Source organism: Enterococcus phoeniculicola ATCC BAA-412 (genome assembly GCF_000407505.1).
Classification (GTDB): domain Bacteria; phylum Bacillota; class Bacilli; order Lactobacillales; family Enterococcaceae; genus Enterococcus_K; species Enterococcus_K phoeniculicola.
Genome location: NZ_ASWE01000004.1, coordinates 346,030 through 403,700 on the forward strand (window position 1 = coordinate 346,030; position 57,671 = coordinate 403,700).

A 57,671-nucleotide genomic window follows, 5' to 3' on the forward strand; every position below is an offset into this window, starting at 1 on the left:
GTTTGACAATACAGCTATCTTTGGATTTAAAGGGGAAGATAGTGATGAGCTCTTAGAGTATCTAATGGACAAAGAAATTGATGTTCGTGATATTTTAGAAGAGGAAGACCAGTTAATCGTTTATGGTGAGCCAGAAGATTTCCATGCCATCCAGGAAGCCTTGAAGGAAAAAGGAATCGAAGAATTTTCAGTTGCTGAAATTCAAATGCTCGCTCAAAACGAAGTAACGTTAGAAGGCGATGACTTACTAAAATTCGAAAAGATGATTGATGTGTTGGATGATTTAGAAGACGTGCAACAAATCTTCCATAATGTGGATTTGGATTAAAATCGATTCTTTGTCAACTAATGTTGTTTTAAAAATAAGTCACAGAGTTGAGAACATTTCGGTGTTCTCTTTTTGTTTTCTAGATGAGTTCAAAGAGACCTTGTTGGACAAGAATCCGCAGACGTAGGTGACGAAATGTTCGAAAGCCAAAAGCAATTCGTTTGATTACTTGGTTTAGGTTGATTTTTCCTTCTAGTTTCCTGTTAGAATAGCTGTACATCAAGGCATTACAAATGGCTTTTCGATGTTTTCTAAGGTAGAGAACGGCTTTCTCGAGGTCTTTTTTCCAGTTGCTCAATACAAGTATAAAAGCTCTCATATTCCTTATTTTCAAAGGATTCTAAGAGTTCTTGGTAAATTTTATAGCTTTCTCTTAGGTTAGGATGGGATTAAATTGTGAAAAAATAATTCTGGTAGTAAGTCTTCTTTTTTAGCACAGGCGTACGGTACAACAATATGAATATAGAAATGAATGAACCGTGCTCAAATAATGACGACTTAGCTATATACCTTTCAAAAGTTATTGATACTTTGAGTGACAGATTTATCCATTCGTTTTAAGAGAAAAACAGACAAATCTTTATGCTTAACTGCTTTTCTCTTCTCTATTTTTTTTTAATATAGAATTTACTTCTTCTATTTTTTTGGAAAGTTTTCGGATGAGCTTAACTTATTTTAGAATAGAAAAAAATAGCTCGAAGGGATGAAGATGGATCATTTTTAAAGGGAGGCAAGTTTAAAAGGACGTAGTTATTGTTAATGACAAAAACATGTTAGAATAATTAAAGGGAGTGATTAACTTGGATTTATATGGATTAGTAGAAAAAAAACTGAATGAGCTTAAAATTCCTTTTCAAGTAGTGGATCACCCACCAGCATTGACTACGGAGGAAGCTGACAGTTTTATAGAAGGTATTGAAGGTGTGAGAACAAAATCAATGTTTTTGACGAATAAAAACAAAACAGCATACTATTTAGTAATTATGGATGATCAGAAAAGATTAGATATGGATAAGATAAAAGAAGTTACTGGAGAAAAAAGAATTAAAATGGCCTCTGAAAATAGTTTAATGGAAAAAATGAATTTACCCGTTGGTGTAGTTTCAGTTTTTGGACTTTTAAATAATAAAGAAAAAGATATCCAAGTATACTTTGATGAAGAGATTACAAAAGAAACACGTATGAGTTTTCACCCTAATATAAATACTAAAACGATTTTTGTAAATACTAGTGATATTTTTAAATTCCTGCAAAGTATTAATTTCAACTACTCAATTATTGATATTTAGTTCCTTATTTCAGGTATTAATAAAGATTCAATATGAGAATGTTGTTTCAGAAGGGAAAGTCAACCGAGAGATGTATCAGTCGAAGCTTTTTATGAGAATTATCAACTAGATCAAATGATAGATAGTGACATGAAAGAATTGTTTAGAGATTATTTTATGTTGATGGGTGGGTTTGTACAAAGTGTAAGACAAAAAAGTTGAAAACGCTTGCTTTTTATGGTATAAAATAAGTGTAAGGAACGATAAATTCCCATAATTAGTTATTTGAGTAACTTGGTTATTGAAAACAATAGTTGAAGGAAAGAAGGCTAATTAGCACGTACGAAGTAGGCTACGTGTAAGTGAATGGAAGTTCTAAGAAGATACAGAAAGGCGTGGGAATTTGAAATTTTCCTTACTAACTGAATATGGCCTAACAGGTGCTTAATAAAAGGTTGGAGCAACAGTGGACACTCCATCATGAAATGTATGAACGAAAAAAGCAAATAATCCTGTTAGGTCTTTTTTTTTATCAAAAAATATCCTGTTATAGTAGATTCAAAAGAGAAAAAGAAGATAGAAATGTAGTCTCTAGGTGAGAGAAACAGTTAACTAGAAAGTTTCTTAGTATAAAAAATGAGTTCTTCGCACTTTAGTGAACACAATTCCGATGTCAAAATGCGAAGAAGATGGAGCGAATTTTTGCAAAGCCTCACCTTTAAGTCATTTTTTTATTTTTCGATTGTTAACTAGTGCAATTCTATAAGGTAAATGGGTAAATTATGGATTGAGTCTTCTAGAAATGAGTATCTTATGATAAAAGATAGTCTCTATTATTCAATAGGATTTTAAACGTTTAGTCAACAAATTGAAAATATTTAAATGAAAATTCTATTCTATTTTCTGCCTGTGTGGATTGGAAAGAGAATAGGATAAATAATTCTTCTTGTGTAGTGTAAAATATATAGAATAAATTGATAAGGAAAATAGTGAATGATAGTTTAAGAGGAATATTTTTAAAAAACTTTTGTTATTTAATAACGGTTGTTGTTTATTCTTTTTTTGTGAAAAAGAACGTTATTTTATTTAAAATGAGGAGCTCTTTGGGTTTTTATTAGGAGGAAATTATGCTACTATAAAGTGAGAGACGAGTGAGTGGAATTTAGGAAAGCGAACGATAAAAAAGTTCCTTAATAAATTTAAGACTTAACTGTGAAAAAGTGAGATATATTAAGGAGAATTCGGATGATGCAAGCAATTGTCTTAGAGCCTTTTGACCGTATTTTAAGTGGATACCAAAAAATAGAAGAATTGGCTGTACCCGTAGATGCATGTTCTTATTTGTGTAAAACCTATCAATCCTTAGGTGTTCAGGGCTATCAGTTAGCTAACTTTCGAGCGACAGGTTATTTAAATCGTTATTTAACTTGTACATTTGAACATCTTCCAACTTTAGTTTATAAAAAAATTTATCGAATTCCTTTAGCCTTTAGAAAGGTGGAATCTTCACAGCTGCTTTTTTCAGATTCTTATCGTTTTGAAGGGTTTTTAAAATTGCTGGACTGGTATTTAGAACATCAGCCAAATAAAATAGTAATGGATAAACATCGTACAGATTTAAAAAAAGGACCTGTTTATTTAGATAGTGCATTTTTAAATTTTCGATTATCTGAAATAATTGATGGGGCGGGATTCCCGCTTAGCAATTTTTATTCAATCGAGCAGTTCATTGAATGGAACCGTATTTATCGTTTAATTAACAATAAATCAGTTGGACGACATAGTAAGGTATTTGATGAAACTTCTCAGGAAAATCTGTCAGAGCTACGAATTATTTTGGAAATTGTCAGCTTGAAATATGGGCCGACAAACTTTACAGTGTAGTGATAAAAATGAAGTAACTAAAGAGGGTTAGAAGGATTCAGTATAAAAAAGCTAGGCGAAAATCAACAGTGATTTTCGCCTAGCTTTTCTTTAAATTTGAATGACATCAGCCAATGAGTCTTCGACGTTGTTTAATAAGGCACTTGGATGTTCGCTAGATAGTAATGTTAGCTCATGCATCGCTCGTGTGCAAATCGTATAGAGAATTAATTTATCTTGATCAGTAGAAAAAGTATCTGCATTTACATTCCATGCAAATACACGGTCAAATTCGAGTCCTTTGGCTAAATAAGCAGGGATAATGAGTAGCTGTCGTTTCATAAAATCATCTTCATCAATGATCACTTGAACATCATAATGGAGAAATTCAGAAAGCTGTTCATAAAGAGAGAGGCACTCAGCTTTCGTCTTGCAGATAATCGCTGTCCGCCAATATTTTGCCTGCTCTTTTGTCTTCGTTAAGTGATTTACTAACCAATTTAATGCGTGATTTGGCGTTTTGCTTTTAATAATTGTCGGAAGTTTTCCAAAACGAGTCGTTGTTTGAACGCGATCATCTTGGGACAGAAAATGATTGGCGAAATCAGTAATTTCTTTTGTTGAACGATAGCTTGTTGTTAGCTGGAACCGCGTAACAGGCTGTTGTGGAAAAAGCTGATCAATTGAAGTGACGATGGTCTCATTTCCAAAAACTTTTTGATTTAAATCACCACAAAAAGTCATGTTTGCTTTAGGATAAAGCTGTCGAAGTAAGGCCACTTGAGCAGGCGCAAAATCCTGCATTTCATCCACAAAAATATAGCGTGCTTTTTGTTCCACATCCACAGGATGTAGATTTTTCATCAATAGAAAGAACAAGACCGCATCTTCTTGAGGGATTTCCTTATTTATCAAGTCTTTGCGTAGTGCTTTAATCGAATGCAACCATTGGTCTTGTGAGATTCCTTTTTCGTCTAAAACATTTTGTGGAACATTTTGAAGAAAATGCAAGTATTGTTTTTGACTATTTACAAAGCGGAATCGGTGAATCATTCGTTCAATTTTCTTAAACTTCTTTTCGACAACCTGTTTTGCTATTTTTTTGCGTAATTTCTTTTCTTTTTCTTCTGTATAGTCCATGTTGGGATCATTTTCAAAGATTTCTTCGATTAGAGTGTCAACACGTTCTTTGACCCAAGGCTGCCGGCGTTCATCATTTTGAAGACCGCCAAGCTTTCTCAATAATTTGGTTTGCAGCAAGACCATTCGCTGATACATTGGAAGCTGGGTATTTGTTTCTTGGTACCATCCACGAATTTTTTCTTTTGATAAAATGATTCGTCCATCTAATTTCAAGTCACGAAATAGTGGACCAAAATCAGTGATTGCGCTTGTATATCTGGCCATACGTTTCACCAAATGAAGCCCGCTTTTCATTCGCTCAATTTGATTTTCATCACCAGATAAAAATAGTTCTTCACGGTTTACTTCCTCTTTTAATGAAAGCATTGGTAAAAGCTGTTCAATATAGCTTCTAAATGTTTGAGTAGGGATGCCACTTTCTCCCAAAGAGGGTAACACGGTAGAAATATACTCCGTAAATAAATGATTGGGTGAAAAAAGCAGTACTTGTTCAGAATCAAGCCATTTACGATTGTGATAGAGAATGAAGGCCACGCGTTGCAGTAGAGCAGAGGTTTTTCCACTTCCGGCAATTCCTTCAATCAACATTACCTTACTTTGGCTATCTCGTATAATTTGGTTTTGCGATTTTTGAATAGTCGCAACAATGTTTTTCATTCGTGTACTAGAGGCTTCATCTAAAATTTCTAATAAGAAGTCATCATTAATGGCTTCTGATGTATCAACCATAGATAAAATAGTTCCCTCTTTAATTTTAAATTGTCGCTTTAGTAAAAGATCAACATGCAATTGTTCACCAACGGCTTCATAATATGCTTCCCCGAGTTCACCTTCATAATAGAGATTTGCAATAGGTGCTCTCCAATCGATAATGATTGTTTCTTCCTCTTTATCTCGTAAAGAGGCAATTCCTAGGTATAAGGTTTCTACTTCTGCTTCTTCTTTAAAATCAATTCGGGCGAAATACGGACTATCAGACATGGTCGTTAGCGTTTTTATTCTTTTTTCCTGAGCTGCTAACGAATTGTACTTTATTAAGAGCTCTTGTTCGTGCTGACGATATTCAATGACAGACTCATAAAACGATTCATTGGAACCCGTTCGGATTTTATAGTCAGAAGTTTCTTTTGCTTGTTGCTCCATATCTTTGGAAGCTTTATTCTTTTGCTGAAGTAATAGCTGTTTTTCCATATTGATTAGGGAAATTGTGTCCGTTACATGCTGCTGTTCAAGTTGTTTTTCGTTCATGTAGTAGATCCTCCTAAAGTTACAATAACGACTTAAAAGTATAGCACAAAAAGACGAGAAAAGATAATTTTCCCGTCTTAAACTATGGTAAACTAAAGAAGAAATCAGTTTTTACCAATCAAAGAGAAGGCCATACCCTAAAGCTATGATTTCTCGTAAATAATTTGAAAAAGTTGTGGAGGTCTTTGAAGCCGCAGACAACCCACTGACCTGCTTGATTCCCTGCCTTTTTGCAAGCATTTGGGCACGATACATATGGAAATCATTCGTGACAATAGCTACGTGAGTGGGTGAGTAGCGTTCAATTGAAAATTGAATGTTTTCCTGCGTTCGTTTTGAATCAGACTCTTCAAAGATAGATTTTTTTGGAACGCCTTTGTCAATAAGGTAAGCTGCCATAACACTAGCCTCTGTTGCAGGCTCATCAGAACCTTGTCCGCCACTTACGATAATAGTTATTTCTGGATGTTGTTTCCAATAAAGAAAAGCGGTATCCAAGCGTTCTTTTAGTACAGGGCTAGGATAAGCCTCTTCACTAGTCGCTCCACGAATTTGTGCGCCTAAGACGAGTAATGTTTGTACATCATCAGAAGGGGTTGCTTTCGTCTGACTAAAAATAAGAGCAATAACCAATAAGGTATAACAACAGCCTAGAATAAGTAGTATACCTAAATATTTCAACCATTTTTTCATAAAGTAAATCCTTTCTCTTACTATAATTATTGTAACAAACCAAAAAACGAAACGAAGGAATTTCTGACAACTTAGAATTTTCTTTAGAAATTTATGTATTAATTAAACTGTGAGGTGTCTATTTATGAGAACAGAAGAAGAAATGATGCTGCTAATCGTAGAGGTTGCAAAAACTCACCCTGAGGTTATTGCAGTAGGGATGAACGGGTCAAGGACAAATAAGCGAGCACCAAAAGATGTATTTCAAGACTATGATATTGTTTATGTAGTCAATGATATGAAAAGACTGCTGGAAGATCGTTCGTGGATTGATGCATTTGGTGACCGGCTTATCATGCAAACACCAGAAGAATCTGTATTGTTTGAACCTAGTTTAGGGAAGCGTTTCACTTTTTTGATGCAATTTATAGATGACACACGAATTGATTTAACGCTTTGTCCTTTATCAGAGGTTGAAGACTGGTTAGAGGAGGATCGTTTGGTGCGTATTATTTATGATCCAGGCAACCTTCTTCCTCGGGTACCAATTGCCACCGATCAGGATTATTGGGTGAAAAAACCTTCAAACGAAGAATTTTTTGACTGCTGTAAAGAATTTTGGTGGGTGAGTACTTATGTAGTGAAGGGATTATATCGGCATGAAAAGGCCTATGCAACCGATCACCTGTACAACTATTGCTACCATGAGCTTTTGCGTCTATTTAGCTGGCAAGTAGGAGAAAATACACATTATTCGTTAAGCGTCGGAAAAAATTATAAATATTTAAGCAGCTATTTAACAAAAGAAGAAAATGAGGCTTTGAATGATTTACTCGATTTTCGTACAGAGGATAGTTGTTGGCGAAGTTTATGTAATATGGAAGCACTGTTTCATCAAACAGCTGAAAGATTTGCTGAAAGTACGGGGCTTCGATATAACGGAAATGAAGGGCAAGCGCTGATGAGCTACACTCATCGATGGTATAATCAAGCAAAAGAAGAGCCACTTCAAAAAAAATAAAAGTTTCATTAACAGGTATGCCCAAAATGTTGGACGCCAAGAATAAGGGCACTTTGACCGGATGATTCTGTTAATGGAAAATCCTTTTTTCTAACTAAATTTATCTCTTTTAGATAGAATAAAAATACGCTGCATAACATAAGTAGATTAGAAAGTTTTTTCCAATGTCTGCTACGATGGGCGCACCTCAGTTTGAATGATGAGGTGCGCTCTTTTTTACAAAATTAATCAATTCCTAATAAAAACTAGTTTTTTATATTTGAGAGTGATAGTTGTTTTCATTTAAGGGGTTTTGTTTTATTCCATCAGTTGTTTGGGCTACTCTTATACTATAAAGGGATGGAATGATTCATTTCACTCGTCACTTTTATAGAGCTGATCTGATGAAATAGTCAGATTTTGGAGGAATAGAGATGGGACATTTTAAAAAATTTATTTTCACAGTAGCTGTTGGTCTACTTGCACTTATTACGGAATTTGTTTTACATCAGCCGACCTGGTCTTATCTACTCGTTGCCATTGTAGGTGGTATAATGGCTTTTTCTATGCTTATTGAAATGATTAAAACGTTAAAATCGGGAAAGTATGGAGTAGACATACTAGCAATTACTGCAATTGTTGCAACTCTGGCAGTAGGTGAGTATTGGGCAAGTCTGATGGTACTGATAATGCTAACTGGTGGAGATAGCTTGGAAGATTATGCAGGACGTCAGGCAAGTAAAGAATTGCGTGCATTGTTAAATAACTCTCCACAAATTGCACATAAATTAGTCGAACATGCCTTAGTGGATATTGAGGTGGAGCAAGTGCAAATCAATGATACACTTGTTGTGAAGCCCGGAGAAATTGTCCCTGTAGATGGTAGAGTGATTGAGGGAGAATCTACATTTGATGAATCATCACTCACAGGGGAGTCTGCTCCTGTTGAAAAAAAAATGGGCGATGAATTAATGTCAGGAAGCATAAATGGTGATCGATCGGTCAAAGTGAGAGTTGACAAGTTGGCAGCTGACAGTCAGTATCAAACAATAATCAAGTTAGTTAAAGAATCAGAAGCTAAACCTGCAGAATTTGTGCGAATGGCGGATAGATATGCCGTGCCTTTTACATTGATTGCGTATCTTATTGGCGGGATTTCATGGATTATTACGAAAGATCCTGTGCGTTTTGCTGAGGTCTTAGTTGTCGCTTCACCTTGTCCGTTGATTCTAGCGGCACCTATTGCATTGGTGGCAGGAATGAGTCGATCAAGTAGAAATGGGATTGTTGTGAAAACTGGAACGACACTAGAAAAATTAGCCCAGGCAAAATCGTTTGCATTTGATAAAACTGGAACCATAACCAAAGGGCAATTGTCTATTGACCAAATTGTTCCTGTTGCTCAATTCAGCGAAAAGGAATTTCTTCAATACGTTGCAAGTGCAGAGCAAGATTCCAGTCATATTTTAGCCCGCTCTATTTTGAATGAAGCAAAAGGAAAAGTTAACTTTTTGCCTGTAACAAACTTAGAAGAAGTAACTGGCTCAGGCATTAAAGCAACGATTAATCAAAAAGAAATAAAAATAGGCCGAGCAGAATTTGCAGGAACAATTCCTAATGACACGAGTCAAACAATTATTTACGTTTCACTTGATAATCAATATATCGGGTATATGACGTTCAAAGATGTAGTACGAACAGAGTCAAAACAAACTTTGTCCGCTTTAAAAGAATTAGGAGTACAAAATTTAGTTATGCTGACTGGAGATCAACAAGAAATTGCAGAAGAAATTGCACATCAGGTAGGAATTACAAACGTGTATGCACATTGTTTGCCTCAAGATAAGATAAGTGTGCTAAAAAACACAAAGAAAGAAGAACGTCCCATTGTTATGGTTGGCGATGGAGTAAACGATGCACCAGCCTTAGCCGTTGCAGATATTGGGATTGCTATGGGTGCGCATGGATCGACGGCCGCGAGTGAAAGTGCAGATGCTGTCATCTTAAAAGATGATTTAACGCGTGTTTCTACAGCAGTAAAAGTAGCGCAGGACACGATGAAAATAGCTCGACAATCAGTTTTAATAGGAATATTTATCTGTGTTGGTTTGATGTTAGTTGCCAGTACAGGTGTGATTCCAGCTCTTTTGGGTGCAGCTCTTCAAGAAGTGGTTGATACGGTATCTATTTTAAGTGCATTGCGTGCTAAAAACGATCAATAAGTTATTTTAAAAACTATTCTAGCCCATAATTTTTGGTGTTTAGAATAGTTTTTTTGTAGAAAACAAGAATAATCAATACGCATACATCATTTACTATGCTATGATGACAAAAAAGGATATAGAATTTGGAGGAAGAAATGCATATGAATCAATCAGTAAAAGAGTATTGGCAGCAGTTTGCTAAACAAAATCAACTAGAGGCGTCCTATGAAGCATGGTCTTTTGGGAATACTCCTGAAATGGCAGATGAGCTTGTTCAATTAGTGATTGAAGGGACCAAAAGAGCAACGACTTCTGCCTATCCTTTGTATGAAATTGAAGGAGAAATACTGCCTAAAGCAAATGAATATAGTATTTTACTAGATGGAAACTTTTTGCCTAGAGCGATTATTCGGACAACAAAAGTTGAAATTACTGCTTTTAATAAAATTTCTGAGGAATATGCGTATATAGAGGGTGAAGGCGATAAAAGTTTACCTTATTGGAAAGAGGAACATAAACGAATGTTTGACGTTGAGATGAAGAATCATGGTCAAATTTTCACTGAGGAGATGCTTTGCGTGTGTGAATATTTTGAGTGTGTTCATAGTTAGGTAAAGAAAAAGAACCCTACTCATTTAATCAGTTTATTTTTGAGTAACTAATGACAGAAAATCTTCTTTTGGGAATGATTGACAATGAATCTACCTTGCACTAAAGTTAAAGAAAGTTTAGCTAAGTGACAGATAAAATTAATGAAAAGGAACGTGAAAAAAGATGCCATTTGTACATGTAGAGTTAGTTGAAGGGCGTTCAAAAGAACAGCTCGATGGAATGATGAAGGATATTACAGAAGCCGTTCATAAGAATACAGGTGCACCAAAAGAGCATATCCACGTAATCGTGAATGAAATGAAAAAAGGGACCTATGCAGTTGACGGGGCATGGAAAGAGTAAAAAAATTATTTTACGTAGGAAAGACTTGCATTTTTTGAATAGAAGTGTTTAAATTAACACATAATTGATTGATGAGAAAGACACCTGCACTTGTTTGTCGTCTGTTAGAGAGGAAAACCTAGGCTGAAAGTTTTCTAGAATGACGCAAGGAATGACCACTTTCGAAACCTTTGTTGAAACAAAGGCGGTCGGACCGTTAACACGTTGAGGAACACAATAAGTGTTTGAACATTAGGTGGAACCACGAATTTTCGTCCTAGTATCTTTAGAGATACTAGGATTTTTTTTGGTTTTGAGAGAAACAGGAACTCAACTTTTTCAAAAAAATCAACTTTAGAGGAGGAAATAACTATGGCAATTAACGTTACATTTCCAGATGGAGCAGTGAAAGAATTTGAATCTGGTATCACCACTTTAGCAATCGCTGAAGGAATTTCAAAAGGACTTGCTAAAAAAGCATTAGCTGGAAAATATAATGGAGAACTGATTGATTTAACACGTCCTATAGAAGAAGATGGAAAGATTGAAATTATTACACCTGATCATGAAGATGCCTTAGGAATATTACGTCATTCTAGCGCCCATTTAATGGCTAATGCAATGCGTCGTTTATTCCCATCTATTCATTTTGGCGTAGGACCAGCGATTGATTCTGGCTTCTACTACGATACAGATAATGGGGAAAATCCAATTACTGCTGAAGATTTGCCAGCTATTGAAGCAGAAATGATGAAAATTGTAAAAGAAAATAATCCGATTGTTCGAAAAGTAGTCACAAAAGAAGAAGCGCTAGCCTTATTTGCAGATGATCCTTATAAGGTAGAGCTAATCACTGATTTACCTGAGGATGAGGTGATTACGGTTTATGATCAAGGAGACTTTGTTGATTTGTGTAGAGGTGTTCACGTTCCTTCAACTGGTCGTATCCAAGTGTTCAAATTATTGTCTGTCGCAGGTGCATATTGGAGAGGGAACTCTGATAACCATATGATGCAGCGCGTGTATGGAACAGCCTTTTTTGATAAAAAAGATTTAAAAGAATTTATCAAAATGAGAGAAGAAGCAAAAGAACGTGATCATAGAAAATTAGGAAAAGAATTAGATTTATTTATGGTTTCTCAAGAAGTAGGTTCAGGGCTACCTTTCTGGTTACCTAAAGGGGCAACTATTCGTCGTACCATTGAACGTTATATCGTAGACAAAGAAATAAGTTTAGGATATCAACATGTCTATACACCAATTATGGCTGATGTTGAGTTATATAAAACTTCTGGACATTGGGACCATTACCATGAAGATATGTTCCCTCCTATGGATATGGGCGATGGTGAAATGCTTGTGTTACGTCCTATGAATTGTCCGCATCACATGATGGTTTATAAAAATGACATTCATTCTTATCGCGAACTGCCTATCCGTATTGCAGAATTAGGAATGATGCATCGCTACGAAAAATCCGGGGCTTTATCAGGATTACAACGTGTACGAGAAATGACATTGAATGATGGTCACACCTTTGTTCGCCCTGATCAAATCAAAGATGAATTCAAGCGTACACTTGAATTGATGGTGGCTGTTTATGCAGACTTCAATATTACAGACTATCGTTTCCGCTTAAGTTACCGTGATCCAAATAATACAGATAAATATTTTGATGATGATGCAATGTGGGAAAAAGCACAAGTGATGTTAAAAGCGGCTATGGACGAAATGGAATTAGATTATTTTGAAGCAGAAGGTGAAGCGGCCTTTTATGGTCCAAAACTTGATGTACAAGTAAAAACAGCAATGGGCATGGAAGAAACGCTGTCAACTATCCAGTTAGACTTCTTGTTGCCAGAACGTTTTGACTTAACTTATGTCGGTGATGATGGAGAAAATACACACCGTCCTGTCGTTATTCATAGAGGAATTGTTTCAACGATGGAACGTTTTGTCGCTTATTTGACAGAAGTTTACAAAGGCGCATTTCCTACATGGCTTGCACCTATTCAAGCGACAATTATTCCAGTTTCTGTGGAAGCACACTCTGACTATGCACATACTATAAAAGAACGATTACAAGCTCAGGGACTGCGAGTAGAAGTGGACGACAGAAATGAAAAAATGGGCTATAAGATTCGTGCATCGCAAACACAAAAGGTTCCTTATCAATTAGTTGTAGGGGATAAAGAAGTAGAAGAGGCAACAGTAAATGTTCGTCGATATGGTAGTAAAGAAACAAGTGTAGAAGAATTGAACATTTTTGTTGATTCAATGGCTAATGAAGTGAAGAATTACAGCCGTTAATTAAATGGTAAAAAAGAACGGATAGAATATCCAGAGTAGCAAACAGCTACTCTGGATATTTTTTGTATTAGTTTTCCACAAAAAAAAGGAAATAAAAAATGTTTCACATTATAATGCGTATAGTTTATTGTAAGGCGCTAATTTTAAAGTGTTTCAAAATGTAGAAACAGAAAATAAAAAAAACTGTGAAACATTTAGAGCTGTGTTTTTAAAGAGATAATTAAATCTTTTCTTAGAAGACACTTTTTCTCTTTTTAAATAGAAGATTTTTGGTTACAATAGAACAATGAGTGATTATGCCTTTTTAGGCGTATACATATAGAGGATAAGTTGGAAGGATTACGATAAGATGAAGAAAGATTCAGGGATAGACAATAAAAAAGAAGTTCATTATGAGACAAAGGAAGAGCAGGCAAGGCGCTCTCATATACCTTTTCGTTTAAATTTTCTATTCTTTATCATTTTTACGCTGTTTGTTGCATTAATTGCGCAGTTAGGCTCGCTGCAAATTATTAATAAAAAAGATATCGATAAAAAGATAGAAGCATCATCAACGACAGAGGTCAGTGTTAGCACGCCACGTGGAATGATTTATGATGCGAAAGGACGCGCTTTAGTAGAAAATAAAGCAAATGCAGCAATCACATTCACAAGAAATAACTCGATGGGAGCAAACGATTTATATGAAATAGCAAATAATCTTGCAGAGCTAATTGAAGTTAAACCAGACAAATTGTCTGAACGTGATAAAAAAGATTATTGGCTTGGCAACAAAAACAATTTAAAAACTGCACAGAAACGCTTGACTGATAAGGAACAAAAAGAGACTGATGTCGGTAAGCAATACCTTGCAACGGTTGATAAGGTAACAGATGAGGAAATCAATTTTTCAGACGAAGAGATGGAAGCTGCGACTATCTTCAAACGAATGAATAGTGCCTATGCATTAAACACTGTCTTTGTAAAAAATCAAGAGGTTACAGATAAGGAACTTGCGCTCGTTGCAGAGCATGCAACGGAGCTTCCAGGCATATCGACTGGAACGGATTGGCAACGCGAATATCCGTACAAGGGTTCTTTGACAGATATATTAGGACGAGTTTCAAGTGAAAAAGAAGGTATCCAAGCTGACGATTTAGATGAATATCTTGCTAAGGGATATGCTAGAAATGATCGGGTAGGAACAAGCTTGTTAGAAAAGCAGTATGAAGAAGTTCTACAGGGAACCAAGACAAAATATGAAATAACTGTTGATCAAAAAAATGAAGTAGTTAGTAAAAAAGAAACGAGTTCGGGAGAAAAAGGTGACAATCTAGTTTTAAGCATCGATTCGGAATTTCAGGAGAAAGTCGAAGGAATTCTAAAATCTAACTTTGAAGATATGATTAATAGTGGAAAAGCGAAGTATTCTCCAGGTGTTTATGCGGTGGCAATAAACCCAAAAAATGGTGAAGTTTTAGCAATGTCAGGCTATCAGCACACGCCGGAAACAAGTGACTTAGAGCTGAGACCATTAGGAACGATTTTAGATGCTTATACGCCTGGATCTGTGGTAAAGGGTGGAACGCTGACCGCTGGATATGAAGCAGGCGTGATAACAGGCAACGATGTGCTTGTCGATGAACCTATCTATATTCAAGGCTCTGCAGTGAAAAAATCTGTTTTTACTACGGATTATCCACAAGAAATTTCTGCTCAAAAAGCATTAGAATTATCTTCGAACGTTTATATGATGCAGATTGTTTTTAGAATGTTAGGGATTAGCTATGAGCGTGGAATGACGATGCCGTATGCTGCTGAACAAGGGGAAATATTTGGAGAGCTAAGAAAAGGATTTAACGAGTATGGTATGGGCGTAAAAACAGGGATTGATATTCCTAATGAAGAAATCGGCTTATCATGGACGAATTTCGGAGATAATGGTCCAAATGCCGGAAATCTACTAGACTTATCTTTCGGACAGTATGATACGTATACTCCGATGCAGTTAGCTCAATACGCAGCAACAGTTGCCAATGGTGGGAAACGAATTGCTCCTCACGTAGTGAAGGGTGTTTATGAAAATAAAGAAGATGGCACTTTAGGCGAAGAAAAAGAAAAAATCGGACCTAAAGTTTTAAATGAAGTAGATATAACAACTGACCAAATGAATATCATTCGTCAAGGGTTTTACGATGCAGTGCATGGGACGGATGCATTTACGACTGCTAAAAGTCTAGCAAATGCTAAGATGACTGTTTCTGCCAAAACAGGTACAGCGGAAACAACCGCACCTGGACATCCTGAGGTTGCTACTGTAAACAGTAATATTGTTGCTTATGGACCATCAGATGACCCTGAAATCGCGATTAGTGTGGTATTACCAAATCTGATTGACGAAAAAGATCATAAAAATTTGGTTATCGCACAAGAAATATTAGATGCTTATTACGATATGTATATGAAATAAAGAGATTAAACTATCCTTAAATTTACTTTTCTAACAGTTTTATGAAGCTGTTAGAAAAGCGGTTAAAGGATAGTTTTTTTTCAGCTAGAACAAGTAAATAAGTAAAACATCCTAAAGTTATTCTTATTTGAATAAGCCGTTCTGTTAGGGATATACTTGTCAAACAGTTAAAATAAACAGAGAAGGAGTGAACGGATATGACTATTTATGAGTTTAAAGTGAAACAAACAGATGATGAAATGAAATCTTTGAGGGATTATGAAGGAAAGGTATTGTTGATTGTTAATACGGCAACTGGCTGTGGATTTACACCACAATACGAAGGTCTACAAAATTTATACGATGAACATCATGCAGCTGGATTTGATATTCTAGATTTTCCCTGTAATCAATTTGGAAACCAAGCACCAGGTAGCAACGAAGAGATTACAGAATTTTGTCAGCTCACGTACCATACTACATTTCAAACCTTCGCAAAGATAAAAGTGAATGGTCCAGAGGCAGATCCATTATATAAATACTTAAAGCAAGCGCAAGGAGGATTACTTGGCAAAACGATTAAATGGAATTTTACAAAATTTCTAGTAAATCGCGAAGGTGAAGTGGTAAAACGCTATGCATCAACTGTTAAACCAGAAGAAATCGAAGCGGATATTATTGAAGAATTAAACAGATAATCTTTTCGTCAAGTAGAACTACTTAACAAAATTGTGAAAAAGAGTAGCTTTCTGTTTTGAAACATGGTAAACTATTCAAGTCTGAGAGTTATCTTAGAGGATTCCAGTATGTATGGGAGGGAAAATCATGCGCGTAAACATCACTTTAGAATGTACTTCTTGTAAAGAACGTAACTACCTAACAAGCAAAAACAAACGTAACACTCCAGATCGCTTGGAAAAAGAAAAATATTGCCCACGCGAAAGAAAAGTTACTTTGCACCGCGAAACAAAATAGTCTTATCTATTAATTAGCTGTAACCCTTATGTAATAAGGGCTACAGCTTTTTTTTGATGTTGGAAAGTGGATTGACAGCTAAAATGACGCCAAAATGTTAACATCGAAATGTTCTACCAGTGTAGAGATAGTTTGTTTTTCAGCTTTCTTTGTTATAAAAAGGAAATTATGATCTATTAAGAACAACGGTTGTATCAGTAATTTTTAGCACATCTTCTGAGGGATCATAGGTAAAATAGAAAGGTTGGGGACCTGGTGGAGTATATCCATTTTTTTCTTTGAATTTATCAAGATCCCAAGTGATTATATAATTATTATTTTCTTTTGTATAATCGGTCACATCAATAATTTTCCCATCTGTCTGAATTTGATTTTCAGTGATGATGTATTCAGTTGGTTTGTCATCGTACAGTTTTCCTGTCCAGGTTCCTTGTATTTCCTTTGGCAAAGAGTGATTACTTTGTAAATTTGTATTGGAACTATTGGTTTCTTCTGTGTTAGTTTCTTGTGGAACGTTTTCGGAGAACGAAGTTGTTTCATTTTCTTTTATAGAAGAAGATTCAGTAGTCATCGACAGTGATGTTGAATTCATACTTGATAGTTCTTCAGTTGATTCTGTTGGTTTTGAACTAGATGTACTAGTGTTTGGTGCTTTAGAACAAGAGGTCAAACTAATAAATGTAATTGCAGTAAATAGTAATAAAAATATTTTCTTTTTCATGAGTTCTTTTTTCCTTCCTTAACGGATACTACAAGTGCATTATACTAGTCTTCTGGTAAAATTTCGAGTCAGAACCTAACAAAATGGTTGAAATAATCACTGGTTGTAAGGCAGATTTGTTTGCATAAAGAGGATAGGTAGAAAGATAACTAGGAAATACGACTTCACATGATTGAATGAGCGAATCGTCGAAAATGCTATCTTTTCAAAATTATGTTTTTTCTTCTTCAATAGGACTTGGCGTGAAACTGGATGAAAATAAACTACTCCTTTATTTCTATGATGAAAATAAAAATATTGTTTTGAAATCTGAAAAAATAAATGAAAGAATTCTATTCTCATCAAACGGAAATGTAACATACATCATGCTGAATGGTGAAAAAGTGAACTTATATCCATGTTAGTAATCAGTAGACTATCCGAAGTGTTTAATACATAATGATTTGAATAAAAAACACGCATCAAAAATCCGATGCGTGTTTTTTACTTTACCCTTTTTCAAAGTCAGCATACATGACCCCATCACATTGGTTACTTTAACGATTTTTACAATCAGGCTGTCGCCTTCTTTTATTTTAGGATTTTCAGTAAGAACAAAATTCATATATTCATCCATTTGAATTGCATATCCTGTAAATGTTCTTCAAAGAAGTTAGTTTACAATTTTTTTTGCTTAATGTTGAACATTTATTCCTGTCATGTAAAATAGAAACTTATTTCTATCAAGGGATGAGCTTCTTAATGACCGGAATTTTCTTTAGAATAAAGATAAGTAAAAATGAAACAATAAAATTGATAGGAATCAAACATAGAAACCAAAAGGCGTTGCTTAAGTTAAATATGTCTAACTGCTGTATGATTCGCTGGATAATCAAATGGATAATATATATGCCAAAGCAACAACCAGAAACGGATAAAATTCCTTTTATCCATACAGAAGACCAGGAAGTAAACTTGATTCGAGAAATAACCGTCCATAAGAGTACAGAGGCTAAATAACAAAACGGAGAACTAAAAATGTAGAAACTCTGAACGATTTCTCCTCTTTGGCTACTCAAGTATACAGTACTAAGAAAAGTGAATGTGGTTACACATAGAAACATAAAAATAAGATATCTTGATTTAATATTTTTTAGATATTCTTTTTTTGTGAGTAGAAATCCTAAAACATAATAGGCTAGATATTGGTTTCCTTCAACCAGATTTAATAGAAGTGGTATAGGGCGATGAAGGAGGTCATATGGTAGCCAAATAATTGATTTACTAAAGAAAAATAAGAAAAAAATGCCTAAAAGATAGAGGCTTCCTTTTTTTTGTGTTGCTAGTAACGAAAGAAAAGGTGTTAGGACATATAATGAGATGATTGCATACAAGAACCAAAGGATAGGCTCGATTTGCCCGTAAGTTAGTCTTGAAAGAAAATCAATAATACAGATATCATAATACCTTAGAAATAAACCATTAAATAAATACCATAGAATACTCCAGACAATAAATGGCAAGAATACATTAATGAGTCGTTTCTCAACAAATCGTTTTGTGGAATAGCGAGTCTGATAGCCAATTAAATTTGCACCAGAAATCATGAAAAAAATTGGCACACAAAATGAAAATAAGCATTGGATAAAGGCAGCTATATACCATGAAGTATCCAAACGAAATGAGTAGAACGTTTCTACCGAATGCAAAGACACAACGCCGATTGCAGAGAGGATTGTCAATACATCAAAATAGATGACTCTCTGTTTAGTCACGTTTAAATAATTAGTCACTTATAGTACTCCTTTTTTATGTAATATAATGTCAGGCAACCAGTAATTATAAACCATGTATCAAATCACTGTTCACCATTTTGTATCATACCATATCAAACAATGAATAAAATAGATTCTGTCATTTTTTGTAGATAGATTATCTTTTAAAAGAGGAATACAGAAAATAGATTCTTTATTTGAAAGGTGACAAAAATTGTATGACCTATAAAGTAGTCAATAAACCAAGCCAATAAAGCAACTAGGCTTTTCCAGAAAAAAGTAGTATCATCAGAAGAGGATTAATTTAAAATCATCAATTTGTTATTTGGGGAGCGAATGTATGGAAGAAAGATTTGTCGTTTATCAGAGTAAAATGAAACAAGTAGGGTTGGTTATTTTGGCCCTTATCATGGTACTAGCTAGCTTCTTCATTTTATTTATTGGAAAACCAGTATTTATTCTTGTTGGGGTTGTGGGCACTTTATTTTTTGGCTATGCAACGTTTTATTTGATGAAGCAATTGTTTGCTGGGAAGAAGTTAGTAGTTTTAACAGAGCAAGGATTTTACGATTACTCAAGTGCTTTGGCAACAAAAGAGAGACTGATTCCTTGGGATGAGGTTTCTCGTATTGAAGAGGTAGGCATAGTCAATCAGGATTTTGTTTCCATTTATCTAAAGCATCCAGAACAGGTTTTAACGAACCTTTCAAAAGTACAAAGAGCGGGTATAAAAGCAAATGTAAAGATGGGGTTTGGGGAAATTAACATTACTTTACAAAGTGCAAAAAAATGTACAAACGAAGCACTTATTGAAGAGATGCTGTTGTATGTTCCAGTGAATTACGAAGAGGGTATTGAAAAAAAAAATAGATGATTGAACCGATTACAGGCGTTTATTGATGTCTGAGATATTCAGAGGGAGAAGAGGGAAAGAAGATGAAAAAAATTGCAGTAATTGCTGGAACGAAAGTAGATACGAAGTTAGGAGTGGCTCTACTAAAAAAGCACTATAAAAATGAGCTCGTTTCTTACCCTATTTCAAGTACGCCAGCTGAGCAAACCTACTTTCAAACAATGAATCCAGCGCTTAGGCAAGAAAAAATGGATACGATTATTGCTAGATTAATACGTGAAGAAAAAGTAGAAATTTTCTTTATCTACTGTAATTCATTAAGTGCCAGTGTTGATTTTGAGGAGTTATCAAAGAAGCATCGTGTACCGATTTTGACTCCTTTTCTATTTTATAAGGAGTTGGCGCAAACCTATTTACGAATGGGTGTTCTAAGTGCTAATGCTCAAGGTGCAGCTGGGATTGAGCGAGTGATTGTACAGGAAAATATAGAGGCTGATGTGTATTCAATAACAAACATTGATTGGGTGAATAGTATTGAAACCGGAAAAACACCATCAGAAATCTGCGCTTCATCGGGGATAAAAGAGTCCATTGCTTTCTTTGAAAAAAATCAGGTATCTTGTATAGTGTTTGGCTGTACGCACTTTCCCTATTTTTTTGATGAGTATCAACGACTATCTTCTATAAAATGCTTCAATGCGGATACCTATTTGGTTGAATCTTTAAATGAGTTACTTTCAAGATAATCGCGTAAATTGTAATTTATTTTGAGCGTTTCATATAAATAGAGTGCAAGCAGGAGATATCTAAAAACAATAAAAATAGTTTGAAAAAATGATAAAAAGAACGCTTTATTTAAGTTTTTTGAATAGGTGAATTTAGCGTGGAAAATTAAAAGGATAAATTGATACGCTGTAACTGCGCCAATCCAAGAAGAGTAGAGTGATATAGTTTATTCTTATCATTTACAAATATGTTCGAATTGCATAAATTGTGATGTTTTGAACAAGATGCGGATTGGTTGATTTCAAAAGAAAAATGAGTATACTACGTTCTTAGAGCCTAAGAAACTTTTGTGAATGGAGTGTATATAATATGGAAAAAGCAAACGAATCAATGGAGAAAGAACTTCACGTACGTATTCAAAAATTAGTAGAGGAATACGGACTAACGAATGTGACGAAGGCAGTTGAAGTTGAAAATCAGATTGCTTCTTATTCGCAAACATTAAAAAAATAACGAGTGAAAACAGCGATATATAAAGGAAAATGAAGGATTGAAAATAGCTATAAAGTGAGGAGAAACAGTGATGTTTTTATCTATGTGGGCACAAGATCGAAAGGGATTAATTGGCAAAGATGGGTTACTCCCTTGGCGTTTACCAAATGATATGCAATTTTTTCAAGAGCATACAATGAATTCTTTACTGGCAATGGGAAGAAAAACGTATGAAGGAATGGATTATCGAAGTGAGAAATATCGCCATATCTTTGTTTTAACTCAACAAGAAACGTTTCCTGTTCGACAAAATGCGGAAGTTGTTTCATCAATAGATAAGCTGGTTGAACTGTCAAAACAAACAGACGAAGATATTTATGTTTCAGGGGGAAGTCGTATATTTAAAGAAATGCTTCCCTATACTTCAGTTATTTGGCGAACACTTATAGATGCAGAGTTCGATGGAGATACGTATATTGAAGAGATGGACTTTTCTGAATTTGAATTAGAAGAGGAAATACAGGGAATTCTTGATGAAGAAAATCATTATCCACATGTTTTTCAAAAATGGGTCAGAAAACCAGAATTTCCTGTGAACAATTAACAGAATGTGGTGATTTTTCGTGAATTGTGCAAATATGATTTTTGTGTGAATTCATCAGAGAAAGATTGCCATTTTCTTTTTTTTTCGATACCATTCAGTAAGGGAGTGGACGAACGTATGGAGAAAAAGAAACTTAGAGAACAAAAGATTCAACAACTAAAAGAATTGAACCAATTTTCTGAAAGAAAAAAGGAAAAAGAAGCCTATATATTAGCCCAGCTCTTTGAAAGTGAGTCATGGAAATCAGCAAAATCTGTTGCCGCCGTGATTTCGTTAGGATTTGAATTTGACACAAGCGAGATTTTTGCCAGAGGCTGGCAAGAAAACAAGCAAATGGCTGCACCAAAATCTTTTCCAAAAGGGAAAATGGTGTTTTACGAAACGAACTCAGACACTGTACATACGATTTCAGCATTTGGAGTAAAAGAACCTGATTCAACAAAAGAGGTTATGCCAGATGAATTAGAGTTAATTATTGTGCCTGGGTTAGTATTTTCAAAATCAGGGTATCGAATTGGTTTTGGCGGAGGCTACTATGATCGTTATTTATCAAATTACAGAGGAAATACCTGTAGCCTTGTATTTGAAGAACAGTTCCACGAGGACTGGACGTTTGAAACATTCGACGTACCTGTCGCTCATCTATTTACGGATAGTAAAGGAGTAGATTTATGAATTATCAACAACAAATGAAACTAAAGCGGTGGTTAAATAAACCGTTATTAACCTACACGTTCTTAGCAATTCAAACAATCGTGTTTTTATTAATGTTTTTATCACCGGCTATGGATAACTGGTTTTATAGCACTGGAACGATGTTTGGCCCGCGTGTCGCGATTTTACACGAGTATTGGCGGTTTATTACTCCTATGTTTATTCATTTTGGTTTATCACATTATGCCTTGAATTCTGTGGTCTTGTATTTTATGGGTACTCAGATTGAGAATATCTATGGCCATGGCAGATTTTTATTTATCTACTTACTGAGTGGGTTTATGGGGAATATGGCGAGTTTTGCATTTAATAGTCCACAAACAGTCGCAGCAGGATCAAGCACGGCTTTATTCGGTATGTTTGGGGCCTTTCTCATTTTAGGTGTTCACTTTAAGGAAAATATGGCTATACAAGGAATGGTTCGACAGTTTGCGCTATTTGTGGGAATGAGCCTGTTATTTGGTCTATTTGATAGTACAATTGATATGTGGGGACACATTGGCGGAATTATTGGTGGATTACTACTTGGAAGTGCAATTGCACTTCCAAAACAACAAGAAAGGTACTCCATTCATGAACGAATTATTGCAGGTGGGATTTTTGCTTTTCTTATTGTGATTCTCTTTTTGTTAGGTATAAGAAAATATGGTCTGATATAGAAAACAACTGTCGTGTAAAAAACATATTCTTAGCGAGTTGTTAAACTATTTAAAAAAAGAAATCAAAACAAAAGCTGCGAGCGCTAAAAACGTGCTGGTTTTCTCTCTATTTTATAGAGATGAGTGAACGCACCAGCTATGTTCCAAAAGTCATTGTTTTCCCGTCGTTTATTAATATTTTACGAGGGTGGGGTATAACTTAATTAGTTATGTCCCACCTTCCTCTTTTTTCTATTTTTATAAAAAGTAGGAGAATAAAAATTTTTAAAGACCAGTGTTTTTGTTCATTGGAAAGAGCGTGTACGACTTTTTACTAAAAGGATTGAGTTGCTTGCAGAATAAGAGCTAATTTCTTTTTCTATATCTTCGTATATTGTTCGTTTTTTTTCTCAGATAGCTAAGGAAAAACCTAAGATTTTTTGTTATACTAGATAAGGTAGTTTTTTATTTTGAAAAAAATTGAACAAACAGATGAAGAGGTTTGGAAAAGTATAGAAATAGCATTGTAAAAGGTAGGACTAGTCTTGTATAATGTTCAAGGAAGTGCGAAAAATGGAAAGCTTATATGATGTACAACAACTATTTAAACAATTTGGCATCTATATCTATGTGGGTGCAAGAATTTACGATATTGAACTGATGACAATTGAGTTGAAAAACCTTTACGAAGGTCGACTGATTGATAAGGATACGTATATGACTGCATGGCGAATCTTAAAACGAGAGCATCACATTGAAGAAAGCCGACAGAAAGGAAAATACTGATGGACAAGAAGATTATTGGGATTGATTTAGGTGGAACAACAGCAAAATTTGCGATTTTAACTATGGATGGTGAAATTCAGCAAAAATGGAGTATTGATACAAACATTTTAGATGAAGGAAGTCATATTGTACCGGAGATTGTAGAATCAATTAATCACCGTTTAAATCTTTACAACATGACGAGTGAAGATTTCATTGGTATTGGTATGGGGACACCGGGAAGTGTAGACTTAGAAAAAGGAACAGTCATCGGTGCCTATAATTTAAATTGGGCGACTTTACAGCCTGTAAAAGAGCTGATTGAAAAAGGAACAAAGATTCCATTTGCCTTAGACAATGACGCCAATGTTGCAGCGTTAGGAGAACGTTGGAAAGGTGCCGGAGAAAATGATCCGGACGTAATTTTTATCACGTTAGGAACCGGCGTTGGCGGGGGAATCATTGCTGAAGGAAAATTATTGCACGGAACGGCAGGTTGTGCGGGAGAAGTGGGTCATGTAACGGTTGATCCTAATGGTTTTGAGTGTACATGTGGAAAACGCGGCTGCCTTGAAACGGTTTCAAGTGCAACTGGTGTTGTTCGCGTAGCACGCCATTTAGCGGAAGAATACGTGGGTGATTCTAAAATAAAAGCATTGTTAGATGATGGTGAAGAAGTGACAAGTAAAGATATTTTTGAATATGCGCAAGCAGAGGACCCATTTGCATTAATGGTTGTCGATAAGGTTTGCTTCTATTTAGGTTTAGCATGCGGGAACTTAGGAAATACGTTAAATCCATCAAGTATTGTTTTAGGTGGCGGGGTTTCTGCGGCGGGAGAATTTTTACGCTCACGTGTGGAAAATTATTTTAAAGAATTTACGTTCCCGCAAGTACGAAATAGCACAAAAATTAAATTAGCTGAATTGGGAAATGAAGCAGGTGTAATTGGTGCTGCCTCACTTGCTTTACAATTTGATAAATAGAAAGGTTTGAAATAAATGTCTGTATGGTTAAAAATAGATATTGTATTAATTGCAATTGTGTTAGTTATTGTAGGATATGAATTGTATATTCGTATGATGGGGAAACGCTCAGCAACAATGTTGACAGAAGAAGAGTTTCGTGAAGGAATGCGAAAGGCGCAAATTATTGACGTTCGTGAAAAAGATATGTTTGATGCTGGTCATATTTTAGGGGCTAGAAACATTCCTTACAGCGTGTTGAAACAATCGTATGGGTCCATTCGTAAGGATCAGCCTGTTTATGTTTATGACCAAAAGAAAAGCTTGAGTATCCGCGCAGCATCAAAATTACGTAAAGAAGGATACAAAGAGATTTATCTTCTTAAGGGCGGCTATGATAGCTGGACTGGAAAGATTAAGAAAAAAACATCCTATTAAATAAGTAGAATAGAGAATGAAAGCGACTGGTTGTTAGGACCAACGGACTAAGCTTCTCTAGACTAAAAAGGGAATTTGGAGAGGGGTCGGGCAGAAGTGTTCAGCTCCGAGAAGTAAGAAGGAATTCACGAAGATTGCTCCTTAAATCTTTGGGATTAAGTAGGTACGTTTCTACATCTATTTTTTTCAGAAGTAGTGTGTCAAACACACCAAGTAGGTATAGCTTACTTTCGAAGCCTTCAACTCACTCATGTTTCATGTTTAGAAAAGGTGAGACATAACTTAACTAGTTATGTCTCACCTTCTTTTTGACTCTGTACGTATCTTTAAGGTGTGTTTTATACTCTTATAAACATAATTGAGCAATTGCTTTTGTAAAATATTCAGAAAATGCTTATGATAGGAGAGTGAGGTGAAGACCATGTTACAGATAAAACGTGTATATGAAGAGCCGTCAAAAGAAGATGGTTATCGGATATTGGTAGATCGTTTGTGGCCGAGAGGTATATCAAAAGAGCGTGCCCAGCTAGACGAGTGGTTAAAAGAAGTGGGACCAAGTAACGAGCTTAGAAAATGGTTTCATCATGAGCCTGAAAAATTTGATGTATTTAAAGAAAAATATGCAGATGAATTAGGAGCAGGAAAGGCGAAAGAAGCATTCAGCCATCTACAAACACTTGTTGCTAAGCACCAAAATGTGACTCTAGTCTATGGGGCAAAAGATACCCTCGATAATCAGGCGGTTTGTTTAAAAGAGTGGTTAGAGAAATAAAAAAACATCCATTACACAGCATATAAGCAAGGAGTCTAAAAGAAATTTCTTTTGGATGAACTCGTCTTAAAGCTGGTAATGGATGTTTTTAATTAGCGAGAAACACGTTTTCTCATCGCTTTTTTGCGATTTTCTTCAATCATTGATTCTTTTTCATCGATTGGATCAATCACTGTTTTTTTAATCGTTGCGACAGCGCCGGCTACAGCAGCCACTGTTGCAAGACTTCCAACAAGAAGTCCAGATACAAATTTTTTCATAGCGCACACCTCTTCATACAATTATTAGTCTACTCTTTTATTATGGAGGAAAAGGTAAAAAAAAACCAGTAGAATGATTAATATGAAATCGGTTTATTTTTTTCTTGTAAAAATTTAGTAAATATTTTATAATATATTTACTAAATAAAAAACGAGGTGTTCATATGCTAGAAGAATTGCATAACGAGTTTCAGCAACTATTTGATGGCGAGACAGCAACAGGTGAATATTTTGCACCAGGTAGAATCAACTTAATTGGAGAACATACAGATTACAATGGCGGCTATGTATTTCCTGCATCTATTACAATCGGGACATACGGATTGGCGCGTAAAAGAGAAGATCAAATGATTCGACTTTATTCAAAAAACTTTGAACAATTAGGGAGAATTGAATTTTCACTAGAGGATTTGTCTTATAACAAGAAAGATGACTGGGCAAATTATCCTAAGGGAGTGATTGCCTATTTAATTGAAGATGGCTATCAAATAACTTCTGGTATGGATATCTTGGTCTATGGAACGATTCCAAACGGGGCGGGTCTTTCCTCGTCAGCTTCTATTGAACTGCTTACCGGAGTAATTGTAAGAGATTTGTTTGACTTACCTGTTGAAATGTTAGACTTAGTAAAATTAGGAAAACGTGTAGAAAATCAATTTATTGGCGTGAATTCAGGTATTATGGATCAATTTGCGATTGGTATGGGACAAAAAGATCATGCTTTATTGTTAGATACTAATACTCTTTCTTACGAAGTCGTTCCAGCAGCTTTTGGGGATTATGTTGTGGCAATTATGAATACAAATAAACGACGCGAGTTAGCTGATTCAAAATATAATGAACGACGTGGGGAATGTGAAGAAGCTCTTCAACGATTACAGAAAAAATTACCCATTCAAAGTCTAGGAGAGTTAGACGAAGAGACATTTTATGCAAATACTCAGCTGATTGATGATGAAATACTGATTCGACGTGCAAAACATGCGGTGATGGAAAATCAACGGACATTGAAAGCGAAGAAGGCCTTACAAGCTAATGATTTAGAAACTTTTGGTCAACTTTTAAATGCGTCTCATCAGTCACTAAAAGAAGATTATGAAGTAACTGGAGTGGAGCTAGATACGTTAGTTGCTGCAGCACAAGTACAACCAGGTGTACTAGGTGCGCGAATGACAGGGGCAGGTTTTGGAGGATGCGCGATTGCACTTGTTAAAGAAACAGCTTTACCAGAGTTTATGGAAACTGTTGGAAACCTCTATAAAGAAAAAATTGGCTATTCTGCAGACTTTTATAAAGCAAGCATTGATGATGGCGCTAGAAAACTGTAAGATAAAGAAGGAAGTATTTCATAACAAAGGAGACGAAATATATTATGTCAATTTTAGTTCTAGGAGGAGCCGGTTATATCGGTTCTCATGCAGTAAATCAATTAGTATCAAAAGGCTATGATGTAGTTGTTATCGATAATTTATTAACTGGGCACAAACAAGCGATTCATCCAAAGGCACGTTTTTATGAAGGGGATGTCAGAGATAAGGCATTTGTTCAAAGTGTTTTCAAAAAAGAAGCGATTGAAGGCGTGATTCATTTTGCGGCAAGCTCTTTAGTGGGTGAATCTGTTGAAAAGCCATTGGACTATTTTAATAATAATGTTTATGGCATGCAGATTCTTCTTGAAGTAATGGAAGAATTTAAGGTGAAAAATATAGTCTTTTCTTCTACTGCTGCAACGTATGGCGAACCTGAGCAAACCCCAATACGAGAAACAACGCCTACCAATCCTAAGAATCCTTACGGTGAAAGTAAGCTAATGATGGAAAAAATGATGAAATGGTGTGACAATGCATACGGCATGCGTTATGTAGCATTGCGCTATTTCAATGTGGCGGGAGCAAAAGCTGATTCTTCGATTGGTGAAGATCATAATCCAGAAACGCATTTGGTGCCAATTATTTTACAAGTTGCTTTAGGCCAAAGAGAAGCATTAGCTATTTTTGGGGATGACTATGATACACCAGACGGTACATGTATCCGTGACTATGTTCATGTAGAGGATCTAATCGCCGCACATATTCTTGCTTTGGAATATTTGAAAGCAGGAAATGAAAGTAATGTCTTCAATTTAGGGAGCAATAATGGTTATTCAGTAAAAGAAATGTTGGAAGCTGCCCGTGAAGTAACTGGAAAAGAAATTCCAGCAAATATTGCCCCTCGTCGTGCGGGAGATCCAGGAACATTGGTTGCAGCAAGTGAAAAAGCTAAATCTGTTTTGGGTTGGGATCCTCAATATACCTCAGTAAAAGATATTATCAAAACGGCTTGGGATTGGCATGTTAGCCATCCAAATGGATATGAAGACTAGGAGGTTTGGTTGTGACAGTCAGTCAAACAATTTATGAATTCACCACATTGGCAATTGCTTCTGGCGGATGGATGGAAATGGACCGGATTTATTTACAAAATCGAGTGGCCTCACTGATTGGTGAAGAAGCGTTAGCACCTGTAAAAGAAGGTACAGCTTCTCATACCTCGTTAGAGTTATTAGATGGATTGGTTGAAACAGCAAAAAAAAATCAAGTGATTACAGAAAATCAAGCAGAAGTGGAAATCTTAGAAGCGCAATTAATGGACTTTCTAACGCCGCCGCCATCTGTAGTCAATGCATTTTTTGCGCAGCATTATTCAAAAAATCCGCAAGAAGCAACGAATTACTTTTATGAGCTAAGTAAAGCAAATGATTATATTAAGACAAGAGCTATTGCAAAAAATATTATTTTTCCAGTAGAGACAGAGTATGGTGAATTAGAGATTACGATTAACTTGTCAAAACCGGAAAAAGATCCAAAGCAAATTGCTGCAGAAAGAATGGCAGCAAAAGTAGATTATCCAAAATGTATGCTATGCATGGAAAATGAAGGATATAAAGGTCGATTGAATTATCCAGCGCGAACCAATCATCGTATTATTCGAATGAATTTAGATGGAGAGAGCTGGGGCTTTCAGTATTCGCCGTATGCCTATTACAATGAGCATTCTATTATTTTGTCAGAAGAACATCGCCCAATGCGTATTTCAAAAGAAACGTTTACTCGTCTCCTAAGAATTATTGAGGTATTCCCTCACTATTTTGTCGGATCTAATGCTGATTTGCCAATTGTTGGAGGATCAATATTGTCTCATGACCACTATCAAGCAGGTCGACACGAATTTCCAATGGCAAAGGCAGAGATAGAAACAGAATTTTCACTTACTAATTTTCCAACGATTCGTGCAGGGATTGTGAAATGGCCAATGTCAGTGATTCGTTTACAAGGAAAAGAACCTTCTGAGTTGGTAGAAGCAGCAACTGTGATTTTTGAAAAATGGCAAAATTATTCTGATAAATCCGTAGAAGTTTCAGCGTTTTCCTCTGATGGGACACCGCATCATACTATTACACCTATTGCTCGACGCAAACAAGAATTATTTGAGCTTGACTTAGTTTTACGGGATAACAATGTATCTGAAGAGCATCCAGATGGGATTTTCCACCCGCATAAAGATGTTCAGCATATCAAAAAAGAAAATATCGGACTTATTGAAGTGATGGGACTTGCTGTTTTACCTCCACGCTTAGAAAAAGAGCTAATAGAGGTAGAAAACTATCTGCTTGATGAGGAAAATCAAATGGCTGCTTACCATAAAGAATGGGCGGATAAGTTGAAACAAAATACAAACATAACTAGAGGAACCGCCAAAAAGATTGTTCAAGAATCTGTCGGAAATGTATTTGCTAGAGTATTGATGGATGCAGGCGTATTTAAGCGAAATGAAGAAGGACAACTGGCCTTCCAACGGTTTATTCATACGTTATAAAAGAGGAGGAGAGAGATGGCTACCATAAAAGATATCGCTGAATTGGCAGGCGTTTCTCCTGCAACTGTTTCGCGTGTATTAAATTATGATACGGAGCTTTCTGTTGGTCATGACACGAAGAAGAAAATTTTTGAGGCTGCAGAAGAATTGAATTATACAAAGCATAAGAAAAATCAGCGACATGAAAAATCACAACTTCGCCTGATTCAATGGTATAACGAAGTGGAAGAACTAGACGATCTCTATTATCTATCTATTCGGCTTGGGATTGAAAAAAAAGCAGAAGAATTGGGTATCCGTTTGTTAAAAGAGACCCTATCACAGATGAGTGATGAAACGGTTGACGGAACAATTGCTTTAGGTAAATTCGACACAGAGCAGATAGAATTGCTAGGGAAAAGTCAGGATAATCTATTATTTGTTGATTTTGATGCGATGCAACAAGGATATAATTCACTTGTAGTTGATTTTCATCAGAGTGTTCAAGACGTAGTTGACTATTTTCTCTCAAATGGTTATACAAAACTAGGTATCCTTGCTGGAAAAGAATACACCAAGCCGACACATCAGCTAATTTCAGATGTCCGTTTTTCTGTCTTTAGAGAATTGCTTAGTCAAAAAAATCTTTACGATGAAGCATTTGTAATTGAGGCTGATTTTTCAGTAGAGGCTGGTTATGAAGCTATGAAACGTTTTTTGAAAAAGAAAAGAGAAGAGTTGCCTGAAGCCTTTTTTGCTTCAAATGATGCATTAGCAATTGGTGCGTTACGAGCAATGCAAGAGGCAGGTGTCATTGTCCCCGATGAACTGGCTGTGATAGGGTTTAATGACATTAGTGTGGCAAAATACGTCAGCCCACCTTTAACTACTGTCAAAGTGTATACGGAATGGATGGGCGAACTTGCAATAGAAACTATTCTTTCATTAAGCAAAGACAAGTCTCCAGTGCCAAGAAAGATTACAGTTGGAACAGAGCTTATCTATAGAGAATCGACAAACTAACTAGAAACCTAAAACTTGCGTTCAGCACGTCGAATGAATAAACTTTTTTTAGAAAAATAGGTTCCCCTGTACTGGACACTAAGATGTGAAAGTCCAATACGGGGGTTTTTGTTGTCTCTGAATGATAAAGTGAGAACAGGAAAGTGAATACAAGAATAGTTGAAAGCTATTTGACTAGTGAAATAAGCTGATATATCTGCGGAGGTTCCTTCCTGAAACAAAAGGATTTACTTAAGGAAATTACGAGAATAAAGGGATATTAAGTTATAGAAAAATATGCTACAATGAGTGCATTATTGTTCTACAAAGGAAAGGGATTTTTGATGAGTATACTTGCTATCGATACCTCCAATCAAACATTGGCCATTGGTATAATAGAAGACGGAAAGATTGTAGGTCAAATACAAACAACGGTTAAAAAAAATCATAGTTTGACATTAATGCCAGCTATTGATTCTTTGATGCAATCAGTAGAAAAAAAAACTTCAGCTATTGATCGAGTTGTGGTGGCGCAAGGACCAGGATCTTATACAGGATTAAGAATTGGCGTGACAACAGCAAAAACACTTGCGTATACGTTGAAAAAAGAATTAGTCGGTGTGTCTAGTTTAGCAACAATTGCTGCAAATTGTGTCAATCAAGGAGGGCTCATTGTTCCAATTTTTGATGCACGGCGAAGAAATGTTTACGCAGGCATATATCAATGGGAAAATGGTCAGCTTATTTGCAGAAAAGAAGACCGTCATATAGCAATGGATCGCTTACTTGATGAGTTGTCTGAAATAAAAGAGTCTATCTACTTTGTCGGGTCAGACGTCGGAAATTTTGTAGAGGACATAGAAGAAAAGCTCCCTCATGCCAAACGAAATACTGTCGCTTTGTGGGATATCCCCAATGGAATTACCTTGGCTGAACTCGGAGAAAACGCCACACCAACAGCAGATGTCCAAAGCTTTCTGCCAAACTACTTAAAACGAGTAGAAGCAGAAGAAAAATGGCTGGAAACACATGTGCCAGGAGACGAAGCCTATGTTGAAAAGGTTTAGACAACTTTCTCGTCGGGTTCTATATCCATTTAACAGAAGAAAAATTTATCCCTCTCAGACGGTAAAAATAAATGGAGATACTTTTTTTATTCGTGAGACAGAGATAGAAGATATTAAAGAACTATTAGCGGTTGAACGAAAAATATATGTGGGACAGTTACCATGGACAAAAAGTGCTTTTTTGACAGAATTAAAGTCATCCATTCCTCATCTGTATCTATCTGTATTCGCTGAATCAGAGTTACTTGGTTTTATTGGAAGTCGAATCATTGGAGATGACTGTCATATTACAAACATTGCCATTATTCCAGAATATCAAGGACGTGGAATTGGAGGACGTTTGATTGACGAAATTGTTAAATTTGCTATAATGAATCGCTGTGAAACAGTTTCTTTAGAAGTGCGCATGAGTAACAAAGATGCGCAGAGGCTTTATCGAAAAAAGGGCTTTGTTTCAAAAGCGGTGAAGCCCGCTTATTATAACGAAACAAATGAAGATGCACTAGATATGATAAAAATAATAGAAGAAGAGTGAATGTGGTGTTTTATAAAAAAAATGATTTTTCAATTTCTGAATTGGCAAATCAATTATGGGCAATCTGTGAAGAGTCATATGAGCATGGTTCTCCTTGGAGTACGCAACAATTTGAAAATGATTTGAATCAAAATCATTCTTACTATTTGCTTTTGGAAGAAGAAAATACAATTGTTGGATTTGTCGGTTGTAATTTAATCTTAGATGAAGCTGAGATTACAAATGTAGCGACTGCAAAGGCTTTTCAAGGAAAAGGCTACGCAAGAAAATTATTGCATGAGCTGATTGTCCAGATGAAGGAGCAGGATATTTTTCAAGTCTTTTTGGAAGTTCGCTGTTCCAATCATGTTGCACAAAATTTATACAAATCAGAAAAGTTTCGCTCATTAGGAATTAGAAAATCTTATTATCAACGACCTTGTGAAGATGCTGTAATTATGAGTGCGAAAGTGAGGGCTTAGCTTGACGGAAACAAGAGAATTAATTCTAGCAATTGAAAGCAGCTGCGATGAAACAAGTGTCGCAGTTATTGAAAATGGCGATCAAATTTTAACCAATATTGTGGCATCCCAAATTAATAGTCATAAACGATTTGGCGGTGTAGTTCCTGAGGTTGCAAGTAGACATCATGTAGAGCAGATTACTCTTTGTATCGAAGAAGCACTTCAAGAGGCAAATGTCACTCCTGAAGAGTTAACTGCTGTAGCTGTCACTTATGGTCCAGGCTTAGTTGGTTCTTTACTTATTGGTATTTCTGCGGCAAAGGCTTTTGCCTGGGCACATCAGCTACCCTTAATCCCAGTGAATCATATGGCAGGTCATATCTATGCTGCGCGTTTAGTGAAACCATTGGAATTTCCTTTGATGGCTTTACTTGTAAGTGGTGGCCATACCGAACTTGTTTATATGGCAGAGGATGGTTCATTTGAAATTATTGGTGAAACAAGAGATGATGCAGCAGGTGAAGCATATGATAAAGTGGGACGCGTATTGGGCTTATCCTATCCTAGTGGCAAAGAGATTGATGAGCTGGCTCACAAAGGAGAAGACACCTATCATTTCCCTCGTGCTATGCTAAAAGAGGACAATTTTGATTTCAGCTTTAGCGGATTAAAAAGTTCTTTCATTAATTTAGTCCATAACGCTCAGCAGAGAGAAGAACCCTTAGTAAGAGAGAATTTGGCTGCAAGCTTTCAAGCAAGTGTTATAGAGGTGCTTGTTGAAAAGACGGTTCGTGCATGCAAAACGTATCCTGTAAAACAGTTGGTAGTAGCAGGAGGCGTTGCAGCAAATGTCGGGCTAAGAGCAGCGATGGAAGAGGCAATGGCTGAACGCTTACCTGATGTTGAGTTAATTGTTCCACCATTACGCTTATGCGGAGATAATGCTGCGATGATTGGAGCAGCTGCACACGTAGAATTAGCTTTAGGAAATCTTGCAACGTATGAATTAAATGCTAATCCTAGTCTTGTCTTTCAGACGATGTAAGAAGATAAAGTAGAGGAATAGAAAACGTTGTAGAAGATTTTATGGAAATGACTGCATAAATAATTAAAGAAAAATTCTTAGTCGTCTTTTGACAGTGAGGCGCTCTTTAAAAGTTAGAGTTTTAATCCAGCTTTTTAGAAAGAGCGCATCATAATGCTAAGAATTTTTTATTATTCTTTTTTTTGAATAAAAGTACAAAAAAACTTGATTTTTGTTTTAATATACAAGAAAATAGACGTAATATAAAAATATATTCAATAAAAGGAGTGCGAATTATGACAGAATCAGTCTTTCAGGGAAGAAGTTTTTTGGCAGAAAAAGAGTTTACAAAAGAAGAGTTACAGTATCTAATTAATTTTTCTCAGCATTTAAAAGCATTAAAAAAAAGAAATGTTCCGCATCGTTATTTGGAAGGGAAAAAGATTGCGCTATTATTTGAGAAAACTTCTACACGTACCCGGGCGGCTTTTACAACCGCGGCGATAGACTTGGGCGCACATCCGGAATATTTAGGAGCAAATGATATACAACTTGGGAAAAAAGAATCAACAGAAGACACTGCTCGAGTGTTAGGGAGCATGTTTGATGGAATTGAATTTAGAGGATTTAGCCAAGAAATGGTGGAAGAATTGTCTGAATTTTCAGGGGTTCCTGTTTGGAATGGACTGACAGATGAATGGCATCCAACACAGATGATAGCAGATTTTTTAACCATTCAAGAAGCATTTGGAAAGGTAGAGGGGATTACGTTAGCCTATTGTGGAGATGGAAGAAATAATGTAGCGAATTCTTTACTTGTAACGGGGGCTATTTTAGGAACAAATATCCGAATTGTTTCACCAAAAGAACTTCAACCAGATACGTCAGTTATTGAACTGGCAAATACGTTTGCAGAAAAATCTGGCGCCAATCTACTGATTACCTCCGATGTCGAAAAAGGAGTGAAAAATGCTGATGTATTATATACTGATGTATGGGTTTCAATGGGGGAAGAAGAGAAGTTTGAGGAGCGTGTGAAGCTGCTGCTACCCTATCAGGTCAACCAAAAGTTACTAGAACAAACAGAGAATGAGAACGTCATATTTTTACATTGTCTACCAGCATTTCATGATGCATCAACAGTCTATGGGAAAAAAATCAAGGATCAATTTGGTATGGAAGAAATGGAAGTAACGGATGAAGTGTTTAGAAGCGTCCATGGTTGGCAATTTCAACAAGCAGAAAATCGAATGCACTCAATCAAAGCGATTATGGCAGCTACGTTAGGGGATCTATTTATTCCACACGTATAAAAAAGGTCGGCTGCTTCTCATTATCAATGGCGGGAATCTCCGGTTTTTTCAAAAAAATATCCTCTTAAAAAAACTTTTAAGTAAATTGACTATTTAAGCTAGATAAAGCGGAAAAAGTCTGCTATAATCAGTGGCAGTTTCATATCGTTTTTGATGATCAAGAGAGTACCATAGTTTTTTCTACTAGCGATTTCGGAGAAGGTGAGAGCCGAAAAGAAAAACTAATTGGGAAACGCACTTGGGAGAATCTGTGTTTAAGCAGACGGCAATCCACCGTTATCGGATTTAAGAAGGTCCAATGGACAAATAGAGTGGTACCGCGGGTAATCTCGTCTCTAGTGATGTTATACATCACTAGGGGCTTTTTTTGTTTCTCAAATGGTGCGAACCAAAAACGTTACTTGAAAAAATAAGGAGGAAATAAACAATGAATAATAAAGAAATTGTAGCAAAAGCGATTTTTGATGTAGTAAAGGATGATTTATCTCTTGAGCAAGTAGAACAGCTGTTGGAAAATCCTAAATCAGTGGATCATGGAGATGTCGCTTTCCCAGCATTTTCTTTAGCGAAAGTCTACCGTAAAGCACCTCAACAAATTGCGGCTGACCTTGCAGAAAAAATTGATGGACAAAGCTTTGAAAAAATTGAGGTTGTAGGACCATACTTAAACTTTTTCATGAGTAAAAGTATGATTAGCGAAAAAATACTAAAAGAAATAATGACACAAAAAAGTCATTATGGAGACAGCACAATTGGAAATCATGGAAAAGTTCCGATTGACTTGTCTTCACCAAATATTGCAAAACCAATTTCTATGGGCCATTTACGTTCAACTGTTATTGGAAATTCCATTGGATTTATTCTTGAAAAAATTGGTTATGAACCTATTCGGATTAATCACCTTGGGGACTGGGGAACTCAGTTTGGAAAGCTAATCGTTGCCTATAAAAAATGGGGTTCTGAAGAAGCGGTCAAAGCACATCCAATTACAGAGCTACTTCGTCTTTACGTTGAATTTCATGAAGTTGCAGAAAAAGAACCAGAACTAAATGATGAAGCACGTGCTTGGTTCAAACGTCTAGAAGAAGACGATGCAGAAGCTCTAAGTTTATGGCAATGGTTCCGGGATGAGTCAATGGAAGAGTTCAACAAAATCTATACTATGTTAGGTGTAGAATTCGATTCTCTAAATGGTGAAGCATTCTATAATGATAAGATGGAAGAAATTACTAACATGCTGGAAGAAAAACATCTTCTTAAAGAAGATCAAGGGGCTGAAATCGTTGATTTGAGTGCTTATGATTTAAATCCAGCCTTGATCCGTAAATCTGATGGTGCAACTTTATACATCACACGTGATTTGGCAGCAGCTTTGTACCGTAAGCGTACTTATGATTTTGCTAAATCAATCTATGTAGTGGGAAATGAGCAAAGCTATCATTTCAAACAGTTAAAAGCAGTCTTAAAGGAAATGGGCTTTGACTGGTCTGATGATATGTATCATGTTCGTTTTGGTTTAATTACTCAAGGTGGGAAAAAATTATCCACTCGTAAAGGAAAAATTGTTCTTTTAGAAGAAGTTTTAAATGAAGCAATTGATTCAGCAAATGAACAAATCAGTGAGAAGAATCCTGATTTAGAGAACAAAGAAGAAGTAGCAAAACAAGTAGGTGTGGGAGCTGTAATTTTCCACGATTTAAAGAATGATCGTATGAATAATTTTGATTTTAATTTAGAAGAAGTGGTGCGGTTTGAAGGTGAAACAGGTCCTTACGTACAATATACGCATGCACGTGCTATGAGCTTATTGGCAAAAGCAGGCTATACGGAAACCACAAATGCAGACTTCAAATTGAATGATGAAGCAAGCTGGGAAGTTATCAAGTTAATTCAAAAGTATCCAGAGACAGTGATGCAGGCCGCTGAAAAATATGAGCCGTCTGTCATTGCAAAACATGCAATCAAGTTAGCACAAACCTTTAATAAGTACTATGCGCAAACAAAAATATTAACAGAAGACGATCAAAAAGATGCTCGTTTAGCGTTAGTCCATGCAGTTGCAATTCTCCTAAAAGAAGACTTGCGTTTGTTAGGATTGAAAGCACCAAATAAAATGTAAAAAAGATACAGTGCTTTTCTATCAAGAGTAAATGAGAAAAGACAAAACCGTCAAAGCGTTATGTTCGCCTTGACGGTTTTTTTAAACTATAAAGAATGTTTCGTAAAATATTCTTCTACCTTTTGTGCTTCTTCATCTGAACCTGAAATAATCACAACGGTATCAAATCCAGCGATGGTACTTACTACGTGTGGTGGCTTTAATTCATCAATAATCGAAGCAAATAAATGTGCATTATCAGGCAAGGTACTGACAATTGTTAAAAAGTGAACACGTTGTACCTTGAGTACGATGTCTTTAATCATCTGAATTAGCCGTTGTTCTTCTTCTACTTTCTCATTTTCATTAAATGTACTTCCTTGGAATATTTGAAAAAGAGGAAGTCCGTCTTCATCGATGGTCTTAATTATTTTAAGGTCACGAATATCACGAGAAATCGTTGCTTGTGTAGCAGTGACTCCATGACTTTTCAATTGAATCAACAAGTCCTCTTGTGTACGTATTGGGTGACTGGTAACAATTTGTTTAATTAGTAAATGGCGGTCGGCCTTACGCATAGGTAGATGTACTCCTTTGTAATTAGTATTTCTCATAGTATAACGAATAAACAGAAAAAAACACAGTCAGATGGGGAAAAATTAATCAGAAAAAAATAATTTTATGATTATTGTGAATTTTAAGTATCAGGAAATATTTTTTAACAAGTTTTTAAAATAGATAAGAATTAGAAAACAAAAGAGAATGTGATTGAATTTAAAATTGAGACTTGAAATTAACGTGAAAGTATCATATACTATCAAAGGTGTCTCTTATAGAGATACTAATACACATCTTTTGACTATTTTTTGTGAGGTGCTGCATGTCAGTCCACAAAGGAGTAAATCAAAAGAGAGGGTATAAAAATACAAAAAACCAATTGGAGGAAACAAATCATGGCAGTAATCTCAATGAAACAATTGCTAGAAGCCGGCGTACACTTTGGTCACCAAACTCGTCGCTGGAACCCAAAAATGAAGAAATATATCTTCACAGAAAGAAACGGAATCTACATTATTGACTTACAAAAAACAGTTAAATTAGTGGATAACGCTTATAACTACATGAAAGAAGTTGCTGAAGAAGGCGGCGTTGCTTTGTTCGTAGGAACAAAAAAACAAGCGCAAGAAGCAATTAAAGATGAAGCTATCCGTTCTGGTCAATACTATGTAAACCATCGTTGGTTAGGTGGAACTTTAACTAACTGGGATACAATCCAAAAACGTATTAGCCGTTTGAAACAAATCAACGCTATGGAAGCAGATGGAACATTTGATGTTCTTCCTAAAAAAGAAGTTGTTGGCTTGAACAAACAACGTGAACGTCTTGAAAAATTCTTAGGTGGTATTGCTGATATGCCTAGAATTCCTGATGTAATGTACATCGTAGACCCACGTAAAGAACGTATTGCTGTTCAAGAAGCACACAAATTAAATATTCCTATCGTAGCTATGGTTGATACAAACTGTGACCCAGATGAAATCGACGTAGTAATTCCTTCAAACGATGATGCTATCCGTGCCGTTAAATTGATTACTTCAAAAATGGCTGATGCATTTATCGAAGGAAACCAAGGGGAAGACCAAGTAGTTGAAGAAACATTTGTAGCAGAAGAAACTGCTGAAAATGCAACTTCAATCGAAGAAATTGTTGACGTTGTAGAAGGCGACAATGCTTCTGCTGACTCAGCTGAATAATCTTTAAATTCGGAGCTGTTTCAAGGGCTAGGCGCCATGCCTCATCTCCTTTGAAACAGCTTTTTTTAAAACGAAAACATACCTTTAGGAGGAAATAAAAAATGGCAGATGTAACAGCTAAATTAGTTAAAGAACTACGCGACATGACTGGCGTAGGTATGATGGACGCGAAAAGAGCGTTAGTAGAAGTAGAAGGCGATATCGAAAAAGCAGTTGACTTGTTACGCGAAAACGGTATGGCAAAAGCTGCTAAGAAAAATGACCGTATTGCAGCTGAAGGTTTAGCATCAGTAGCAATTAAAGGAAATTCAGCAGCAATCGTTGAAATTAACTCAGAAACTGACTTCGTTTCTAAAAATGAAATGTTCCAAGACTTAGTAAAAGAAATTGCTGAATTAGTTGCAGAAAACAAACCTGCTGATTTAGAAGCAGCTATGCAAATTAAAACTGCTAAAGGAACAATCGAATCAGATTTAGTTGAAGCTACACAAGTTATCGGAGAAAAAATTAATTTCCGTCGCTTTGCTTTAGCAGAAAAATCTGATAATGCAGCATTTGGCGGATACCTACACATGGGCGGACGTATCGCTGTATTATCAGTAGTTGAAGGAACAACTGACGAAACAGTTGCACGTGACGTAGCAATGCATATCGCTGCAATTAACCCTCGTTACCTAGACGAAACACAAATTCCTCAAGCAGAATTAGAACACGAAAAAGCTGTTTTAACTGAACAAGCTTTAAATGAAGGAAAACCTGCAAACATTGTTGAAAAAATGGTAGAAGGACGCTTAAACAAATTTAAAGCAGAAATCGCTTTGGTTGACCAACCATTTGTTAAAGACCCTGACATGACTGTTGAAAAATACGTTGCCTCAAAAGGTGCAACAGTTCAATCATTCGTTCGTTTTGAAGTGGGCGAAGGAATTGAAAAACGTGAAGACAACTTTGCTGAAGAAGTTATGAGCCAAGTGAAAAAATAATTCTGTTACCTGTTAACAGATGGGAACGCATGGAAATGCGCTCCCTTTTTTTAGGCAAATTCATAAAAGCAGACAAATCTACTTACAGAGAGTGTCCACAGCAAAGAGAGTATGCTAAAATAGTAAGAGACAATAATGGAGGAATCAGAATGGTTAAACCTAAATATCAACGTGTTGTATTAAAATTAAGTGGCGAAGCATTAGCAGGAAATGATGGATTTGGCATTAAACCACCAGTTATAAAAGAAATCATCGAAGAAATCAAAGAAGTTCATGAGCTTGGTGTTGAGATGGCGATTGTTGTTGGTGGTGGAAATATCTGGCGCGGACAAATTGGCGCTCAAATGGGTATGGAACGCGCGCAAGCAGACTATATGGGCATGCTTGCTACGGTGATGAATGCACTTGCATTGCAAGATACACTGGAAAATGTTGGGGTTCCTACTCGCGTACAAACATCCATTGATATGCGTCAAATTGCAGAACCTTATATCCGTCGAAAAGCAGAACGTCATTTAGAAAAAGGACGCATCGTTATCTTTGCAGGAGGTACAGGAAATCCATATTTCTCTACGGATACAACTGCTGCTTTACGTGCTGCAGAAATTGGTGCTGATGTTATTTTAATGGCTAAAAATAATGTTGATGGGGTTTACTCAGCAGATCCTAAATTAGATGAAACAGCAACGAAGTTTGAAGAGTTGACACACATGGAAGTTATTGCCAAAGGATTACAGGTAATGGATTCTACAGCAAGCTCACTAAGTATGGATAATGATATTCCGCTAGTTGTCTTCAATTTAAATGAACATGGAAATATTCGCCGGGCAATCCTTGGAGAAAATATTGGAACTACCGTAAGGGGGAAATAAACATGGCAGATGCAATTATGCAAACAGCAAAAGAAAAAATGCAAAAAGCAGAACAAAGTTTACAAAGAGAACTAGGTCAAATTCGTGCAGGACGTGCAAACGCAAGTCTTCTTGACCGAGTAATGGTAGATTACTATGGTGCACCAACGCCAGTGAATCAGCTTGCATCAATTAATATTCCGGAAGCACGAGTATTAATGATTACACCATTTGACAAGAATTCTATTCAGGATATTGAAAAAGCAATCATGACAAGTGATATTGGAATTAGTCCGACAAACGATGGAAATGTGATTCGTTTAGTGATTCCTCAATTAACTGAAGAACGTCGTAAAGAGCTAGCAAAAGAAGTAAAAAAAGAAGCAGAAAACTCAAAAATTGCCGTACGAAATATACGCCGTGATGCAATTGATGATTATAAAAAGCAACAAAAAAACAGTGAGATTACTGAAGATGAACTGCGCTCATTGGAAAAAGAAATTCAAACATTAACAGATAATAGCGTAAAAGAAATTGAGAAAATCCAAGCTGAAAAAGAAAAAGAATTGTTAGACGTTTAGTTATCTTAAACAATTTTTAAGAATTAAAAAAAAGGACCTTCTGACCTCAAACTTTGATCTCGGAGTGTCCTTTTTTTGTGTAAGCAGTAATTAAATAAATCATGCGTTATTCCAACATTAGAGAAGTGATAAAAAAAATTCTATAATAAACGTAGGATTGATGAAAGCGTTGTTGTATTCGGCTTCTATTTATGGAATAATATGAGAAACGTTAGTTCTCTTGAAAGGAGATGGAAGAGTGAATTTTTTGCAAAGAGCAATAAGTAGTGTGACAAGAAGAAAGGGTAAATCCATCATTTTGTTCTTGGTCATATTTGTGTTAGGGAATGTGATCGCGGGGGCTATTGCAATCCAACAGTCAACAAGTAACGTCGAAAAAGATGTAAAGGCGAAATTAGGCGCAAATGCCACTGTTGAATTTGACTATGATACATTCCAAAAGGATCATAAGGACGAAGACGAAGCAACTTTAGTATATCCTGATAATCCCAAATTAGATGTCTATGAGAAGGTTGGAAAGTTATCCTATGTAAAATATTTTGATTACAATACTTACAGCTATTTTAATTCTAGAAAATTAAAGTCGTTTGATTATCAGTCTGAGGAAAATGGAGATGAGGGCTCTACCCGGATAACAGGGAACCGCGGTCTTGAATATTTTAATCTTAAAGGGATAAATTATCCTAAAATATTAGACATTGAGCAGAAAAAAATTAGTCTAGTTGAAGGAACTGTTTTTTCAGATAAGGATGTAAAAGATGGAGCCAGTGTTGCCGTAGTAGGTAAACGGTTTGCTGAGAAAAATAACTTATCTTTAGGCGACCAGCTTCTTATTACCGCGACAAATGAAGACCAGCTTGGTTTTGATAGCGAGGGCAACGAGGTTGAAGTGAAGCCAGAAGATATCAAGTCTGTTGATTATCCAGTAAAAATTATTGGTTTTTTTGAACCTGTTAAATCAGAAAAAGAACCTAAGAAGAACAGTGATGAATATTATAATCAAATGAATAGTTCCACAGAGCTTGAAAATACAATTTATCTTCCTAATAAAACAGTATCTGAATATTCAAAAAAACAAAATGAACTTATGTTTTCTGGTGACGATACAATGGAGGGTGATATGGGCGAGTACTATTCACCAGCTTATATCTTAAAAAATCCAGGGGATACAGAGGCGTTTAAAGAAGAAGCAGAGCCATTATTACCGAAATACTATGTAGTTCGTGCTTCATCAGATCAGTATGATGAAATTGGTGGTAGCATGAAAAAAATGGGCCAAATTTCTAAGTATGTTGTAATTATTTCAGTTATTGCGACCTTACTGATTATTGGTTTAGTAGTACTGTTATTTATGAGAGATCGGAAACATGAGTTAGGTATTTACTTGTCTCTTGGTGAAACAAGAGGAAAAGTAATGGGACAGGTGCTAATTGAGTTATTGATTATTAGTGCACTGGCGCTAGTTCTTTCTTTAGTTACAGGGAATCTTCTTGGAAATATGGTTTCTAAATCACTGATGAATTCTGATTTATTACAAACGACTAATGATAATATGATGTATTATAGCAGTGTATATGATAGTGTTTCTAGTAATTTAACAGCAGATGATGTAACCGGAGCATATAAAGTGACGTTTTCTGTAGCTTATATTTTTACCTATTTACTTGTTGGGTTAGGAACCGTTCTTTTATCTGCACTAATACCATTAATGTATATTTTACGATTAAATCCAAAGAAAATTATGATGTAAGGAGGGAACCCCATGCCGCTTTTAGAAACGAAAAATCTAAGTTATTTTTATCAAGATGGTGATCAGCGTCGATTTATTCTTAAAGATACAACTATTTCTTTTGAAAAAGGGAAATTTTATACGATTTTAGGACAGTCAGGTTCGGGAAAAACTACATTTCTATCTTTGATTAGTGCTCTAGATGAACCAAAAGAAGGGGAGATTCTTCTTGAAGGTCAAGATATTAAAAAAATTGGGTACGAAAAATTTCGCCGAAATGACATCAGCATCATTTTCCAAAGCTATAATTTGGTTCCTTATCTGACAGCAGTTGAAAATGTGTTGGTAGCAATGTCGATTACAGATAATGAACTCCCTGATAATCATCGGGAAGTTGCCTATAATTTACTTGATTATATTGGGATTACTAAGGCAAAAGCAGACCGACTCGTTAATCAATTATCTGGTGGAGAACAACAGCGTGTTGCGATTGCACGTGCGCTTGCGACAAATGTTGATATTATCTTAGCAGATGAGCCAACAGGAAATTTAGATGAAGAAATGGAACAGGAAATTGTTGATATCTTTAAACGCTTAGCAAAAGACCATAATAAATGTGTCATCGTTGTTACCCACTCCAATGAAATTGCTAAACAGTCAGACGAGCCTTACTATCTTCATAAAGGTGTTTTAAAGCATGAGTGATTTTTTATCGAACTTTACAAATGATAACTATAGTGGGGACAAAGAACCAAAAAAGACAAAGAAAAAAAGGCGCGCACCGTTGCCAGAGGAAGAAACCGAACTTGGCTCACAACCAAAAGAAATTGAGCCTGTGAATTCTGAACAAACACCGAGAATTATTAAGCCAGATATTCAAAGAAATGAGCCATTACAGAAAGACGAGACAGTTTCTGAAAAAATAATGGGCTCTCCTCTAACTAGTTCAGAAATCCATGACGAACAAATCAATGAGCAAAATACGAGTAGAACTGAATCGTCAAGTACAAATGAAGAAAAACAAGTCCGAAGCAGATTCCAAGAAGAAGAAACGGAAACAGATCCAGACTATCAGAAAAAAAAGATAAAAAAGTTTGGCATTCTTGGTGCAGGTATTGTAGTTGTCTGTGCGCTGCTGTTTGGTGTCTACTACCAGCTGACACATGTGAAGGTTCCTGATTTTAACAAGAAAGAACTGTCCGAGGCAAGAACATGGACTTCTGAGAATGATGTGAAGCTTAAAGTGGAACAGGTTTATGATTTTGATACAGAACCTAATATTATTATCAAACAGGGAGTTGCTGGGGGCAAAAAGATCAAAAAAGGAAAGGAACTAGTGATTACTTCAAGCCTAGGTCCTGATCCTGATCAGAAAATTGCGTTACCTGAATTTAAAGATTTTTCTGTAGAAGCAGCCCGTAATTGGGTATCTGAAAATAAAGCTGAGAATGTAGCGATCATTGAAGAGTATAATGACAAAATTGAGGAATCAAAATTCATTAAATTACAATTTGGAAATAAAGATTTAGATTCAGCTGAGTACAAAAGAAAAGATAAGCTTCAAGTCTATTATTCAAAAGGAAAAGAAGTATTTGAAAAAAATATTGAGGTTCCTGATTTTAAAGGAAAAACAAAGTCAGAAGTACAAGAATGGGCAACAAAAAATGAATTGAAGCTAGAGGCGACAGCTGTATTTTCAGAAACGGTAGAATTGGATAAAGTTCTTTCACAAGAAACAGCGAAGGGGACTAAAATTGCGAAGAAAGACACCTTTAAAGTTAAGATTTCAAAAGGACAAGCAATTTCTGTACCGGACTATTCTCAATATACTGTAGAAGAAGCTAGTCAGCTAGAATCAAAAGTTCCTGCTCAGATTCGCAGTATTTATACAACAGATGTTCCTTATGGCAGATTTATCAGTCAATCTGTAGAGGCTGGAAAACAATATAATGAGGGCGATGCATTGCCGAATGTAAAAGTTCTCTACTCGCAGGGACAGCCATATTTGAAGGATTTAAGAGGCCAAACAGTTGAAGGTGATTTACAGAAGGTCTTTTATGATGAATTTGAATCAAAAGGTGCAAATGTAACGTATGAGGTCTATTATGTAGACTCAGCAGAAAGCAAGGGCACGGTGGTTGCTATGAGTCGTTTTAGTGAGTTTATTCCAATTGATGCCCATATCTATATCGGAATCAGTAAAGGAAATCTACAGCCAACAGAGCCAGCGTCAGAAAAAGAACAGCCAGCTGAAAAACCAGCAGAAGAACAGTCAGCTGGGAATGCTGAAGAAGTTAGTAAATAATGAGATAAGTGAGAAATCCAGGCTATTGAAAGAGAACAGATGAGGTCGAGCGTGGGATATAACTTAGAGAGTCATATCCCATCCTCAGTCTCGTCACTCTTTTTCAATAGCTTTTTTATGGTAAAATACTTGAAATTTCCTATCATTATGGAAGAAAAAAGTGTAGAATCTTTAAGATGCGTTAAACAATCGTGAAAAAATTCAAAAATGAATAGGAAATAAAAAAACTTATTGCTATAATGTTCAAGATAGCGTTAATTTTTAAAGAGGAGGAAAAAGGATGTTACGTTTTTTCCCACAAAAAAATAAGTATGTACAAGAAGAGTCTAAATTTGTATTTGATGAGGCTGGATCAATTCCTCAACACATTGCTGTTATTATGGATGGAAATGGACGTTGGGCACAGAATAGAAGGCTTCCGAGAGTAGCAGGGCACAAAGAGGGAATGGAAACAGTTAAACGAATTACAAAGCATGCCTCAAAGCTTGGCGTAAAGGTACTAACTTTATATGCTTTTTCTACAGAAAATTGGAAACGCCCTACAGATGAAGTGAATTTTCTCATGCAGCTTCCTGTGGATTTTTTTGATGTATTCGTTCCAGAGTTGATTGCGGAAAATGTCAAAGTTCAGGTTATGGGCTATAAACAGTTTTTACCTGCACACACGCAAGATGCGGTAAAAGATGCAATGATGCAAACAAAAGATAACACTGGAATGATTTTGAATTTTGCTTTAAACTATGGAAGTAGAGCAGAAATCGCTACAGCTGTTCAAGAAATTGCAAAAGAAGTAGAAAAAAAAGAGTTGAAATCCGATGAGATAACAGAAGAAACAATCGCTAATCATTTAATGACCAGCTTTTTACCTCAGGAGCTTAGAGACCCTGAGCTGGTTATTCGGACAAGTGGAGAAGAAAGAATTAGTAATTTTTTATTATGGCAAATTGCTTATAGCGAATTATTTTTCACACAAGCACTGTGGCCTGATTTTACACCAAAATTACTTGAAACAGCGATTGCATCATTTCAAAACAGAAGTCGTCGATTTGGCGGATTGAAAGAGACGACGTAGAGGAGGAACATGCGTGAGACAACGAGTAATTACTGCAGTAGTTGCACTAATCTTATTTATCCCAATTATTTGGGCTGGAGGGTTAGTTTTACAGCTTTCTGCTGCTGTGTTGGCGGTTGTAGGGGTATATGAATTATTTCGAATGAAGGGATTAACGATTGCAAGTTTAGAAGGGGTTTTAGCTTCCATCGGTGCAGTTATTTTAGTTTTACCCGTGAATGACTTGCTTAAGTTTTTGCCTGAAAAAACAAACAGCTTTCTTTTATATTATTTGATTGTGTTAATTATTCTAGGGATTTGTGTATTTTCAAAAAATACGTATTCTATTGATGAAGCAGGTTTTCCAGTCATTGTCAGTTTGTATGTTGGTGTCGGCTTCCAAAATTTTGTGAATGCACGGATAGCAGGACTTGAAGTTTTATTATTTGCTCTTTTTATTGTATGGGCAACAGATATTGGAGCGTATATGGTAGGTAGAAAATATGGTCGTAGAAAACTTTGGCCGGAAGTTTCACCAAACAAAACCATTGAAGGCGCACTTGGAGGAATTGCAAGTGCATTAGTCGTTGCTCTTATTTATCTATTTGTTTATCCTGGAGCAGATTTTTTCAGCTATAGTAGTGTAGTCATGTTGGGATTAACCATTATCTTTTCAATTGTAGGTCAGTTTGGTGACTTAGTTGAATCCTCTATCAAAAGACATTACGGTGTAAAGGATTCAGGAAATATTCTACCGGGACATGGAGGAATACTGGATCGTTTTGACAGTCTCTTATTCGTTTTTCCCGTGATGCATATTTTGGGAGTCTTTTAACTGAAAAATTTTAAAATTTGAAAGAAGTTACTTAACAAAGAATAGAAAGAAAATAGAGGAGGTCGGACAAATGCTCAGAAGTATTTGTTTCGGTCTTCTCTTTTCTAGTCAACCAGATGAAATAAAGGCAGTCTTCCATAGATAGTTAAGAAAAGAAATTCTGGTTTTAATTGAATAATTTCATTTTTGGGTAGAAATCAATAAATTTGCGTATTCTATATATGTGGACGAAAAAAAGAGAAAATAGTTGCTGTAAAAAAATAAAACAATTTACCATTTTTCAATAAAAGTGGGGAATTAAGTAACTATTTGGCGATTTTCACTGACTTATGATAAAATGAGTGGTGTTTTATATAGTAATTTCTAGAAAATTGATTTCATTCGTGAATACTTTAAAAAGAGAACTTTAAGAGAAGGAAGGAAAATAGATGAAGACAATTATTACATTTATTATTGTTTTTGGTGTATTAGTAATTGTCCACGAGTTTGGCCATTTCTTTTTTGCAAAGCGTTCAGGCATTCTAGTTCGTGAATTTGCAATTGGCATGGGACCCAAAATAGTGGCACATCAGGCAAAAGATGGAACAACCTATACCTTGCGACTACTCCCCATTGGCGGATATGTACGTATGGCAGGAATGGGGGAGGAAGAAACAGAGCTTCCACCAGGGTTACCACTCTCTGTGGAGTTAAATGAAGCGGGTGTCGTAACAAAAATAAATACGAGTAAAAAGATTCAATTAACAAATAGTATCCCCATGGAGTTAGTACGACATGACTTGGAAGACGAGCTGACCATTACCGGGTTTGTAAATGGAGATGAATCAGAGGCTGTCACGTATCCTGTATTACATGATGCAACAATTATTGAATCAGATGGTACAGAAGTACGGATTGCTCCCCGTGATGTCCAATTTCAATCAGCAAAACTCTGGCAAAGAATGCTTACTAATTTTGCCGGACCGATGAATAATTTCATTTTGGCTATTTTATTATTTGTTATTCTTGCATTTATGAATGGTGGGGTACCAATAAAAAACACGAACCATTTGGGAGAAGTATTGACTGGCGGAGTAGCCGAGCAAGCTGGGTTAAAGGAAAATGATGAAATTGTTTCGATCGATGGCAAAAATATTACTGACTGGAACGGACTTGCAACAGTGATTTCTGAAAATCCAGGGAAACAGATGAAATTTGTCATAAAGCGAAATGGTGAAACGATTGATAAGACCATTACACCAAAATCAGAAAAGTCAGGGAAACAAACAGTGGGAAAATTGGACATTGCGGTTCCTATGAAGACAAGTTTGACGGATAAAGTTTTTGGCGGAATTACACAGGCATTGGATAGCTCATTGGCAATTTTTAAAGCATTGGGTTCCTTGTTTACAGGCTTTAGTCTGAATAAACTAGGGGGACCGGTTATGATGTTTCAAATGTCATCACAGGCAGCAAATGAAGGTGTGACAACGGTAATCGCTCTTATGGCCATGCTTTCGATGAACTTAGGGATTATCAACTTATTACCTATTCCTGCGTTAGATGGCGGAAAATTAGTATTGAATATCTTTGAAGGCGTTCGTGGGAAACCACTTAGTCAAGAAAAGGAAGGAATTTTGACATTCATCGGTTTTGGGTTGCTGATGGTGTTGATGGTTCTAGTTACATGGAATGATATTCAACGATTCTTTTTTTAGCGTATAGATAAGCTGTACAGGTTTGTTAGGGGGAACTAATAAACAGGGATACACGAGAATGTGTATGAAAAAGGAGAAAAAGGATGAAACAATCAAAAATGCTAATTCCGACATTGCGTGAGGTACCAAGTGATGCGGAAAATCTGAGTCATAAAATGCTGTTGCGAGGCGGTTTTATTCGGCAAGTGTCAGCAGGTATTTATTCTTATTTACCGTTGGCTCATCGCGTTTTAAAAAAGTTAGAGTTCATTATACAAGAAGAACTAGCAAAGATAGATGCTATTGAGATGCTGATGCCAGGACTTCTTCCAGCAGAGCTTTGGGAAGAATCCGGTCGTTATGAAACTTATGGACCAAGTTTATATCATGTAAAAGATAGAAATCAACGTGCCCTTCTTCTTGCACCAACACATGAAGAAGCATTTACGGAGCTGATAAGAGATGAGGTAAGCTCATATAAACGGCTGCCAATCTCACTTTACCAGATACAAACAAAATACAGAGATGAGAAGAGACCTAGATTTGGTCTTCTTAGAACTAGAGAGTTCATCATGAAGGATGCCTATTCGTTTCATTCTAATGTCGAAAGCTTAGATAAGGTTTATAAAACATTTGAGCAAGCCTATATAGAAATTTTTAAACGCTGCGGATTAGATTTTCGAGTAGTAATTGGAGATGCAGGGGCAATGGGAGGAAAAGACTCAAAAGAGTTTATGGCTATTTCTGATATAGGAGAAGATACCATTTGTTATTCTTCTGAGACAGATTATGCTGCTAATCTTGAGATGGCAACAAGTCTGTATACTCCCAAAAAAGCACATGCGAAGATGAATGAATTAGAAAAGGTAGAAACACCTAATATAGAAACCGTTGAGGAAGTAGCTGAATTCTTCCAGGTAGATGTTCAACGAGTGGCTAAGACGTTATTATTCATGGCAGATGGTCAGCCAGTTCTGGCAATTGTTCGAGGTGATCATGAAGTTAATGAAGTGAAGCTTAAACATTTGTTGCAGGCTGAAACGTTGGAGAAAGCAACCGAGGATGAAGCACACGTGTATCTTCATTCAGATTTTGGTTCAATTGGTCCTATTGGTGTGTCAGATGAGATACGGGTAATTGCAGATTTGCATGTACAAGACATGGCTAATTTTATTGTTGGAGCAAATGAAGTAGGGCTCCACTACAATCAAGTCAATCTAGAGCGCGATTTCTCTCCTGAACTTTTTGAGGATATTCGCTATGTGCAAGAAGGTGATCCTTCTCCTTCTGGTAATGGTGTATTAGAGTTTACGAAAGGAATAGAAATTGGGCATATCTTTAAATTGGGTACACGTTATAGTGAAGCAATGGATGCCACTGTTCTTGATGAAGATGGAAAAGAAACTTTCGTAAAAATGGGCTGCTATGGTATTGGTGTGAGTCGCTTACTTGCAGCTATTGTGGAACAAAATGCAGATGAAGAGGGAATTCACTGGCCAAAGGGTATTGCTCCCTTTGATTTACATGTCGTACAAATGAATGTTACTGATGAGTATCAAACTCGCTTATCAGAAGAAGTGGAAACGATTATGTGTTCTGCTGGCTATGAAGTGTTAGTTGATGACCGGAATGAACGTGCAGGCGTAAAATTTGCGGATTCTGATTTGATTGGCTGTCCTATTCGAATCACTGTTGGAAAAAAAGCAGTTGATGGAGTAGTTGAAGTAAAAATTAAAAAATCAGGTGCTATGCTTGAAGTTAGAAAAGAAGAGCTTGTAAATACACTTGAGATTTTGTTAAATTCAGAAGAATAAGAACAGTAACTCATTACTAGAATAAACGAAAGAGAAAGAATCCGGGACATCACAAATGCCCGGATTTTTCTTTTGTCTGATTTTTGGAAAAGAATAAATTGAGTGAGTGGACTTACCTGTTTAGATTTTAAAATAAAGTTCCTCTATAATCCTCTGTTCTTTTCAGGATAGAAGCTGTTGTGCATTATTTATGCTAGTATTTAAAAAGTAGCGTCCGTTTAGAAAAGACATTTCTTTTTCAAAAGTTTTAATGAAACTTAAGAGAAAAAACGGTATACTTAATAGTGCTGAAAGAGTCTACTTAGTTAGTGAGGATATGAGACTGTGTAGATGAAAGTCGAAATAGAAAGGGTGGTTTTTTTCTTGTCAGAAAAACGTGGCTTATTTGAAAAGTTGGTAGAACAAATTCAACTAAATGAAGAAGAACGGAACAGTCCTTTGATAGTAAAGGGTGAGCTGGAGAAAGTAATCGTCCATCGCCAATCAAAAATTTGGGAATTCACGCTGAAATTTCCAACGATTTTACCTGCATTACTTTATCGTGCGATTACGCAAAAGACCGAACTAGCGTTTAAAGATATTGCAGGAATAAAGATAAATATACTTGCTGAAGATTCAAGCTTTGATGAAAGAATTTTACAGGACTATTGGAATGTTGCGCTACAGAATCATCAGTGTGACACGCCCTTAACCCAACAAGTGTTAAAAACACAAGTCCCTGTGATGAAGGATAGAAAAATTATTTTGTCTGTTGATAATGCAGCAGTTATTCCTTATTTAAAACAACAGGCTTTTCCATTGATTGAAGAGCTATATCAATCATTTGGTTTCTCCAAATTTCATATTGAACCGGAGATGGATGAAAAGCAAGCAGAAATCGTATTAAAGCAATTTGAAGAACGAAAGCAAGAACAAGAACAAGCATTTATGCAGCAAGCTGCTGAGAATATAGCAAATCATGAGCAGTTGAGAAAAGAGAAAAAAGAACAGGCACCTGCGCTGTCAGGACCTATTCAATTAGGAAGAAATATTCCCGCTGATGAGCCGATTACCCCTATGGCAAATATTGTGGAAGAAGAACGCCGTGTGACAATTGAAGGGTATGTATTTGATACCGAAGTACGTGAGCTTCGTTCAAAACGAAAAATTTTAATTGTGAAAATTACGGACTATACTTCATCATTCATTGTTAAGAAATTTTCAAATGGAGAAAAAGATGAACAGATTTTTGATGCAATCTCTAAAGGCAGCTGGTTAAAGGTACGCGGAAGCGTTCAAGAAGATACGTTTATGCGCGATTTGGTGATGAATGCACAGGATTTATTAGAAGTGAAGCATGCTCCTAGAAAAGATTATGCACCTGAAGGACAAAAACGTGTAGAGCTACATTTGCATAGTAATATGAGTACGATGGATGCGACGAACAACATAGGCGATTTTGTTGCACAGGCAGGAAAATGGGGGCATAAAGCGATTGCCATTACCGATCATGCCGGGGCTCAGTCTTTTCCCGATGCGCATAGTGCGGGGAAAAAAGCAGGCGTAAAAATTCTTTACGGTGTAGAAGCAAATGTAGTCGATGATGGAGTTCCTATTGCGTATAATGATGCGCACGTTTCTTTGAACGAAGGAACATATATTGTATTTGACGTGGAAACAACAGGACTATCGGCTGTATATGACACGATTATTGAATTGGCTGCAGTAAAGATGCATAAAGGAAACGTCATTGCTACCTTCGATGAATTTATCGATCCCGGGCATCCATTATCACATACGACGGTCAATTTGACAGGAATTACCGATGAGATGGTACGAGGTTCAAAATCAGAAGAAGAAGTACTAAGAATGTTTCTTGAGTTTACTGGTGATGATATTCTTGTTGCCCATAATGCCTCATTTGATATGGGCTTCTTAAATACGAGCTATGGAAAATACGGGATTCCAGAAGCACCAAACCCTGTGATTGATACACTGGAATTGGCTCGTTACCTGTATCCTCAATTTAAACGTTTTGGCTTGGGTGTCCTTTCGAAAAAATTTGGCGTGAGTCTTGAACAACATCACCGGGCCATTTATGATGCTGAAGCAACGGGCCATTTAGCTTGGATTTTCGTTAAAGAAGCGATGGAAAATCATGAAATGCTGTTTCACGATCAGCTAAATATGCACATTGGTGAAGGGGACTCTTATAAGCGGGCACGTCCTTTTCATGTAACGATATTAGCCCAAACACAAGCAGGATTAAAAAATCTGTTTAAGCTTATTTCTATGTCCAATGTGAATTATTTTGAGCGCGTGCCGAGAATCCCTCGTTCACAGCTTATCAAGCTAAGAGAAGGATTGCTTGTGGGCTCTGCTTGTGACAAGGGAGAAATCTTTGAGGCAATGATGCAAAAAGGGGTAGAAGAAGCAAAAAACAGAGCTAAGTTCTATGATTATATTGAAATTATGCCAAAAGCAGTATATGCTCCATTAATTGAGCAGGAACTCGTAAAAAACACAAAGGATTTGGAAGACATCATGAAAAATCTTGTGAAAATTGGTAAAGAGCTAGGAAAGATTGTTGTGGCTACTGGAAATGTCCATTATTTGAACGAAGAAGATGCCATTTATCGTAAAATTCTTATTAATTCAATGGGTGGTGCCAATCCGTTGAATCGTCACAGCTTGCCTGCTGTTCATTTTCGCACAACAGATGAAATGCTTACTGCGTTTCAATTCATGGGAGAAGAATTGGCGATGGAGTTAGTGGTTACAAACCCTAACAAGATTGCAGATATGTGTGAAGAAGTGATTCCAGTGAAAGATGATTTATATACACCGAAAATTCCTGGATCTGAACAAGAAATCACTGATTTAAGCTATAATCGAGCGAAAGAACTTTATGGTGATCCATTACCTGACATCGTTGAAAAACGATTGAAAAAAGAATTGGACAGTATCATTGGAAATGGGTTCTCTGTTATCTATCTTATTTCTCAAAAATTGGTTCATAAGAGTAATGAGGATGGCTATTTGGTAGGTTCGCGTGGATCTGTTGGTTCAAGTTTTGTCGCTACCATGACGGGAATCACAGAGGTCAATCCTCTTGCTCCTCATTATCATTGTCCAGAATGTAAATATTCTGAGTTCTATGAAGATGGATCTTATGGTTCAGGATTTGATATGCCGGAAAAAAAATGTCCGAATTGTGGTGCACGGTTGTTTAAAGACGGGCATGATATTCCCTTTGAAACATTCTTAGGGTTCCACGGAGATAAGGTACCCGATATCGATTTAAACTTCTCTGGGGACTATCAAGCGGAGGCTCATAACTATACAAAAGTACTGTTTGGAGAGGATTATGTTTTCCGTGCGGGAACAATAGGAACAGTTGCCGATAAGACCGCTTATGGATTCGTTAAGGGGTATGAGCGAGATAATAATTTACATTTTCGAGGAGCTGAGGTTGATCGTTTAGCCAAAGGAGCAACTGGGGTTAAACGGACGACAGGTCAGCATCCGGGAGGAATTATTGTTATTCCTGATTATATGGATGTCTATGACTTTACACCTATTCAATTTCCGGCAGACGATCAAAGTTCAGAGTGGAAAACCACTCACTTTGATTTCCATTCGATTCATGACAATATTTTGAAGCTGGATATTCTAGGTCATGATGATCCTACTGTTATTCGTATGCTACAGGATTTATCAGGAATTGAACCAAAAACAATTCCAACCGATGATCCCGAGGTAATGCGTATCTTTGCAGGACCAGAAGTATTAGGAGTAGAGCAGGATCAGATTTTTTCTAAGACAGGAACATTAGGAATTCCAGAATTTGGGACTCGGTTTGTTCGTGGAATGCTGGAAGAAACGCATCCATCAACGTTCGCTGAGCTTCTTCAGATATCAGGTTTGTCTCACGGAACCGACGTTTGGTTGGGTAACGCAGAAGAACTGATTCGACGTGGAGAAGCGAACCTCGCTCAAGTAATCGGTTGTCGGGATGACATCATGGTGTATTTGATTCATGCAGGACTTGATAGTGGAATGGCTTTTAAAATTATGGAAACCGTTCGTAAAGGACAATGGAATAAAATTCCAGATGATTTGAGAGATACGTATCTTGCAGCAATGAAAGAAAATAATGTGCCTGATTGGTACATTGATTCTTGTTCAAAAATTAAATACATGTTTCCTAAGGCCCATGCGGCAGCCTATGTTTTAATGGCGCTTCGTGTTGCTTACTTTAAAGTCTATTTTCCAATTCTCTATTATTGTGCGTATTTCTCTGTTCGTGCAGATGATTTTGATTTAGTGGCGATGTCTAAAGGAAAAGAAGCAGTCAAAGAACGGATGAAGGAAATTACCGATAAAGGAATGGATGCATCAACGAAGGAAAAAAATCTTTTAACTGTGCTTGAATTGGCAAATGAAATGATTGAACGTGGGTTTAACTTCGGCATGATTGATTTATACAAATCAGATGCAGAGAATTTTGTTATTGACGGCAACCGATTAATTGCACCATTTAGAGCGGTGCCAAGCTTAGGAGCCAACGTAGCAAAACAAATTGTTGAAGCACGAAAAGACGGTCCATTTTTATCAAAAGAAGATTTAGCTACTCGAGGAAAAGTATCCAAAACATTAATTGAGTACATGACTGAAAATGGTGTGTTAAAAGACTTACCAGATGAAAATCAGCTTTCTCTGTTTGATATGCTATAAAATAATCTGAATAATGGTTGAAAAGGCTAGAGCCGTTCTTCATGGTTGAGGAGTTCCTCAGCTAGAAGGATTGGCTCTAGCGTTTCTTTCTACATATAATCTTCATTTTATAAATAATAGAGAGAATTATAGATGAAAAATAGTTTTAAGAAAATGAATTATTGAGCTATCTGTAGTTAATAAAGGGTAATAATAGAATTCAAAAAAACTATTTTCCGCAACGAATAATATGATAGAATTATTGATGTAAGCTTAGCATTGTAAAGACGAAGGCAGACAGATGATTATTTAAATAGTCAGTTGGCTGTCTACTTTTTAATAAAATTAGACGTTTGATTGGAGGAAAAAGGATGGTTTGTTTAACAATTGATTTGGGAGAGTCTTATCTAAAGACGGCAATTTACACACAGATTACAAAGCAGTTAATTGAAAAAGAACAGTTTGATTCTCCAGATACTTGGGATAAGATGAAACGATTATTAGATGCTTGTATTAAGACGTATATAGAAAGCTATGATATCTCAGCCATTTCTTTTAGTTTACCTGGAACGATTCATCAAGAAACTGGCAAGATTGAAGGCCTTCAATCTTTAGAATATCTTGAAGAAATTGATTTTCGTGAGACTTTTACAAGCACGTATGAACTGCCGGTCTTTGTGGAAAGTCGTGTACGATGTGCTGGAGCCGCAGAGATTTCATTAGGAATGAAAGATGAGCATGTAAACGCACTGGTTCTCTTAGTAGATGAGGGAATATCAGGAGCTATCTATTATGAGGGAAATAATTATACAGGTATGCATCAGCGAGCAGGAGATTTTGGAAAAATACTTCTTGATGGAAAACGCGATTTAAATGAGTTATGCTCTCCTGTAGCAATGGCTAAAAGATACTCCAAAGATAGAAACCAAGAATTTACTGCAAAAGAAATTTTTCAACGTGCAGAAGATGGGGAAACAGAAGCAATCAGTTTTTATGAGGAGCTATTTTACTATATTGCTTTAGCTATATATAATTTTCAATACAGCTTTGATCCAGAATGGATTATTTTAAGTGGTGAGATCACACAGGAAGAGAAGATTTTTGAACCAATTAATCGCAAACTCATGGAGATTGTGAATGAAAATAAAAAAGGAGCAATCATTCCGCAAATCCGTCTTGCACATTTTCAAAGTGATGCCAGCTTAATCGGAGCTGGTGTGCTTGCGACAAAATAAAAAAGGGTCGAGAAGACCACTTAAATAAAAAGAACTAGGACCAATATCTATGGGGGGTATTCATCATGGATGTTGGTCCTAGTTGTGTCGTATATAAGAAATTTGGCTAATCATCCAGACAGACTTTAAATAAATTCTGTATTAGTAATCACCGTTTCTTGTATCAGCCATCGATTGCCTTTCTTAACAAACGTGTGATTTGCTTCAGCGATATGACTTTTGTAGTTGTTTTTTCCTAAATTTATCGTTTTTTGTAGTGTCTGTATCAGCATATGTGTCTTATCTTGTTTCTTTATTTCAAAGGATAATAATTCATTTTTAATATCGTATTCTTTAAAAAATTCATTCATTTCAACTCTTGTTTCTTTCCAATTGGAAGTAGGAATCGTGGAGAGATAAGCGTCAATATCTTTGTCATTAATCGCTTGTATATTTTTTTCCAGTGTAAGCAAAGTTTCTTTCGCTGCTTGTTCATCTGAAATATTTCCAGTGATAGTTAGTGTTTGAGTTTTAATGGTCTTTGTAGGAAACCCTAAAATCAGAAAAATGACAGAGAGACATAAGAACAAACAAATTAGAAGTTTATATATTTTTTTCATAAGTCGACACATCCTTATCTTATATAACTAAACATCGGATAACTTACTTGGACTGACAATTCCTTGATATAAGTTTCGACCAATGATTCCTTCCGGCATTTTGTAAGGACCGTCGAAGGGTAAAATTGTTTCAGCTAATTCAGGAATAGGTTCTCCAGCTTTCCATTGATTCA

General features: G+C 36.2%; 54 protein-coding genes and 1 other annotated feature (2 of these 55 only partly in view). Of the genes, 44 read left to right on the forward strand and 10 right to left on the reverse strand.

The genetic code is table 11. The features are described from left to right. Positions 1-328: the end of a YebC/PmpR family DNA-binding transcriptional regulator gene (locus I589_RS15610; protein WP_010767271.1), read on the forward strand. The gene continues 389 nt to the left of window position 1, outside the view; the window shows 328 of its 717 coding nt (coding positions 390-717); the start codon falls outside the window, past its left edge; it ends in the stop codon at positions 326-328. A gap of 79 nt (positions 329-407) precedes the next feature. On the opposite strand, the gene I589_RS18215 is transcribed toward I589_RS15610, so the two are convergent. Next, a complete protein-coding gene (locus I589_RS18215) occupies positions 408-647 on the reverse strand; it encodes a transposase (RefSeq protein WP_071875913.1) in 240 nt (79 codons plus the stop codon). 481 nt (positions 648-1,128) lie between these two features. On the opposite strand from I589_RS18215, the gene I589_RS15615 reads away from it, so the two are divergent. Together I589_RS15615 and I589_RS15620 are read left to right on the forward strand one after the other, a co-directional pair. After that, entirely contained in the window at positions 1,129-1,617 is a 489-nt protein-coding gene (locus I589_RS15615; protein WP_010767272.1) for a prolyl-tRNA synthetase associated domain-containing protein, read from the forward strand. A gap of 1,224 nt (positions 1,618-2,841) precedes the next feature. After that, on the forward strand, positions 2,842-3,480 hold the full coding sequence (locus tag I589_RS15620) for a hypothetical protein (RefSeq protein WP_010767273.1): 639 nt from the start codon (positions 2,842-2,844) through the stop codon (positions 3,478-3,480). A 90-nt stretch (positions 3,481-3,570) separates the two neighbouring features. On the opposite strand, the gene helD is transcribed toward I589_RS15620, so the two are convergent. Together helD and I589_RS15630 are read right to left on the reverse strand one after the other, a co-directional pair. Further along, complete coding sequence (gene helD, locus I589_RS15625) at positions 3,571-5,850, reverse strand: RNA polymerase recycling motor HelD (protein WP_010767274.1); 2,280 nt, start codon at positions 5,848-5,850, stop codon at positions 3,571-3,573. A gap of 111 nt (positions 5,851-5,961) precedes the next feature. Beyond that, positions 5,962-6,543 (reverse strand): YdcF family protein, encoded by a 582-nt coding sequence (locus I589_RS15630; RefSeq protein WP_010767275.1) that lies wholly within the window; start codon positions 6,541-6,543, stop codon positions 5,962-5,964. A gap of 124 nt (positions 6,544-6,667) precedes the next feature. On the opposite strand from I589_RS15630, the gene I589_RS15635 reads away from it, so the two are divergent. The 8 genes from I589_RS15635 (at position 6,668) to rpmG (ending at position 16,372) form a co-directional block, all read left to right on the forward strand. Beyond that, positions 6,668-7,543, forward strand: a complete 876-nt coding sequence (locus tag I589_RS15635; protein ID WP_010767276.1) for an aminoglycoside 6-adenylyltransferase — start codon at positions 6,668-6,670, stop codon at positions 7,541-7,543. Positions 7,544-7,956: 413 nt separating this feature from the next. Next, positions 7,957-9,744, forward strand: coding sequence for a heavy metal translocating P-type ATPase (locus I589_RS15640; RefSeq protein WP_010767277.1), 1,788 nt, complete (start codon positions 7,957-7,959; stop codon positions 9,742-9,744). Between the two features lie 137 nt (positions 9,745-9,881). Beyond that, positions 9,882-10,337, forward strand: coding sequence for an ASCH domain-containing protein (locus I589_RS15645; protein WP_010767278.1), 456 nt, complete (start codon positions 9,882-9,884; stop codon positions 10,335-10,337). 163 nt (positions 10,338-10,500) lie between these two features. Then, entirely contained in the window at positions 10,501-10,680 is a 180-nt protein-coding gene (locus I589_RS15650; RefSeq protein WP_010767279.1) for a 2-hydroxymuconate tautomerase, read from the forward strand. Between the two features lie 351 nt (positions 10,681-11,031). Beyond that, positions 11,032-12,969: a threonine--tRNA ligase gene (gene thrS / locus I589_RS15655; protein ID WP_010767280.1), complete on the forward strand. Its 1,938-nt coding sequence runs from the start codon at positions 11,032-11,034 to the stop codon at positions 12,967-12,969. Between the two features lie 349 nt (positions 12,970-13,318). Beyond that, a complete protein-coding gene (locus tag I589_RS15660; protein ID WP_010767281.1) occupies positions 13,319-15,418 on the forward strand; it encodes a penicillin-binding transpeptidase domain-containing protein in 2,100 nt (699 codons plus the stop codon). A 197-nt stretch (positions 15,419-15,615) separates the two neighbouring features. Beyond that, the gene (locus I589_RS15665; RefSeq protein WP_010767282.1) at positions 15,616-16,095 is read left to right on the forward strand and encodes a glutathione peroxidase; all 480 of its coding nucleotides are present in this window, start codon (positions 15,616-15,618) and stop codon (positions 16,093-16,095) included. Positions 16,096-16,222: 127 nt separating this feature from the next. After that, positions 16,223-16,372: a 50S ribosomal protein L33 gene (gene rpmG, locus I589_RS15670; RefSeq protein WP_034685451.1), complete on the forward strand. Its 150-nt coding sequence runs from the start codon at positions 16,223-16,225 to the stop codon at positions 16,370-16,372. A gap of 166 nt (positions 16,373-16,538) precedes the next feature. On the opposite strand, the gene I589_RS15675 is transcribed toward rpmG, so the two are convergent. The 3 genes from I589_RS15675 to I589_RS18225 all read right to left on the reverse strand — a co-directional run bounded on the left by I589_RS15675 (position 16,539) and on the right by I589_RS18225 (position 18,865). Further along, a complete protein-coding gene (locus I589_RS15675; RefSeq protein ID WP_010767283.1) occupies positions 16,539-17,093 on the reverse strand; it encodes a hypothetical protein in 555 nt (184 codons plus the stop codon). Between the two features lie 415 nt (positions 17,094-17,508). After that, positions 17,509-17,697 (reverse strand): hypothetical protein, encoded by a 189-nt coding sequence (locus I589_RS15685; RefSeq protein ID WP_139242881.1) that lies wholly within the window; start codon positions 17,695-17,697, stop codon positions 17,509-17,511. A 118-nt stretch (positions 17,698-17,815) separates the two neighbouring features. Further along, positions 17,816-18,865 (reverse strand): acyltransferase, encoded by a 1,050-nt coding sequence (locus I589_RS18225; RefSeq protein ID WP_010767285.1) that lies wholly within the window; start codon positions 18,863-18,865, stop codon positions 17,816-17,818. A 322-nt stretch (positions 18,866-19,187) separates the two neighbouring features. On the opposite strand from I589_RS18225, the gene I589_RS15695 reads away from it, so the two are divergent. The 10 genes from I589_RS15695 (at position 19,188) to I589_RS15735 (ending at position 25,814) form a co-directional block, all read left to right on the forward strand. Continuing rightward, a complete protein-coding gene (locus tag I589_RS15695) occupies positions 19,188-19,721 on the forward strand; it encodes an STM3941 family protein (RefSeq protein ID WP_010767286.1) in 534 nt (177 codons plus the stop codon). A 62-nt stretch (positions 19,722-19,783) separates the two neighbouring features. Then, positions 19,784-20,446 carry an aspartate/glutamate racemase family protein gene (locus I589_RS15700; RefSeq protein WP_010767287.1) on the forward strand — a complete coding sequence of 221 codons (663 nt, stop codon included), beginning with the start codon at positions 19,784-19,786 and terminating at the stop codon, positions 20,444-20,446. 349 nt (positions 20,447-20,795) lie between these two features. Continuing rightward, entirely contained in the window at positions 20,796-20,939 is a 144-nt protein-coding gene (locus I589_RS18395; RefSeq protein ID WP_010767288.1) for a hypothetical protein, read from the forward strand. Positions 20,940-21,009: 70 nt separating this feature from the next. Beyond that, positions 21,010-21,522 carry a dihydrofolate reductase gene (locus I589_RS15705; RefSeq protein WP_010767289.1) on the forward strand — a complete coding sequence of 171 codons (513 nt, stop codon included), beginning with the start codon at positions 21,010-21,012 and terminating at the stop codon, positions 21,520-21,522. Between the two features lie 117 nt (positions 21,523-21,639). Continuing rightward, positions 21,640-22,197, forward strand: coding sequence for a 5-formyltetrahydrofolate cyclo-ligase (locus I589_RS15710; protein WP_010767290.1), 558 nt, complete (start codon positions 21,640-21,642; stop codon positions 22,195-22,197). After that, on the forward strand, positions 22,194-22,895 hold the full coding sequence (locus I589_RS15715) for a rhomboid family intramembrane serine protease (protein ID WP_010767291.1): 702 nt from the start codon (positions 22,194-22,196) through the stop codon (positions 22,893-22,895). Before I589_RS15710 ends, I589_RS15715 begins: the two co-directional genes overlap by 4 nt. Before the next feature lie 552 nt (positions 22,896-23,447). Continuing rightward, on the forward strand, positions 23,448-23,660 hold the full coding sequence (locus tag I589_RS15720) for a YqgQ family protein (RefSeq protein ID WP_010767292.1): 213 nt from the start codon (positions 23,448-23,450) through the stop codon (positions 23,658-23,660). Beyond that, complete coding sequence (locus tag I589_RS15725; RefSeq protein ID WP_010767293.1) at positions 23,660-24,625, forward strand: ROK family glucokinase; 966 nt, start codon at positions 23,660-23,662, stop codon at positions 24,623-24,625. The genes I589_RS15720 and I589_RS15725 overlap by 1 nt, the downstream gene beginning before the upstream one ends. Before the next feature lie 15 nt (positions 24,626-24,640). Beyond that, positions 24,641-25,042 carry a rhodanese-like domain-containing protein gene (locus tag I589_RS15730; protein ID WP_010767294.1) on the forward strand — a complete coding sequence of 134 codons (402 nt, stop codon included), beginning with the start codon at positions 24,641-24,643 and terminating at the stop codon, positions 25,040-25,042. 421 nt (positions 25,043-25,463) lie between these two features. After that, complete coding sequence (locus I589_RS15735) at positions 25,464-25,814, forward strand: DUF488 domain-containing protein (RefSeq protein WP_010767295.1); 351 nt, start codon at positions 25,464-25,466, stop codon at positions 25,812-25,814. Between the two features lie 92 nt (positions 25,815-25,906). Here the strand turns inward: I589_RS15735 and I589_RS18230 are convergent, their stop codons facing one another. After that, entirely contained in the window at positions 25,907-26,074 is a 168-nt protein-coding gene (locus I589_RS18230) for a DUF3042 family protein (protein WP_010767296.1), read from the reverse strand. Positions 26,075-26,238: 164 nt separating this feature from the next. Here I589_RS18230 and I589_RS15740 point away from each other — a divergent pair, with 164 nt between their 5' ends. The 10 genes from I589_RS15740 (at position 26,239) to argS (ending at position 37,411) form a co-directional block, all read left to right on the forward strand. Next, complete coding sequence (locus I589_RS15740; protein WP_010767297.1) at positions 26,239-27,402, forward strand: galactokinase; 1,164 nt, start codon at positions 26,239-26,241, stop codon at positions 27,400-27,402. 44 nt (positions 27,403-27,446) lie between these two features. Continuing rightward, on the forward strand, positions 27,447-28,436 hold the full coding sequence (galE, locus tag I589_RS15745; protein WP_010767298.1) for a UDP-glucose 4-epimerase GalE: 990 nt from the start codon (positions 27,447-27,449) through the stop codon (positions 28,434-28,436). An 11-nt stretch (positions 28,437-28,447) separates the two neighbouring features. Beyond that, positions 28,448-29,929 carry a UDP-glucose--hexose-1-phosphate uridylyltransferase gene (gene galT, locus I589_RS15750; RefSeq protein WP_010767299.1) on the forward strand — a complete coding sequence of 494 codons (1,482 nt, stop codon included), beginning with the start codon at positions 28,448-28,450 and terminating at the stop codon, positions 29,927-29,929. A 15-nt stretch (positions 29,930-29,944) separates the two neighbouring features. Next, positions 29,945-30,931, forward strand: a complete 987-nt coding sequence (locus I589_RS15755) for a LacI family DNA-binding transcriptional regulator (protein ID WP_010767300.1) — start codon at positions 29,945-29,947, stop codon at positions 30,929-30,931. A gap of 323 nt (positions 30,932-31,254) precedes the next feature. Further along, the gene (tsaB, locus tag I589_RS15760) at positions 31,255-31,977 is read left to right on the forward strand and encodes a tRNA (adenosine(37)-N6)-threonylcarbamoyltransferase complex dimerization subunit type 1 TsaB (RefSeq protein WP_010767301.1); all 723 of its coding nucleotides are present in this window, start codon (positions 31,255-31,257) and stop codon (positions 31,975-31,977) included. Further along, positions 31,961-32,512: a ribosomal protein S18-alanine N-acetyltransferase gene (gene rimI, locus I589_RS15765; RefSeq protein WP_010767302.1), complete on the forward strand. Its 552-nt coding sequence runs from the start codon at positions 31,961-31,963 to the stop codon at positions 32,510-32,512. Before tsaB ends, rimI (I589_RS15765) begins: the two co-directional genes overlap by 17 nt. Beyond that, positions 32,509-32,973, forward strand: coding sequence for a ribosomal protein S18-alanine N-acetyltransferase (gene rimI / locus I589_RS15770; RefSeq protein WP_010767303.1), 465 nt, complete (start codon positions 32,509-32,511; stop codon positions 32,971-32,973). Before rimI (I589_RS15765) ends, rimI (I589_RS15770) begins: the two co-directional genes overlap by 4 nt. Before the next feature lies 1 nt (position 32,974). Further along, positions 32,975-34,000, forward strand: coding sequence for a tRNA (adenosine(37)-N6)-threonylcarbamoyltransferase complex transferase subunit TsaD (tsaD, locus tag I589_RS15775; RefSeq protein ID WP_010767304.1), 1,026 nt, complete (start codon positions 32,975-32,977; stop codon positions 33,998-34,000). A gap of 275 nt (positions 34,001-34,275) precedes the next feature. Next, positions 34,276-35,292, forward strand: a complete 1,017-nt coding sequence (gene argF, locus I589_RS15780; protein ID WP_010767305.1) for an ornithine carbamoyltransferase — start codon at positions 34,276-34,278, stop codon at positions 35,290-35,292. Between the two features lie 144 nt (positions 35,293-35,436). Then, positions 35,437-35,632, forward strand: a binding site (T-box leader). Positions 35,633-35,719: 87 nt separating this feature from the next. Further along, positions 35,720-37,411, forward strand: coding sequence for an arginine--tRNA ligase (argS, locus tag I589_RS15785; protein ID WP_010767306.1), 1,692 nt, complete (start codon positions 35,720-35,722; stop codon positions 37,409-37,411). A gap of 86 nt (positions 37,412-37,497) precedes the next feature. On the opposite strand, the gene I589_RS15790 is transcribed toward argS, so the two are convergent. Beyond that, on the reverse strand, positions 37,498-37,968 hold the full coding sequence (locus I589_RS15790; RefSeq protein WP_010767307.1) for an arginine repressor: 471 nt from the start codon (positions 37,966-37,968) through the stop codon (positions 37,498-37,500). A gap of 375 nt (positions 37,969-38,343) precedes the next feature. On the opposite strand from I589_RS15790, the gene rpsB reads away from it, so the two are divergent. The 13 genes from rpsB (at position 38,344) to I589_RS15855 (ending at position 56,899) form a co-directional block, all read left to right on the forward strand. Then, positions 38,344-39,144, forward strand: a complete 801-nt coding sequence (rpsB, locus tag I589_RS15795; protein ID WP_010767308.1) for a 30S ribosomal protein S2 — start codon at positions 38,344-38,346, stop codon at positions 39,142-39,144. Between the two features lie 101 nt (positions 39,145-39,245). Continuing rightward, positions 39,246-40,127 (forward strand): translation elongation factor Ts, encoded by an 882-nt coding sequence (gene tsf, locus I589_RS15800; RefSeq protein WP_010767309.1) that lies wholly within the window; start codon positions 39,246-39,248, stop codon positions 40,125-40,127. A 149-nt stretch (positions 40,128-40,276) separates the two neighbouring features. Then, positions 40,277-40,999, forward strand: a complete 723-nt coding sequence (gene pyrH, locus I589_RS15805; protein WP_010767310.1) for a UMP kinase — start codon at positions 40,277-40,279, stop codon at positions 40,997-40,999. A gap of 2 nt (positions 41,000-41,001) precedes the next feature. After that, entirely contained in the window at positions 41,002-41,559 is a 558-nt protein-coding gene (frr, locus tag I589_RS15810; RefSeq protein ID WP_010767311.1) for a ribosome recycling factor, read from the forward strand. Between the two features lie 238 nt (positions 41,560-41,797). Further along, positions 41,798-43,309 (forward strand): ABC transporter permease, encoded by a 1,512-nt coding sequence (locus tag I589_RS15815; protein ID WP_010767312.1) that lies wholly within the window; start codon positions 41,798-41,800, stop codon positions 43,307-43,309. Between the two features lie 12 nt (positions 43,310-43,321). Continuing rightward, positions 43,322-43,993, forward strand: coding sequence for an ABC transporter ATP-binding protein (locus tag I589_RS15820; protein ID WP_010767313.1), 672 nt, complete (start codon positions 43,322-43,324; stop codon positions 43,991-43,993). Then, positions 43,986-45,593, forward strand: a complete 1,608-nt coding sequence (locus I589_RS15825) for a PASTA domain-containing protein (RefSeq protein ID WP_010767314.1) — start codon at positions 43,986-43,988, stop codon at positions 45,591-45,593. Before I589_RS15820 ends, I589_RS15825 begins: the two co-directional genes overlap by 8 nt. Positions 45,594-45,873: 280 nt before the next feature. Continuing rightward, entirely contained in the window at positions 45,874-46,665 is a 792-nt protein-coding gene (gene uppS / locus I589_RS15830; RefSeq protein ID WP_010767315.1) for an undecaprenyl pyrophosphate synthase, read from the forward strand. Positions 46,666-46,678: 13 nt separating this feature from the next. Then, positions 46,679-47,479 (forward strand): phosphatidate cytidylyltransferase, encoded by an 801-nt coding sequence (locus I589_RS15835; RefSeq protein ID WP_010767316.1) that lies wholly within the window; start codon positions 46,679-46,681, stop codon positions 47,477-47,479. A gap of 428 nt (positions 47,480-47,907) precedes the next feature. Continuing rightward, positions 47,908-49,176, forward strand: coding sequence for an RIP metalloprotease RseP (gene rseP, locus I589_RS15840; protein ID WP_010767317.1), 1,269 nt, complete (start codon positions 47,908-47,910; stop codon positions 49,174-49,176). Positions 49,177-49,259: 83 nt separating this feature from the next. Next, on the forward strand, positions 49,260-50,969 hold the full coding sequence (locus I589_RS15845; protein ID WP_010767318.1) for a proline--tRNA ligase: 1,710 nt from the start codon (positions 49,260-49,262) through the stop codon (positions 50,967-50,969). Between the two features lie 363 nt (positions 50,970-51,332). Further along, complete coding sequence (locus tag I589_RS15850; protein ID WP_034685512.1) at positions 51,333-55,685, forward strand: PolC-type DNA polymerase III; 4,353 nt, start codon at positions 51,333-51,335, stop codon at positions 55,683-55,685. A 350-nt stretch (positions 55,686-56,035) separates the two neighbouring features. Next, on the forward strand, positions 56,036-56,899 hold the full coding sequence (locus tag I589_RS15855; protein ID WP_010767320.1) for an ROK family protein: 864 nt from the start codon (positions 56,036-56,038) through the stop codon (positions 56,897-56,899). A gap of 125 nt (positions 56,900-57,024) precedes the next feature. Here the strand turns inward: I589_RS15855 and I589_RS15860 are convergent, their stop codons facing one another. Both I589_RS15860 and I589_RS15865 read right to left on the reverse strand, forming a co-directional pair. Further along, on the reverse strand, positions 57,025-57,498 hold the full coding sequence (locus tag I589_RS15860) for a hypothetical protein (protein WP_010767321.1): 474 nt from the start codon (positions 57,496-57,498) through the stop codon (positions 57,025-57,027). Positions 57,499-57,525: 27 nt separating this feature from the next. Next, positions 57,526-57,671, reverse strand: the end of a protein-coding gene (locus I589_RS15865; RefSeq protein ID WP_010767322.1) for a beta-N-acetylhexosaminidase. Its footprint extends 1,726 nt past the window's final position; 146 of the gene's 1,872 nt are visible here — the last part of the coding sequence; its start codon lies off the right edge, out of view; it ends in the stop codon at positions 57,526-57,528.

What these genes read in the sequence shown, in the direction of transcription:
- I589_RS18215 (WP_071875913.1), bottom strand. Translation starts at nt 647, where the DNA reads ATGAGAGCTTTTATACTTGTATTGAGCAACTGGAAAAAAGACCTCGAG.
- I589_RS15620 (WP_010767273.1), top strand. Translation starts at nt 2,842, where the DNA reads ATGATGCAAGCAATTGTCTTAGAGCCTTTTGACCGTATTTTAAGTGGA.
- helD (WP_010767274.1), bottom strand. Translation starts at nt 5,850, where the DNA reads ATGAACGAAAAACAACTTGAACAGCAGCATGTAACGGACACAATTTCC.
- I589_RS15630 (WP_010767275.1), bottom strand. Translation starts at nt 6,543, where the DNA reads ATGAAAAAATGGTTGAAATATTTAGGTATACTACTTATTCTAGGCTGT.
- I589_RS15635 (WP_010767276.1), top strand. Translation starts at nt 6,668, where the DNA reads ATGAGAACAGAAGAAGAAATGATGCTGCTAATCGTAGAGGTTGCAAAA.
- I589_RS15640 (WP_010767277.1), top strand. Translation starts at nt 7,957, where the DNA reads ATGGGACATTTTAAAAAATTTATTTTCACAGTAGCTGTTGGTCTACTT.
- I589_RS15645 (WP_010767278.1), top strand. Translation starts at nt 9,882, where the DNA reads ATGCATATGAATCAATCAGTAAAAGAGTATTGGCAGCAGTTTGCTAAA.
- I589_RS15650 (WP_010767279.1), top strand. Translation starts at nt 10,501, where the DNA reads ATGCCATTTGTACATGTAGAGTTAGTTGAAGGGCGTTCAAAAGAACAG.
- thrS (WP_010767280.1), top strand. Translation starts at nt 11,032, where the DNA reads ATGGCAATTAACGTTACATTTCCAGATGGAGCAGTGAAAGAATTTGAA.
- I589_RS15660 (WP_010767281.1), top strand. Translation starts at nt 13,319, where the DNA reads ATGAAGAAAGATTCAGGGATAGACAATAAAAAAGAAGTTCATTATGAG.
- I589_RS15665 (WP_010767282.1), top strand. Translation starts at nt 15,616, where the DNA reads ATGACTATTTATGAGTTTAAAGTGAAACAAACAGATGATGAAATGAAA.
- rpmG (WP_034685451.1), top strand. Translation starts at nt 16,223, where the DNA reads ATGCGCGTAAACATCACTTTAGAATGTACTTCTTGTAAAGAACGTAAC.
- I589_RS15675 (WP_010767283.1), bottom strand. Translation starts at nt 17,093, where the DNA reads ATGAAAAAGAAAATATTTTTATTACTATTTACTGCAATTACATTTATT.
- I589_RS15685 (WP_139242881.1), bottom strand. Translation starts at nt 17,697, where the DNA reads ATGAATTTTGTTCTTACTGAAAATCCTAAAATAAAAGAAGGCGACAGC.
- I589_RS15695 (WP_010767286.1), top strand. Translation starts at nt 19,188, where the DNA reads ATGGAAGAAAGATTTGTCGTTTATCAGAGTAAAATGAAACAAGTAGGG.
- I589_RS15700 (WP_010767287.1), top strand. Translation starts at nt 19,784, where the DNA reads ATGAAAAAAATTGCAGTAATTGCTGGAACGAAAGTAGATACGAAGTTA.
- I589_RS18395 (WP_010767288.1), top strand. Translation starts at nt 20,796, where the DNA reads ATGGAAAAAGCAAACGAATCAATGGAGAAAGAACTTCACGTACGTATT.
- I589_RS15705 (WP_010767289.1), top strand. Translation starts at nt 21,010, where the DNA reads ATGTTTTTATCTATGTGGGCACAAGATCGAAAGGGATTAATTGGCAAA.
- I589_RS15710 (WP_010767290.1), top strand. Translation starts at nt 21,640, where the DNA reads ATGGAGAAAAAGAAACTTAGAGAACAAAAGATTCAACAACTAAAAGAA.
- I589_RS15715 (WP_010767291.1), top strand. Translation starts at nt 22,194, where the DNA reads ATGAATTATCAACAACAAATGAAACTAAAGCGGTGGTTAAATAAACCG.
- I589_RS15720 (WP_010767292.1), top strand. Translation starts at nt 23,448, where the DNA reads ATGGAAAGCTTATATGATGTACAACAACTATTTAAACAATTTGGCATC.
- I589_RS15725 (WP_010767293.1), top strand. Translation starts at nt 23,660, where the DNA reads ATGGACAAGAAGATTATTGGGATTGATTTAGGTGGAACAACAGCAAAA.
- I589_RS15730 (WP_010767294.1), top strand. Translation starts at nt 24,641, where the DNA reads ATGTCTGTATGGTTAAAAATAGATATTGTATTAATTGCAATTGTGTTA.
- I589_RS15735 (WP_010767295.1), top strand. Translation starts at nt 25,464, where the DNA reads ATGTTACAGATAAAACGTGTATATGAAGAGCCGTCAAAAGAAGATGGT.
- I589_RS18230 (WP_010767296.1), bottom strand. Translation starts at nt 26,074, where the DNA reads ATGAAAAAATTTGTATCTGGACTTCTTGTTGGAAGTCTTGCAACAGTG.
- I589_RS15740 (WP_010767297.1), top strand. Translation starts at nt 26,239, where the DNA reads ATGCTAGAAGAATTGCATAACGAGTTTCAGCAACTATTTGATGGCGAG.
- galE (WP_010767298.1), top strand. Translation starts at nt 27,447, where the DNA reads ATGTCAATTTTAGTTCTAGGAGGAGCCGGTTATATCGGTTCTCATGCA.
- I589_RS15755 (WP_010767300.1), top strand. Translation starts at nt 29,945, where the DNA reads ATGGCTACCATAAAAGATATCGCTGAATTGGCAGGCGTTTCTCCTGCA.
- tsaB (WP_010767301.1), top strand. Translation starts at nt 31,255, where the DNA reads ATGAGTATACTTGCTATCGATACCTCCAATCAAACATTGGCCATTGGT.
- rimI (WP_010767302.1), top strand. Translation starts at nt 31,961, where the DNA reads ATGTTGAAAAGGTTTAGACAACTTTCTCGTCGGGTTCTATATCCATTT.
- argF (WP_010767305.1), top strand. Translation starts at nt 34,276, where the DNA reads ATGACAGAATCAGTCTTTCAGGGAAGAAGTTTTTTGGCAGAAAAAGAG.
- argS (WP_010767306.1), top strand. Translation starts at nt 35,720, where the DNA reads ATGAATAATAAAGAAATTGTAGCAAAAGCGATTTTTGATGTAGTAAAG.
- I589_RS15790 (WP_010767307.1), bottom strand. Translation starts at nt 37,968, where the DNA reads ATGCGTAAGGCCGACCGCCATTTACTAATTAAACAAATTGTTACCAGT.
- rpsB (WP_010767308.1), top strand. Translation starts at nt 38,344, where the DNA reads ATGGCAGTAATCTCAATGAAACAATTGCTAGAAGCCGGCGTACACTTT.
- tsf (WP_010767309.1), top strand. Translation starts at nt 39,246, where the DNA reads ATGGCAGATGTAACAGCTAAATTAGTTAAAGAACTACGCGACATGACT.
- pyrH (WP_010767310.1), top strand. Translation starts at nt 40,277, where the DNA reads ATGGTTAAACCTAAATATCAACGTGTTGTATTAAAATTAAGTGGCGAA.
- frr (WP_010767311.1), top strand. Translation starts at nt 41,002, where the DNA reads ATGGCAGATGCAATTATGCAAACAGCAAAAGAAAAAATGCAAAAAGCA.
- I589_RS15820 (WP_010767313.1), top strand. Translation starts at nt 43,322, where the DNA reads ATGCCGCTTTTAGAAACGAAAAATCTAAGTTATTTTTATCAAGATGGT.
- I589_RS15825 (WP_010767314.1), top strand. Translation starts at nt 43,986, where the DNA reads ATGAGTGATTTTTTATCGAACTTTACAAATGATAACTATAGTGGGGAC.
- uppS (WP_010767315.1), top strand. Translation starts at nt 45,874, where the DNA reads ATGTTACGTTTTTTCCCACAAAAAAATAAGTATGTACAAGAAGAGTCT.
- rseP (WP_010767317.1), top strand. Translation starts at nt 47,908, where the DNA reads ATGAAGACAATTATTACATTTATTATTGTTTTTGGTGTATTAGTAATT.
- I589_RS15845 (WP_010767318.1), top strand. Translation starts at nt 49,260, where the DNA reads ATGAAACAATCAAAAATGCTAATTCCGACATTGCGTGAGGTACCAAGT.
- I589_RS15855 (WP_010767320.1), top strand. Translation starts at nt 56,036, where the DNA reads ATGGTTTGTTTAACAATTGATTTGGGAGAGTCTTATCTAAAGACGGCA.
- I589_RS15860 (WP_010767321.1), bottom strand. Translation starts at nt 57,498, where the DNA reads ATGAAAAAAATATATAAACTTCTAATTTGTTTGTTCTTATGTCTCTCT.